This window comes from Mesorhizobium sp. B2-4-3, from assembly GCF_006442815.1.
In the GTDB taxonomy this organism is placed as follows: Bacteria; Pseudomonadota; Alphaproteobacteria; order Rhizobiales; family Rhizobiaceae; genus Mesorhizobium.
This window is the reverse complement of record NZ_VFVL01000011.1, coordinates 113,342-167,501: the sequence shown is the minus strand read 5'-3', so window position 1 is coordinate 167,501 and position 54,160 is coordinate 113,342. Positions and strand designations below refer to the sequence as shown.

Genomic DNA, 54,160 nt, shown 5'->3' with positions numbered 1-54,160 from the left:
CGCTGGCGATGAGCTGAAGGCTCCTGAACCTCGTCATTCTAGGGCGGAGCAAGGAGCGTAGCGACGCGCGCAGACCCTAGAATCCATTCCGTTACCTAGACCGAAGTGCGCAACGGTGCAGAATTTCTGGGCCGTCGCGGCGCTTCCATGTCACGGCATGGATCCTCGGGTCTGCGCGCGTCGCTACGCTCCTTGCTCCGCCCGTGGATGACGATTGCGATAGGCGTCTCGGCCAATCGCCAAGGCATGGGCTCTGCCAACGCACACATAGCCAACCGGTCAAAAATTTCTATGTTAAGGAACCGGATCTAGTGCCGCCTTGTCGTGTCCTTCGGCCTTGGGACACCGGTTTCCGAATCCTCATCGCGCACTTCGTGGCGACGGGCTTTGAGCACCTCGTCGTTCTCCTGGACGCCCTCTCCGATCGCATCGGCCTCCGCGCTGGCGTTTTTGCCGTCGGGACGCTGCGGCGGCGAACCGGCAAAGCCTGGCCCCTCGCCATGCGGCGCATCATCCGGCACGCCTTCATGGGCGGCATGGTCCTTGTCGAACTTGATGACCGGCTCCATCTTGGCCAGCACGTCGTCGGCAAGCCAGCACAGGCTCATATGGCCGTCGCCGAGGTTCTTGACCGGCGGCACCTTGGTCTCGCACAGATTGTCCGGCACCAGCTTCTTGTAGCCGCAGCGCGTCTGGAACGGGCAGCCGGTCGGCGGGTTCATCGCCGACGGGATGTCGCCTTCGAGCACGATGTGCTTCTTGACCACGCTCGTGTCGGCGATCGGGATCGCCGACAGCAGCGCCTCGGTATAGGGATGGTAAGGCGGCGAGAAGATCTGGTCGGTCGTGCCTTGCTCGACGATATAGCCGAGATACATGACGACGACGCGGTCGGCGATGTAGCGCACCACCGACAGATCGTGACTGATGAACAGCATCGTCGTCTTGTTCTTGCGCTGGATGTCCATCAAGAGTTCGGTCACCGCCGCCTGCACCGAGACATCGAGCGCCGAGACCGGCTCGTCGGCCACCACCACCTTCGCATCGCCGGCAAAGGCGCGCGCGACGCCGATGCGCTGCTTCTGGCCGCCCGACAGCTGGCGTGGCTTGCGGGTCTCGAAGGCGCGCGGCAGCTTCACCAGGTCGAGCAGCTCCAGCATGCGCTGGCGCCGCTCGGCGACATTCTTGCCGACCTTGAACTTCTCCAGCGTGCGGATGATCTGCGAGCCGACGCTGTGGCTGGGATTGAGCGTATCGAACGGGTTCTGGAACACCATCTGGATCGAAGACACGGTCTCGACATTGCGGCTCTCGATACCGGTCGACTGGATCTCCTTGTTGCCCAGCGTCACCGTGCCGGAACTGGCGGTCTCCAGCCCCAGAAGCACCTTGGCGAGTGTCGACTTGCCGCAGCCGGATTCGCCGACGATCGCAACCGTCTCGGATTCGCGCGCGGTGAACGAGATCGTCTCGTTGGCCTTGACGACGCGGCCTTCGCGGGAGCCGAACACCTCGCTGCCGCCGACCCTGTAGTATTTCTTGAGATCGTCGATCTTGAGCACCGGCGCGCCAGGCTCGACCTTTTCGTTGACCTTCTTGGCGCCGGGCGGCAGCGCCTCCCAGTCGATCTCGTTGAACCTCACGCAGCGCGAGAAATGCCCTTCGTGGCCGTCGACCGGGATCATCGGGATTTCCGCGGCATTGCAGACGCCTTCGACGAAATGGTGGCAGCGCGGCCCGAAATTGCAGCCCTTCGGCCGCTCATGCGGCAGCGGCAACTGGCCGGGAATGGAGATCAGCGGCCGTGAGTTCTTGTCGGCGCCGGGCAGCGGGATCGAGCGGAACAGCCCTTGCGTATAGGGATGGCGCATCCGGTCGAACACGTCCTTGATCTTGCCGGTCTCGACCGCCTCGCCCGAATACATCACCGTGATGCGGTCGCAAGTCTCGAGGATGAGGCCGAGATTGTGCGACACGAAGATCATCGAGGTGCCGAACTTCTCGCCCAGCCCCTTGACCAGCTCGACGATGCCGGCCTCGACGGTGACGTCGAGCGCCGTCGTCGGCTCGTCGAGCAGCAAGAGCGCCGGCTTGGAAAGCAGCGCCATGGCGATGACGATGCGCTGCTGCTGGCCGCCGGAAAGCTGGTGCGGATAGGAGCGCATCATGCGCTCGGGATCGGGCAGCCTCACCGCCCGCACCATCTCCAGCGCTCTGGCGTGCGCCTCTTCCTTCGACACCTTGTCATGGATCAGCGGCACTTCCATCAGCTGCTGGCCGATCTTCATCGCCGGATTGAGGCTCGCCATCGGCTCCTGGTAGATCATGGCGATCTTGTTGCCGCGGATGGCTCGCAGCTCCTCCTCGGAGAGCTCGCCCATGTCCTTGCCCTGGAACTTGATCTTGCCGCCGACGATCTTTCCGATGTTGGAAAGGTCGCGCATGATGCCGAGCGACACGGTCGACTTGCCGCAGCCGGATTCGCCGACGATGCCCATCGCCTCGCCGGGCATGACCGTGCAAGAAAAATCCATCACGGCCGGGATCTCGCCCTTGCGGGTGAAGAAGGAGATCGAGAGGTTCTCGATCTCGATGATCGGCCCATTGGTCGGCTTGCCTGGATCTCGAACTGCCTCGTTCATGGGTCGCTCCAATCCTTGGTTCTTGGAAGATGGGGCCGAAACCGCCGCCATCAATCCTTCATCGACTGTTCACGCAGCGAATCCGCCAACAGGTTCAGCCCCAGCACGAACGACATCAATGCGATCGTCGGCGGCAGCGCCGGGTGGATGAAGGAACGCAAGAGGCGGCTGGCGTCCTTGATCGCGGTGCCCCAGTCGGGGCTTTCCGGCGCCAGGCCCAGGCCGAAATAGCCGAGCGTTCCGAGCAGGATCGTCGTGTAGCCGATACGCAGGCAGGCATCGACGATCAGCGGACCGCGCGCATTGGGCAGGATCTCCCACAGCATGATGTACCAGGGCGATTCACCGCGCGTCTGCGCCGCCGCCACATAGTCGCGCGTCTTGATGTCCATGGTCAGTCCGCGCACGATGCGGAACACGCCCGGGCTGGAAGCGAACACCACCGCCACGAAGATGTTGAGCTGGTTCGGATCGATGTGGACGATATGGAACGGATCCTTGTCGAAGACGAGGCCCGCATAGATCCAGCCGCCGACCACCAGCGTGATGCCAAGCAGGATATAGAGCCGATCCGGCCGGTTTTTGAACCGCGTCCAAAACAGGACGCTGAAGAAGATGATCGGGAACAGGAAGAACAATCCCGCCATCGCATAGGGGATCGGCGTGTCCATGATGCCCGGCGTCACCAGGAGGTAGAACAGAAGGATCACCGGGAAGGCCAGCACCAGATTGGCAAGGAACGACAAGAGCGTGTCGATCTTGCCGCCATAGTAGCCGGCCGGCAGGCCGAGCGTGATGCCGACCATCAGCGCGAAGCCGGTGGCGGCCGGCGCGATGATCAGCACGATCTGGCTGCCATAGACCATGCGCGAGAACACATCGCGGGCAAGCTTGTCGCCGCCGAAATAATAGACGAGCTTCGATGCCGGCTCGATCGCGCCGGGCAGCGTGTCCTTCATCACCGAGACCTGAGCCAGCGGGTCGAAGGGCGAGATGGTCGAGGCGAAGATCGCCGTGAACAGCCAGAACAGGCAGATGAAGACGCCGGCGATGCCGACGCCGCTGTCGAAGAGCTGGCCGTAGAGGCCGAGCCGCTTCTTGTAGGTAAAGCTGGCGCCCATCACCAGGATGAGCCCGACCCACACCGGCCAGAACCGCCAGAGCACGCCGATAACCACGTCGAAGGCGCTGATATATTCCGTTTGCATCGGCCCTGCCCCCTACTGAACCCTGATACGCGGATTGAGAAACGCGTAGCCGACATCGGAAATGAGCTGCGTGATCAGCACGATGAACACCGAGACCAGCGAGCAGCCGAGCAGCAGATCGATGTCGTTGTTGCCGGCTGCTTCGACCAGCGTGTAGCCAAAGCCCTGGTAGCGGAACATCACCTCGACGATGACGACGCCGGTGAGCAGCCACGGGAACTGCAGCATGATGACGGTGAAGGGCGCGATCAGCGCGTTGCGCAACGCATGCTTGATGACCACGCTGCTGAAGGACAGGCCTTTCAGCCGGGCGGTGCGGATATATTGCTGCGTCATCACCTCAACCATCGAGGCGCGTGTCATGCGCGCGATATAGCCGATGCCGTAGATCGCCAGCGTGATCACCGGCAGCGTGAAATTGTAGAAGGTGATGCCCTGGCTGGCGGACGCGGCCGAGCCGTTCAGCCAGCCGAGCCAGGATGCGAAGATGACGGTGAAGATGACGCCCGACACATATTCGGGCGTCGCCGTCGAGGCGATCGAGGCCACGGACAGCACACGGTCGGTGCGCGAGCCTTCGCGCATGCCGGCGAGAATGCCGATCAGCAGCGAGATCGGCACCATCACCGCCAGCACCCAGAACATCAGCAATCCGGTGGCGCCGAGGGCCGGGAAAAGCTTGGCCCCGACCGTCGTCTTGAACTTGGTCGAGCAACCGAAATCGCCTTGCAGAACGCCGGAGAATGTCGGCTCGATCGGGTCGTTGCAGAAGGAGAAGCGTTGCGTCGTCTTGCCGGTCGCCGGATCGGTGATCGGATGCTTCGGCAGGACGCCCAGCCACTGGCCGTAGCGCACGAAGAAATTCTGCCGGTAGCCATGGTTGACCAGCCAGCTTTCAAGCTGGTCGGCGGGCGTGTGCATCTCGGTCTGGCTGATCGCCAGTTTCTTGAGATTGGGCTCGAGATTGACGAGAAAGAACACGACCAGCGTCAGGCACAGCATCGTGAGCAGTATGGTGCCGATGCGTCTGGCGATGAATGAGAACATGCGCGCCCCCTGCCGGCCGGGTTGGGGTCAGATAGGTTCAACCCTGTTTCGAAAAGCGGATGAGACCTCCGCCACCGCCGCGGGATATGCAGCGGCGACGGAGCTTGAGATACGAGGGACCGCGGCCCCTCGTATTCATCGCGCCATGGATCACGCCTGGTCGAGCCAAACCTTGCCGAAGTCGTGCTCGTAGGTGGGGTGCATCGAGTGGTTCTTCACCTCGGGCTTGATGTTGATGTAGAGCTTGCGCCAGTAAGGCTGGATGATGATGCCGGAATCCTGCAGCGTCTGCTCGATGTCCTTCATCACAACCTTGCGCTTCTCCGCATCGGCGATGCCGAGCGCCTCGTTCACCTTCTTGTCGAAGTCCGGGTTGGCGTAAGCGGTCTCGTTCCAGGCTTCGCCGGTGCGGTAGGCGATGGCGATGACCTGGATGCCCAGCGGACGCATGTTCCAGTTGGTTTCCGAGAACGGATACTTCGTCCAGTCGTTCCAGAAGGTCGAGCTCGGCAGCACGGTGCGCTTCACCTTGATGCCGGCCTCGCGCAGCTGAGCCGCGATCGCGTCCGTGGTGTTCTTGTGGTAGTCCTCGTCGTTGCTGATCAGCTCGTGCTCGAAATCGATCGCGCCGGCTTCCGTCAGCATTTGCTTGGCCTTGGCGATGTCGCGCTTGACCTCCGGCAGCTTGACATACTCCGGATGGATCGGCGCGACATGGTGGTTTTCGGCCGGCGTGCCGGCATTGCCATAGCCGAGCTGCAGCACGGTGGCGTTGTCGACGGCAAGCAACATCGCCTGACGAACCTTCTGGTCGTCATAGGGCTTCTTGGTGACGTTGAAGCGAGACACAACCGTGGCTGCCGTCACGACTTCCGAAACCGGCGCGCCGACATCCGCGATGATCTTGATGTAGTCGGCGGTGGTTTCGTGGTTGGTCTGGACTTCGCCCGACTCGAAAGCCGAGACGGTCGCCGCCGGATCGGTGCCGTAATCGATGAACTCGACGCCGTCGAGGAAGGCCTCGCCCTGCCACCACTTGCCGGTCTCGCGGCGCTTGTAGACCACCTTCTGGCCGACGTCGTAGGAGACCAGCTCGAACGGACCGGTGCCGATCGGGCAGTTCTTGAAGTTGGCGCCCTTCTCGTCGAAGGTCTTGTGCACAACCAGCGCCGGGTAGTCGCACAGGTTCGGGATGATGGCGATGTCGGGCTTGGTCAGCTTGAGCTTGACCGTCATGTCGTCGACCTTGACGACGGAGCCGTCGCGCAGCTTCTTGGTCGTGTCGTCGACGAGGCTGCCGAGGCGGCCCGGCATCGAATTGCCTTCCGCGCCCTTATCGGCCCAGCGGGTGAAATTGTAGATCACGTCGTCGGCGGTGAACTTGTCGCCGTTGTTCCACTCGACGCCCGGCCGCACATGCAGCGTGTATTCAGTGGCGTCGTCATTGATGTCCCAGCTTGCCAAGAGATAGGGCGCGAAGGTGTATTCCTTGGTGTATTTCACCAGCGGCTCGAGCGCCTGGCGCTCGGCATTGGAGATTTCGGACCAGTCAGCGGTGCGCGGATCCTTCGGATCCTTGACCGACATCGCGACCTTGATCACGCCGCCCTTCTTGCCCTGCACGTCCTCGGCCCGGGCCGGGGTAGGCGCGGCGAGGCCGAGCATGCCGTAGGCCATTGCCGTCGATGCGCCGAAGACGCTTGCCAAAGCCAGAAACTCGCGGCGGTCCACGCCGCCCGATTTGGCTTCTTCGGCCATTTTCAGGATGTGATCCGGAACGCGATCACCATTGCTCTTATAGATTGCCATGACTTACTCCCATTGTTGGCTTTCCGCCTTGTAACATTCCGCATCCAAGCCGTGATGTCAAAACACGGTGTGAAGTGGGAACATGTTAGGGAATGTGCATCTTTGGTTGCAATACGGTTCGCGCGATAGCGACAGTCTTGACGCAAATTTGTTAGCGTGAGGCGGATTTTCCAAAAAATCGTCGCGGGCGATTAAATCAATACATTTTATGAGGATAGGGGCTCTGTGGCCGCGGCGAGCGGCCGCTTGGGCTGGCCTTGGAACGGCCGCGCAGCCTCAATATTCGCGTTCGTAGAAGACGCCGCCCTTTGCTTCGCCGGCGTCATTGGCCTCGCCGCGCAGCTTCACGCCGCGGCCGACATTGAGGTCGATCGTGGCCTTGCCGGAGCCAGGTTTGTCGCCCTTCTGTATGGTCACATAGGTGCGGTCGTTGAGGTACTTGCCGGCCGAAACCGCGGTGCCGCCCTTCTCGTCCGTCGTCACGTCGAGATCGTCGACGCCGATGGCGCTTTGCAGGTTCTCGAGCAACGACGTCGAGCCGCCGACGCCAGCCAGCTGCGCGGCGGCGCTCGCAAGCTGCGCGATCTGCAGCGGCGACAGTTTCGACATGGATTGGCCGAAGATGAGCTGCGCCATCACCTCATCCTGGGGCAGCGCCGGCACCGAGGAGAAGGTGAACTTCGGATTGGTCGCCTCGCCCGACACGAGGATCGTGACCGTGGCGCTGCTCGTCGTCGTGGTCGCCGTCATGTTGAGATAGGGCACCAGCGAACCCTGGAACCCGATCGTGCCCTCGGTGAAGGTCAGCCGCTTGGAGAGGATGATCAGCCGTCCGCGCTGCAGGGTGAAAGTGCCGATTGCCTGCGGCGCCGAGGCAGGGCCCGTCAACTTCAGCGAGCCGCCGAGCTCGGCGTCGACGCCCCTGCCCTGGATGAATATCTGGTTCGGCGCGTTGACGGTCACGTCGAGCGTCAGGCCGCTGCCGCCGTTGCTGCTGCCGCTGGACGTCGGCGGACGCAGCGCCTTGTCCTGCGCCCGTACCGAAGCCGGCGCGTTCTTGTGCTTGACATCCAGCGCCGAAAGCGAGCCCGGCAGCTTTTCCGGGACAGTGATGACCGTCCTCGCCAGGTTGATCGTGCCGGCGATCACCGGCGCCGAGACGAGCGGGCCCTTGACGGTCAGGTCGCCGCCGAGATTGGCGGTCACCACCCGGCCGTCGGTGTAGCGGCCGTCGGTGAGCTTGATCGACAGATCGGCCGGAAAACCTTGCGCCGGCGTGATGCCCACCGTGCCGCTCGCCGACAGGTTGCCGCGTGTCGACAGTGTTCCGGTGAGCCGATTGATCCTGGCGACGCCGCCGCCGATCGAAATGTCGGCGGCGATGTCGTTGACCGCCAGGCCGGAGCGCGCGTCGACCAGCCGGGCGCCAGAAGTGCTGACCGTTCCGCCGATCACCGGCGACGACGCAGGACCGCGCACCTGGACATTGACATTGGCGGTTCCAATCAGCCCCAGCCCTTGCGCGGCGAGTTTCGAGGCAAGGAAGGAGAACGGCACCTTGCCATTGAAGTCGAGCACCAGCGCCGGCGCGCCCGCCGTCGTCACCGAGCCGCCGCCCTTGAGACCGAGGCCGGCGCCGTCGCTGATGTTGGCGTCGAAACCGAGCTTGTTGCCGGCGAAGGTTCCAGACGACGATACATTCATGCCGCCGAGCCCGGCGCCGCGCGTCTGCGAGGTCTGCACGCCGGAAGCATCGATGTTGAAGGCGACCGAGGGGGCCGCCGGGGCACCGGTGACCTTGACCGTGCCCGAGATCGAGCCGGCCGCGTCGAGACCCGGCGAAAAACTGTTGGCGAGCGAGATCGGCACCCTCGCCAGGTTGGCATTTATGTCGAGCGCCTGCGCGACCTTGCCCGTCACCGTCGCCGTGCCGCCGCCGAGGTTGAGCACCAGCCGGTCGAGCGTCGTCACCCCGTTGGCGATGGTCACGGTCGAGTTCTGCGCGATCGCCGCCTTGATGCCCTGCACCGTCGCCTGGCCGGTCGCGAGCTCGATGGTCGTCGTGCCGTTGGCGACCTTCACGCGGCCGGCCGCCTTCGCCGGGATGTTCTTGACGGTGGCGCCACCCGAGAAGCCGGTCCAGTCGCCGTCGCGCTTGAGATCGACATCGATGCCGGTGATGGCGGTCCCGCCGGAAGTCACGCTCTCGGCGCGCACCGTGCCGGCAATGACGGGTGCTGCCATGTAGTTCGCGATCTGCGCGTCAATGGCGACATTCCTGGCCGAGAGATCGCCGCGCTTGATCTCCGAGGTGTTCGCCTTGACCGCGACGTTGGGCCCGTTGGCCGCCTTGGTGAAAGCGATCGTGCCGCGCACATTGCCCTCGGCCTTTTCCAGCGCCAGCGCGGCCAGCGGCCCGATGTCGGGCAGGTCGAGCGAAACGGTGCCGACCGGCACGAAGGCATCGTCGAGGGTGAGATCGCCGGAGATCTTGTTCGGACCGAGCGACAGCAAAAGCCCGTTGATGGCGCGGCTGCCATTGGTCGTGGCGAGCACCGCGCTGCCTTGCAGGTTCTGCCCGGCGACGTTGCCGGTGAGCTGCACATTGGCCGCTGGATTGGCGGCGTCGGCCTTGCCGGTGGCCGTCAGCTTCAGCCCGGTGATCTCGCGCGCCGCCACCGAAAGCCGGTCGCTGCTCACCGTCATCGACAGGTCGGGCGCGGTGACCGGGCCTTGCGCATTGAGGGCAAAGGCAATGGCGCCCTTGGCGTCTTTCGAGAGCCCTGAAACGTCGTTCAACGCGCCTCTGATCCCGGCGGCCAGCTTGCTGTCGGCAAGGCTCGCCTGCCCATCGGCGGTGAGCGCGCCCGAATTCAGCTTCAGCCCGTCGACATTGACATTGCCATTGGCATCGCGCTTCAGCGAGGCGCTCAACGCAGCGCTCTCGCCAAGCATGCCGCGCACCGCCGCCGGCAGGGCGGAAGAAACGACATCGGCCTTCATATTGAGGTCGACGGCACCGTCGCCCAGCGATATCCGGCCGGCGACCTGGCTGTTGAGCGCATCGCTCGTCAAGGAACCGCTGTTGACGGCGACGGCATCGGCTGCGAGACGGCCGTTGACCTTCGCCGTGACCTTGCCGGCGATCAGCGGTGCCAGCATGGGATTGTCGAGGCCGATCCTGTCCACCGATACCGTGCCGGAGACCGGACCTGCCCGCCCCTTGAGGTCGAAGGCATCCGAATGCAGCGCCAGGGTAAGACCGTCCACCTTCGCCTGGCTGGCGGCAATGGAAGGCAGGATTGCGGACACATCGAGCCGCGCTTGCGTGCTCTCGCCCGCCATCCTTGCCGACAAGGACTGGACCGCGATCCTGACCGGGCTCTCGGCGCTGCCGACCGTCAACGGCAGGCTAGGCCCGGATGATATAAGGTCGAGGGAGAAATCGCTGGCGCCGTTGGGATTGAGGGTGCCGGCCGCCTTGCCCGAAATCCCTTGGCCCGAAAGCGTGGCGTGGTCCAGGGCCACGCCGCCCGCCAGTGTGTAGCTGCCGGCAGCATCCAGACCCAGCGGCCCGAGCCCCGCCTGCCGGGTCTGGCTGGTTTCGGCGCCCGCCACCTTGGCGTTGAACTGCACGTCGGGGCTGGACGAGGGACCCGTGACGTGCACGGTGCCCTCCACCGTTCCCGCCCCGTTGAGGCCGGGCACGAAATCATTGGCGAGCGCCACCGGCAGGTCGGCGAGGCTTGCCGTCAGGTCGAGCGTTTGTCCAGCCGTGCCCGAAACCGTCGCCGAACCGCCGCCGAGATTGAGCGCGAGCTTCTCGATGGAGGCCACGCCGTTGGCGATGGAAAGGCTGGATGGTTCGGCGATGGCCGCCTTGATGCCACGCACCGTCGCCTCGCCGGAAGCGATTTCAACGCTCGTCGTGCCGTTGGCGATCTTCACCCGCCCGGTGGCTGTGGCCGGAATGCCGGACGCCGTGGCGCCGCCGGTAAAGTTCGTCCAGTCGCCGTCGCGCTTCAAATCGATGCCGATGCCGCTGATGACCGTGCTGCCAGAGGTCACGCTGTCAGCCTTGATCGTGCCAGAGATCGCCGGCCCCTTGAGGTAATTGGCGATCAGCGCGTTGACGGTGATCGTCTTTGCCGCCAGATCGCCGCGCGCGATCGACGTGCTGGCCGCATTGATGGTGACGGTTGGCGCCTCGCCCTCCTTGGCGAAGGCGATCGTGCCGTTGATGTCGCCGGTCGCGGTCTGATTTGCCAGAGCGGCAAGCGGCCCGATGTCGGGCACGGCAAGCGTCAGCGTGCCGAGCGGCAGGAACTTGTCGTCGAGCGCGAGATCGCCCGAAACCTTGTTGTCGCCGAGCGCCAGGCTTAGCCCTTTGATCGAGCGCTTGCCGTCGGCGGTCACCAGCGAGGCTTCGATATCCAGCGCCTGGCCCTCGGCGTTGCCGGTCAGCGAGACGTCGGCGGTCGGATTGGCGATGTCGGCCTTGCCTTTGGCCGAGAGCTTGATGTCCTTCACCGTGCGGCCGGCGGCCGTCAAGCTGGCGCTGTCGGCTGACACCGTGAAATCCGGCGCCAAACGCGGACCGCTCGCGCTCAGCGCGAAGTTCACCCCGCCGGCAAGCGGTGTGCCGGCGAGCGACGACAGCGGCGAGACGTCGCCCAACGTGCCCTTGACGCTGGCCTGGATGTCCGAGCCCTGCATGCTGCCGGTGCCCCTGGCGCTAAGCGAGCCGGAGCTGATCTCCAGCGAGTTGGCGGCGAACGCGCCTTGCGGATCGCGCGTGGCGGTGGCTGAGAACTTCACCCGCTCGCCGAGCAGCGAGCTGATCTGCGGCGGCAATGCTTTCGAGACGGCGTCGGCATTCATCTTCAGCGTCATCGACAGATCGGCGAGCGCCACATTTGCCGTCAGCCCGGCATTGAGCGCGTCGCTGCGCAGGGTACCCTTCTCGATGGCCACGGTCTCACGGCTGATCGTGCCGGACAGATCCGCGGCGAGCTTGCCGGTCACCAGCGGCGCCAGCGTCGCCACGTCCGTCTTCAGGCCGGCGGCTGCGAGCTTGATGCTGACCGGGCCGCTAAGGGCCTCGATATCGAAGCCGTCGGAATGGACCTCGCCCGTAATATTGTTGAGCTGGGTCCCGCCGACGGCCACCGAGGTAAGGGACGTGCCGATATCGACCATCGGCGCCTTGCCGTCGCCAAAAGCGCGCACCGTTGCCTTTTCGACCGCGACCAGGATCGGTGCAGCGCTGTTGCCGACATCGATGGTGACCGGCTTGTCCTTGGCGGAGAGCTCGACAGCGAGGTCGCTGGCGCCCTTCGGATCGACATTGCCAGTCGCGGCGCCGTGCACCGCATCGCTCTCTATGGTCGCGCGCTCGATATCGACCCCGCCCGACGTGGTCGCCGTTCCGGCGAGGTCGAAGCTCGTCTTGCCGGCAAAAAGCGCCTTTATCTTCTCCGGCAGGAAGCCTTCGAACTCGCCGTCGCCCTTGGCCTCGATGCGGTGGCCCCTGTCGGTGAGTTGGTGCCTGCCGGTCAACTGGCTGATGATCCGGCCGTCGACCATGAAGGTGCCGACGCCGCTCCAGTTGGCTAAAGGTCCGCTGCCGGAAACCACGATGTTGACGGGCGGCGCATCCGGCAGCTTGAGCAAATTGGCGATGATGCCGCCCGCCGGCTCCGACGCCTTGAGATCGAGGTCGAGCTTGTTGTCGGCTGGCGCAAAGTGGATCTTGGCGTCGACATTGCCTTGCTTGCCGTCATGGCGGCTGACGTTCAGCACGCTCTCGATCGCCAGCGGCGATGGATCCGCCTTGAGCGAGCCCTTGGCGGCCAGTTCGGCGATGCCGCTGCCGGCAAGCTCCTGTCCCAGCGCGATCTCCGGCAGGTCGATCTGCTTCACGTCGATCGACACCGGCAGGCTGGACGAGCCACCTTGCGACGGCTGCTGGCTTGGCTGCGGCAGCCGCGCCAGCTCGATGCGCTCGGCGGCAAAGCGGTCGGCATTGAAATTCCAGGAGAGCAGCGCCGTCGGCGACCAGTCGAGCGCCACCTTGCGCGCCACCATCCAGGGCCCGGCGCGGTCTTCCAGCACCACATGGTCGACCCTCAATGCGCCTGACCAGATGCCTTCGATACCGGCGACCGTCACCTTGCGGTCCTCGTTCGAAGCCATCTTCGAAATCAGGCCGGCGAGGTTCTGGCGGCCGCCTTCGGTACCGGTAAGCACGACAAGCGCGCCGATCGCCACCACCAGCAGGATCAGCAGCGTGTAGAGGCAGATGCGGAGGATGCGCCGGAAAATCTTCATCGTCAGAACGCCTGGCCGATGCCGGCATAGATGCCGAAATGCGGGTCGCCCGGATCGCGGTTGAGCGGCACGGCGGCGTCGATGCGCAGCGGACCGAACGGCGTGATGTAGCGCAGGCCGACGCCGGCGCCGACCTTCACATCCGAGAAATCCGGGAAGGATTTGGTCGAGACCGTGCCGGCATCGACGAACGGAACGATGCCGATCGTGTCGGTGACGCCGATGCGCATCTCGACCGAGGTTTCGAAGAAGGAGAGACCGCCGATCGGCTGGCCGTCGATGTCCTTCGGCCCGATGCCCTGGTAGGCATAGCCGCGCACCGAGCCGCCGCCGCCGGAATAGAAGCGCCGGTCGGCGGGCACGTTCTGCAGCCCGGTACCGACGATCGAGCCCAGCGTTGCGCGTTCGGCGAGCACGAACCTGCTTGCCGTGTCGATCGACTGGTAGGTATAGCCCTCGCCCTTCAGCTTCAGGAAGGCCGCGCCGCTCAATATGTCGTAGCTCGGCTCGGCATAAGCGAGGAAGCGGAACCCCCTGGTCGGGTTCAGCTTGTTGTCGCGGTTGTCATAGACATATTGCAGCGGCACGCTGGCGATCAGATAGGTATGCTTGCCGAAGGCGTCGGTGATCCTCGAATAGTCGAGGTCGAATTCGGCCGAGACCCGCTGCTGCTTGTCGAGGTCGTAGGAAACGCCGACGTCGCCCTTGACCGAGAAATGGTCATAGGCATCGGGGTGTTCGAACACCGTCTTGATGCCGGTGAAGAATTTCGACGTCGGCCCGAGCACGCCCGGTTTCTCGAACATGACGCCGGCATTGTAGTTGAGCGCGGAAAGGCTGTTGCTGCCGATGCCGCTGATCGAGCCGTCGATACGCAGCTTCTCGGCCTGGCCGAACAGGTTGCGGTGGCCCCAATAGCCTTCGAGCCCTAGGCCTTCCGTGTTCGAGAAGGTGCCGCCGAGGCCGAAAAAGCGCGGCTTGCGCTCGCTCACCTGGACTCCGATCGGGATGTTGCCGTTGGCGTCGAGCCTGTCGCCTTCCTTGATGGTCACGCTGTTGAAGACTTCGAGCCCGAGCAGCCGGTCGCGGGCGTCGTCGATCTCCTGCGGCGAATATTGCTGGCCTCGCTTCAACCCTGTCATATATTCGGTGAAGTCGCGATCGACCTTTTCCGTGCCCTCGACGGTCGTATCGCCATAGCCGGCGACCGGACCGGCCGCCACCGTCAGCGTCACGTCCAGCGTCGAGCTGGCGTGCTCGGCGACGATCTCGCGGTCCGTCACCGTGGCAAGCGGCCTACCCTCTTCCTTCAGAGCCCGCACGATCAGCGCCTCGGCCTTGAGCACCGCGCCGGAGCCGGCATCGCCGCCGGCGATCAAGCCGAAGTCGGCTGCCGCCAATCCCGCCGCATCGCCCTTCAGCCGGATGTTGCCCAACGTGAATTTCGCTCCGGGGGAAACCGTGACGACCACCGGAATGGGCTGCGGCCCCTTGAACTCGGCGTCCGGCGGCAACTCGTCGATCGACTTGCCGTCGATCATGATGGTGACCACGCCCTCGTAGCGGGCATCGGCGTAGAGCGCGGCGACCAGTTGTTCGCGGTCGCCGCGCGCCTTGGCCATCAGGCCGAGCGATCCCGATACTGGATGGTCCTCGTCGTTTTTCAGCGCCGAGGCATTTTCGAGCCTCTTGACCAGATCCTTGTCGGCGTCAGGCGCATTTATCGTCACCGAATAGCGCAGCGGATCGACGATATCGGCATCCTCGTCCTTGGACGAACCCCAAAGCTTGATGCCGAAAATCTCGAAAGCCGCCGCCTGCCGTACCTCCGCGGCCAGCATGGTCGAGCAGATGAGCGCGAAAAGCAGGGCACGCGGAAGCCCGCGCCCTGGCGCGAACCCTGCTGACATCTGCGTTTCATGCGCCGGCATTAAGACAACCTAGTCGACAAAACTAAAATTGGAATGAAGTTCCGCAACGTTCGTAAAGGGGCCACAATCCAATTGTCTGAAATAGACCGGGCTTGGAATTCACACCTTTTGCCTTTTCGCAAGAAAGTGTGATCAGTCTCACAGAGGTTCTGTCGAAATACCGGCCTTTGGCCGGCATGGAAACCGTTCGCGGGTGATAAACCTGCGGCGCTCCGGCGTTGACAAGCTTGCACGAAGCTTGATCATGCCCGGACGCTGGCGATGTCTGGAGGGTGGTATGGCAATGCGCGCGGCTCGTGGTCTCTCTTTCCTTCTTCTCATCTTTTTCGCCCTTGGCGGAGCGGCATTTGCGGCCGAAGCCCGGCGAATCGTGACGACGGACAATTCCGACTATTTCGGCTTCGACCTGAGGTCGGAGCAGAATGTCAGCCTCGACCAGTGCAAGACCACGTGCCTCGGCGACCCGGCCTGCCGTGCCTTCACCTACAACACCAAGGCCAAATGGTGTTTTCTCAAATCCGACTATAACCAGCTGAAATCCTTCACCGGCGCCGTCGCCGGCAAGGTTGCGAATGTCGATGGCGATCCCGATATCGGCGCTCCGCCGGCACTGGCCTTCTTCCCGAACTGGATGGCCGACCAGGCTCAGCAGTTCCGCAACAAGCTGACCGATCCGGCCTACGACAAGCCGACTGAAGGCCTTGCCGCCCTGCAGGCCGCCGCCGAGCAGGCATCGCTTACCGGCGACCATCGCCTTGCCATGCAGAAATACCAGGCCGCGGTCTCGGTACTGCCCGATGACGGCACGCTGTGGCTGGCGCTGGCGCGCGAGACGCTTGCCGTGCAGCCGGCGTCGAACACCACCGAACCTGCGACTTTGCCGATGAACGTCACCTCGGCGGCCTTTAACGCCTACAAGCTGGTGCGCACGGCAAAGACCCGCGCCGAGGCGCTGGCGCTGCTTGGCGCCGGCCTCGACAAGCGCGATCTCTACAGGCCCTCGCTGCAGGCCTATGAGGCGAGCCTTGCCCTGGTGAGCTCGCCGGCCGTCCAGGCCGACTATGCCGACCTCAAGGCGCGCAAGGGTTTTCGCATCGTCGAGCACACCGTCGATGCCGATTCCTCCTCGCCGCGCATCTGCGCCCAGTTTTCCGAGGAATTGGTCAAGGCCGGCGTCGATTATTCGCAGTTCGTGACGGTCGACAACGCCGCGCCCAAGGCCGTCGAGGCCAAGGACAAGCAGATCTGCGTCGAAGGCCTGGAGCACGGCCAGCATTATGACGTGACCTTCCGCGCCGGCCTGCCGGCGGCGATCGGCGAAACGATCGCCGCGCCCGTCGTGCTGTCGATTTACATCCAGGACCGCGCCCCGTCGGCACGCTTCACCGGTGACAGCTTCGTGCTGCCGGCCGGCGCGCGCCGCGGCATTCCGGTCGTCACCGTCAACATGAACGCCGCCAAGATGACGCTCTACCGCATCGGCGATCGTTCGCTGGCGCAGCTTCTGTCCGGCTATCAGTTCCTGCATCAGCTCGACGGCTATGACATCTCCACCATTTCGGACCAGATGGGCGCCCCCGTCTGGTCTGGCACGCTCGATATCGCCAATGATCTCAATAAGGAGGTTACCACTTCGTTCCCGGTGGACGAGGCGATCCCGCAGCGCAAGCCCGGCGTCTATGTGCTGACCGCGCAGCCGGTCGACGACAAGAGCGACGACTACAATTCACGCGCCACGCAGTGGTTCGTGGTCTCCGACATCGGCCTTTCCACCTATACCGGCCAGGACGGCCTCAACGTCTTTGCCCGTTCGCTGGGCTCGGCCAAGCCGATTTCCGGTGCCGAATTGACGTTGCTTGCCAAGAACAACGAGATTCTCGGCACGGCGACCACCGACGCCGAGGGCCACGCCGTCTTCAATCCCGGCCTGACCCGCGGCGAAAACGGCATGGTGCCGGCCGTGCTGATGGCCAAGCAGGGCGACAACGACTTCGTCTTCCTCGACATGGGCAAGGCCGGCTTCGATCTTTCGGATCGCGGCGTCGAGGGCCGCGCCGTGCCGGGCGCGCTCGACGTCTATGCCTGGACGGAGCGCGGCATCTACCGCGCCGGCGAGGACGTTCACGTCGCCGCCCTTGCCCGCGACGGCGCCGCCAAGGCGGTCGAGAACCTGCCGCTGACCTTCATCTTCACGCGTCCCGACGGCGTCGAGAACCGCCGCGTCATCAGCAATGGCGAGTCCGCCGGCGGCCACGCCGTCGACCTGCCGCTCGAGGCCAACGCCATGCGCGGCACCTGGACGGTGTCGATCTACACCGATCCCAAGCAGGCGCCGGTCGCCAGCCAGATGTTCCTGGTCGAGGATTTTGTGCCGGATCGCATCGAATTCGACCTGACCGCCGACAAGAAGGAGATCGCGCAAGGCGAAACCGCCAACGCCACCGTCGACGGCCGCTTCCTTTACGGCGCGCCGGCCGCGGGCCTGGCGCTCGAAGGCGAGCTGACGCTGTCGACCACCAGCACCTGGGACAGTTTCAAGGATTTCAGCTTCGGCCTCGCAGACGAGCAGTCGAGCGAGCCGACCGTCACGCCGCTCGCCAACCTTCCCGTGGTCGGCGACGACGGCAAGGCGACCTTCCCGGTCACCATCGACCAGTTGCCGTCGACCACCAAGCTGGTCAACGCCAAGGTCACCGTGCGCATGCGCGAGGCCGGCGGCCGCGCGGTCGAGCGCTCGCTCGACATCGGCGTTCGCCCACAGCGCGACGTCATCGGCATTCGCCCCGATTTCGCGGATGATGAGGTGCCGCAGGGCGGCACGGCGAAGTTCAGCATCATCGCCGTCGACCCGAACGGCAAGCGCGAGGACCTGAAGGGGGCGCAGTGGTCGCTCGTCAAGGTCGAGCGGAACTATCAGTGGTACCGTTCCAACAATTCCTGGAACTACGAGGCGGTCAGCCTCACCAAGGCCGTCGCCAATGGCGCGGTCGATCTGAAGGCCGATGGCGAGGCGACGGTGTCGCTGCCCGTCGACTGGGGTCGCTACCGGCTCGAGGTCGAGACCGCCGATCCCGACGGTCCGGCGACCAGCTATGAGTTCGATGCCGGCTGGTACGTCGCCTCGACCACCACTGAAACACCAGACGGCCTGGAGATCGCCCTCGACAAGGATAGCTACGCCGCCGGCGAGGTCGCCAAGCTGAAGGTCTCGCCGCATTTTGCCGGCGAACTTCTGGTCACCATCGGCGCCGAAAAGCTGTTGAAGACCGTCACCGCCACGGTGCCGGCCGGCGGCAGCACCGTCGACATCCCGGTCGGCGACGACTGGGGCGCCGGCGCCTATGTCACGGCAACCCTGTTCCGGCCCGGCGACGCGCAGGAATCGCGCATGCCGGCCCGCGCCATCGGCATCCAATGGCTGTCGGTCGACCCCGGCTCGAAGAAGCTGGCGGTCACGCTGACGCCGCCGGAAAAGACCTTGCCGCGCCAGCAGCTGTCGATCCCGGTCGCCGTCAGCGGCGCTCAGGCCGGCAGCAATGCCTATGTGATGGTGGCTGCCGTCGATGTCGGCATCCTGAACCTCACCAACTACAAGGCGCCCGATCCGGAGGACTGGTTCTTCGGCCAGCGCATGCTGGGGCTGGAGATCCGCGATCTCTACGGACGCCTGATCGACGGCTCGCTCGGCACCATGGGCAAGATACGCACCGGCGGCGACGGCGCCAACATGCAGGCGCAAGGCAGCCCGCCGACCGAAAAGCTGGTCGCCTTCTTCTCCGGCCCGGTCGAGCTCGATGCCAACGGCAAGGCGCGCGTCGATTTCGACATCCCGCAGTTCAACGGCACCGTGCGCGTCATGGCCGTCGCCTGGACCAAGGATGCGGTCGGCCATGCCCAGACCGACGTCATCGTGCGCGATCCGGTGGTGATCACCGCCGGTCTGCCGCGCTTCCTGGCGCCGGGCGATGCGGCGACCATGCGCCTCGACATCGCCGACACCGATGGCCCGGCCGGCGACTATGCGCTCTCGGTCACCACGACCGGCGATCTTTCGACCGGCGACAAGCCCCTGCCCGAGAAGCTGACGCTCGCCCAGGGCAAGCGCCAGTCGCTCACCTTCCCGCTCGTCGCCAAGACTGCGGGCGACGCCTCCGTCACCGTCAAACTCGCCCATGCCGACGGCACTCAAATCGAGCAGACGCTCTATCTGCCGGTGCGCCCGGCGCAGCTTCCGGTCACCAACCGCATGGTTGTCGACCTGAAGCCCAATGGCGGCTCGCTGCGGGTCGACAAGGAACTGCTTGCCGCAAGCGTGCTCGACGGCGCCTCGGTCAGCGTCGGCGTTTCGCAGTCGTCCGCGCTCGACGTGCCGTCGCTTCTGATGAGCCTCGACCGCTACCCATATGGCTGCGCCGAGCAGACCACCAGCCGCGCCATGCCGCTGCTCTATGTCAACGACATGGCCAAGAGCATCGGCATGGAGAGCGATCCGGACCTGCACGGCCGCATCCAGGACGCCATCTACAAGGTGCTGTCCTATCAGGCGGCAAGCGGCAGCTTCGGCCTCTGGGGCCCCGGCTCCGGCGATCTGTGGCTCGACGCCTATGTCACCGAGTTCCTGACCCGGGCGCGCGAGCAGAAGTATGACGTGCCGGCGCTGGCGATGAACCAGGCGCTGAACAACCTGCAGAACTCGCTCGGCTACGACCAGGACGTCCAGGACAAGGGCAGCGAGATCGCCTATGCGCTCTACGTGCTCGCCCGCAACAAGAAGGCCTCGATCGGCGATCTGCGCTACTACGCCGACACGCAGCTCGAAGCCTTCTCCAGCCCGATGGCCGTCGCTCAGTTGGCGGCGAGCCTCGCGCTCTACGGCGACACGCAGCGTTCGCAAGCCACCTTCCAGACGGCGCTCAGGCTGGCGCAGTCGGAAACCGACTACGACTACTACCGCTCGGACTACGGCTCGCGGCTGCGCGATGGCGCGGCGATGCTGGCGCTGGCGGCGGAATCAAAGCCGGTGCCGAGCATCATGCCGCAGCTGATCAAGCTGGTGGGCGTGGCGCGCGCCGATGCCCGCTGGACAAGCACGCAGGACGAATCCTGGATGCTGCTCGCCGCGCGGTCGCTGAAGGAAGGCAATGATTCCATCACGCTTTCCGTCAACGGCGCGCCGCATTCGGGCGGCTATTCCGACCAGGTCGCCGGCAGCGAGCTGGCCGACAGCCCGCTCACCATCGCCAACACCGGCGCGACGCCGCTGCAGGCGGTGGTGACCGCGGTCGCCGCGCCGGTCGAGCCGCTGCCGGCCGGCGGCGACGGCTTCACCATCGCGCGCACCTATTACAAGCTCGACGGCACCGAGGCCAACGTCACCGAGGCCAGGCAGAACGAGCGCTACGTGGTCGTGCTCAAGGTCTATGAGCAGAACAAATGGCCGTCGCGGCTCCTGATCACCGACCTGTTGCCGGCCGGCTTCGAGATCGACAATCCGAGCCTGGTGTCCAGCGCGCAATTGTCGAACTTCTCCTGGCTGGCGCAGACGGACGCCGCGCATCTGGAGTTCCGCGACGACCGCTTCGTCGCCGCCTTCAATCCGAACGAAGGCGACGGCGACCGCAACATCACGCTCGCCTATGTCGTGCGCGCCGTGACGCCGGGCACCTACGCCCATCCGGCGGCGACCGTCGAGGACATGTACCGGCCGCAATATTCGGCCCGCACCGCCACCGGGGTGATGGAGGTGAAGGCGCGGTAGCGATGAAAAGGTCGCCGATATCTCCCTTCCCCCCGTCTCTACGCGGGGAGAAGGGGCCGGTTCACCCTCCGAAGCTGCAGCGTCGCTGCTGCGAAGGACGGGCAGGACAATGAGGGGCGGCGCCATGCTCTCCAGAAAATTCCTCAAACGAACCGCAATCGCAGGACTCTGCGTAGCCAGCTTCGCCGCGCTTTCGATCGCCGCCCTCAGGGAGCTCGACCGCGCCTTCCCGCCGCCGCTGCCGGCAAAGCTGACGGTCTCCACCGAGGTGCAGGACCGCGACAGCCAGTTGTTGCGCGCCTTCGCCACGCCGGACGGCTACTGGCGGCTCGAAACCCGCCTTGACCAGGTCGACCGGCAATTCGTCGACATGCTGGTGGCTTATGAGGACAAGCGCTTCTGGGACCATCGGGGCGTCGATCTCCTGGCGCTTTGCCGCGCCGCCGGCCAACTCGTCACCAGCGGCCACATCGTATCCGGCGGCTCGACCTTGTCGATGCAGCTTGCCCGGCTGATCGAGCCGCGCGACAGCCGCAGCCTCGGTTCCAAGCTCAAGCAGATGCTGCGCGCGATCCAGATCGAACGGCGGCTGTCCAAGCAGGAAATCCTCGAACGTTATCTGACGCTGGCGCCCTATGGCGGCAATCTCGAAGGCGTGCGCGCCGCATCGCTCGCTTATTTAGGCAAGGAGCCGAAGCGGCTCACCGTGTCGGAAGCCGCCCTTCTCGTGGCGCTGCCGCAATTGCCGGAAAGGCGCCGGCCCGACCGCAACCTCGACATTGCGCACGCCGCGCGCGACCGCGTGCTCACCCGCATGGTCTCGGCCGGCCTGCTCGGCGAGCGCGAAGCGCAGCGAGCTACCCTCGACGACGTATCCGGCCTGCGCAGAAAACTGCCGGCGCTGGCCGCCCATGCCTCTTATGCCATGCTGCCCAAGGCCGTGCCCGGCAAGCCGCTGCAGCTCACCATCCGCAAAGGCGTGCAGCAAGGGCTGGAACAGGTGGCAAGGGATGCCGCCAGGAAGCTCGGCCCGAAGCTTTCCGTCGCCATGGTCATGGCCGATGCGCGCACCGGCGACATCCTAGGTGAGGTCGGCTCGGCCAATTTCTTCGACGCCAGCCGCTCCGGCTGGATCGACATGACCAAGGTGGTGCGCTCCCCCGGCTCGACGCTGAAGCCCTTCATATATGGGCTGGCCTTCGAGCAGGGGCTGGTGGCGCAGGAGATGATCATCGAGGACAGCCCGGCCGATTTCGGCGGCTACCGTCCGAAGAATTTCGACATGGGCTACCAGGGCGACGTCTCGATCCGCCGGGCGCTGCAATTGTCTCTCAACGTGCCGGCGATCCGTGTGCTCGACGCGGTCGGCCCCGCGCGGCTCACCGCGCGCTTCCGCCAGGCCGGCGTCAACCCCATCCTGCCGGTCAACGAGGCGCCGGGCCTGGCGATCGGTCTTGGCGGCGTCGGCGTGACCTTGCGCGACCTGGTGCAGCTCTATACGGGCCTCGCCAATGGCGGCAAGATGCATACGCTGCATGACGGCACCGAGCCGGCCAATGCCGAGCGCACCACCGCAACGATCCTCGACGACCAGGCAGCCTGGCAGATCAACGACATCCTGTCCGGCGTGAAGCCGCCGGAAGGCGCAATGCAGCGCGGCATCGCTTACAAGACCGGCACCTCCTACGGCTATCGCGATGCCTGGTCCGTCGGCTTCGACGGCCGCTATGTGCTCGGTGTTTGGGTCGGTCGCGCCGATGCCAGCCCGATCCCCGGTCTGTCGGGCTATGTCTCGGCAGCACCCATCCTGTTCGAAGGCTTCGTCCGTTCCGGCCTTGCTGGCGTGCCGTTGCCCAGCCGGCCGCCGGGCGTCTTCAACCCCAAACGCGAGGAATTGCCGGTGACGCTCGCCCGCTTCGGCGCCGGTGCCGACTGGCTGGTGCAGGCCACCGCCACCGAGCCGGCGCCGACCATCATCTTCCCGCCCAATGGCGCCCGCGTCGACCTCGGCACGAATTCCGCCGATGCCACGCCGCTGGTGCTGAAACTGCAAGGCGGCCGCGCGCCGTTCCGCTGGCTCGCCAACGGCAAGCCGCTCGCCGGCATCGACCGCCGCCGCACCGCGACCTGGCAACCGGACGGCACCGGCTATTCGACGCTGACCGTGATCGACGCTGTGGGGCGAGCGGCCAGCGTGAAGGTTTTCGTTGAATAGGATGCGGCAAGCGATTCAGGAGATTGCGGTTCTTGATCATATGTCCGGCGCGAGGCACCCCCCTCTGCCCTGCCGGGCATCTCCCCCGCAAGGGGGGAGATTGGCAGCTTCGGCGCTGCGCCCATCTTTCCAACGTCGGAGGATAGCGAAGGCAGCGAAGCGAATAATCTCCCCCCTTGCGGGGGAGATGGCCGGCAGGCCAGAGGGGGGTGCCTCGCGCCGACGTTCGCAGTCAGCGGCTGCATTCCTCGCAATGCTGGCTCTCCTGTCCACGACCTCCTCCCAAGCCGCGGACGATCCCCTCCCCGCCGGCTTCGTCAGGCTCACCGATATCGACCCAACCATCCGCCAGGATATCCGCTACGCCGGCCTTGAAAACTTCCTGCACCGCAAGGTCGATGGCTATGACGTGCCGGCCTGCATCCTGACCGCGCAGGCGGCGAAGGCGCTGTCCAGCGTCCAGAAGGCCATGACCGAAAAGGGCCTGACGCTGGTCGTCTTCGACTGCTATCGTCCGGCGCGCGCCGTCGCCGACATGGGCAAATGGACAAAAGAAGGCGGCCCGCCGGATCCGCAATGGTATCCGACCGTCCAGCGCGGCGATCTGATCGCCGATGGCTATGTCGGTGAACTGTCCAGCCATTCGCGCGGCTCTACCGTCGACCTCGCCATCGCGACGCTTGAAGCGACGAGCTCGGCGCGCCCGGCCTGCGGCGCGCCGGACGGCGGCACGCTCGACTTCGGCACCGGTTTCGACTGCTTTGACCCAAAGAGCGAAACCGCCAGCGCCTTGATCGGCGCCGAAGCCGCCGCAAACCGCAAGACGCTGCTGACCGCAATGCGCGCCGCCGGCTTTCGCAACTATGCGCGCGAATGGTGGCATTTCACCCTGGCCAAAGAGCCTTTCCCAAAACAGCGCTTCGATTTTCCGGTGACCGCCAATTGAGGCGCCCGGGGTTGTCATTACCCTGACCGCTTCTAATTAGGGCCGGCGGATGAAGAGCCATGGGGCCGCTGGCTGAGGAAGTTATTTCCTCAACCAACCCAAGCTCGGCCAAAAATTGCTTCGAGGAGGCGAAAAAGGCAACATTCAATGCATCTAAATTCTATAAACTCGGTAGAGTTCGCAGCAGTTCAACGGAGGCAGGAATGACCAAACCTCATTTCAGGAAACTGCTCGGCGCGCTGGTCGCCACGTCTGTCCAGTTCGGCACGCTCGGTTTCGCGTTCGCCGACACGACCATTCTGAACGTGTCCTACGACCCGACACGTGAGCTCTACAAAGCCTATGACGAGGCGTTTGCCGCGCACTGGAAGGCTGAGACCGGCGAAACCGTCACCATCCAGCAGTCGCATGGCGGATCCGGCGCGCAGGCGCGGGCGGTGATCGATGGCCTCGACGCCGACGTCGTGACGCTGGCGCTCGAAGGCGACATCAACGCCATCGTCTCGAAGACGAAGAAGATCAACCCGGACTGGCGCACGAAGTTCGAGAACAACTCGGCACCCTACACCTCCACCATCATCTTCCTCGTGCGCAAGGGCAATCCCAAGGGCATCCACGACTGGAACGATCTGGTGAAGGACGGCGTCCAGGTGATCACGCCGAACCCGAAGACGTCCGGAGGCGCACGCTGGAACTATCTTGCCGCCTGGGCCTATGCAAACGCCAATGACGGCAGCGACGAAGCCAAGACCAAAGAGTTCGTCGGCAAGCTTTATGCGAACGTCCCGGTCCTCGATACCGGCGCGCGTGGCTCGACGGTGACCTTCGCGCAGAAGGGCCTGGGCGACGTGCTGATCGCTTGGGAGAACGAAGCCTATCTCGCGCTCGACGAATTCGGCGCCGACAATTTCGATATCGTCTATCCGCCGACCTCGATCCTGGCCGAGCCGCCGGTCGCCGTGGTCGACGCCAATGTCGATGCCAAGGGCACGCGCAAGGTCGCCGAGGCCTATCTGGGCTGGCTCTATTCCAAGGAAGCCCAGACCATCATCGCCAAGAACCACTACCGCCCGGCCAAGCCCGACCTGGTGCCGGCCGAGGACCTTGCCAAGCTGCCGGCAATCAAGCTGGTCACCATCGACGACCCGCAGTTCGGCGGCTGGAAGAAAGCGCAGCCTTACCATTTCGGCGACGGTGGTATATTCGACCAGATCTACAAGCCGGCGCAGTGAGCCGGACGGCCGGCGAGCCTCGCGGGCATGCCGGCCGAATGCGACTGTGCAAACCCATTCTGGTTTGAATAGAAGGGACGATCCAGAACAGCATGACCACAGCACCCGCCAAGGCGGGGTGGCGATTCAGACAGCCGAGTGTCATTCCGGGTTTCGGATTGACGCTCGGCTTCTCGCTTGCCTACCTCACGCTCATCATCCTCATCCCGCTTTCGGGGCTGGTCTGGCGTTCGGCAGCGCTCGGCTGGGCCGATTTCTGGGCGATCGCCATCGACCGACGCACCCTCAACGCGCTGAGGATAAGCTTTGGCACCGCATTCCTGGCGGCTGTCGTCAACGTCGTGTTCGGCACCGTCGTCGCCTGGGTGCTGGTCCGCTACCGCTTTCCCGGACGCCGCATCGCGGACGCGATGGTCGACCTGCCCTTCGCCCTGCCCACGGCCGTCGCCGGCATCGCGCTCACCACGCTCTATGCGCCGAACGGCTGGATCGGCCAGCTTCTGATGCCGCTCGGCATCAAGGTCGCATACACGCCGCTCGGTATCGTCGTCGCGCTGGTGTTCATCGGCCTGCCCTTCGTCGTGCGCACGGTCCAGCCGATCATGGAAGAGATCGACAAGGAGGTCGAGGAAGCAGCCGCCACGCTCGGCGCCAGCCGTTTCCAGATCATCACCCGCGTGCTTTTCCCAGGCCTGGCGCCGGCGATCATAACCGGCTTCTCGCTCGCCTTCGCGCGCGGCGTCGGCGAATACGGCTCGGTCATCTTCATCGCCGGCAACCTGCCCTTCAAGTCAGAGATCGCGCCGCTTCTGATCGTGATCAGGCTCGAGGAATACAATTACGAGGCGGCGACCGCGATCGCCGCCATCATGCTGGCGCTGTCCTTCCTGATGCTTCTGGTCGTCAATCTCGTCCAGACATGGAGCCGCAAGCGCTATGGCTGATCCCGAGATCAAATCCTACGAGCCGCATCACGAGAGCCAGTCGGCCGCGGTGACCGAAAGCCGGCCCGTCAAGGCCGTGCTGATGGCAATCGCCCTCGCCTTCCTCGCAATCTTCCTGCTTTTGCCGCTGATCGTCGTCTTCCATGAGGCGCTTGCCAAAGGCGTCGGCGCTTACACGGAAGCCCTTTCCAGCCCGGACACGCGCTCCGCCATCCGCCTGACATTGCTTGTGGCGGCGATCTCGGTGCCGCTCAACGTCGTCTTCGGCATCTCCGCCGCCTGGGCCATCGCCAAGTTCGAATTCAAGGGCAAGGCGTTCCTGACCACGCTGATCGACCTGCCCTTCTCGGTCTCGCCGGTCATCTCCGGCCTGGTCTATGTGCTGCTCTTCGGCGCGCAAGGGCTGCTCGGCACCTGGTTGAAAGCGCATGGCATCGTCATCCTCTTCGCCGTGCCCGGCATCGTGCTGGCCACCATCTTCGTCACCTTCCCCTTCGTCGCCCGCGAGCTCATCCCGCTGATGCAGGAACAGGGCAATGGCGACGAAGAGGCGGCGCTTTCGCTGGGCGCCAGCGGCTGGCAGGCCTTCTGGTATGTGACGCTGCCCAACGTCAAATGGGGACTGCTCTACGGCGTGCTTCTGTGCAATGCCCGCGCCATGGGCGAGTTCGGCGCGGTCTCGGTGGTGTCGGGCCACATACGCGGCCTCACCAACACCATGCCGCTGCATGTCGAGATCCTCTACAACGAGTACAACGCCGTCGGGGCCTTTGCCGTGGCCTCATTGCTTGCCGGCCTTGCGCTGGTGACGCTGGTCTTGAAAACGCTTCTCGAGATGCGCTACGGCGCCGAGCTCGCCGCGACGCGCGGGCACTGAACACTACCTGTCGCCCAAGAGTGCCCGGCGGTTTTGGGAACAACGACAGCATCAACGAACTGAGGGATTGGCATGGAAGTTCGCGTCGTCAACGTGCGCAAGGAGTTCGAGCGGTTTCCGGCGCTCCACGATGTTTCGCTCGACATCAGGTCCGGCGAGCTCATCGCGCTGCTCGGGCCGTCGGGCTCCGGCAAGACGACGCTGCTTCGCCTGATCGCCGGCCTGGAGCGGCCGACCAAGGGCGCGATCTTCTTCGGTGACGAGGACGCCTCGCAGAAGTCGATCCAGGAGCGCAATGTCGGCTTCGTCTTCCAGCATTACGCGCTGTTCCGCCATATGACGGTTGCCGACAACATCGGCTTCGGCCTGAAGGTCAGGCACGGCGCCGCAAGGCCGTCGGCGCAGGAGATCCGCCGCCGGGCGCTGGAACTGCTCGACCTCGTCCAGCTGTCGGGCTTGGAAAAGCGCTATCCGGCGCAGCTTTCCGGCGGCCAGCGCCAGCGCGTGGCTTTGGCCCGCGCCATGGCGATCGAGCCCAAGGTGCTTTTGCTCGACGAACCGTTCGGCGCGCTCGACGCGCAGGTTCGCCGTGAGTTGCGCCGCTGGCTGCGCGAGATCCATGACCGCACCGGCCACACGACCGTCTTCGTCACGCATGACCAGGAAGAGGCGCTGGAACTCGCCGACCGCGTCGTGGTCATGAGCCAGGGCCGCATCGAGCAGGTCGGCACCGCCGACGATATCTATGACACGCCGAACTCGCCCTTCGTCTATTCCTTCATCGGCGAGTCAAGCTCGCTGCCGGTCAAGGTCGAGAACGGCGAGATCTGGATCGCCGACCGGCCGATCGGGCTGCAGGCGCCGCACGCGCCGTCCGGCGAGGCAGTCCTCCACTTCCGTCCGCATGACGTCGAGCTGCTTGACGGCTGCAGCGGCTGCATCGCCGGCACGGTTGCCGCCAGCCGCCGCGTTGCTGGCACCAGGCGCGTCGAGCTCGAGATCGGCGGCCAGCGCCAGCGGGTCGAGATCGAGCTGCCGGTCGACCATCCCGCGGCGCAGAAGAGCCGGGTGGCTTTCAGGCCGCGACGCTGGAAGCTTTTTCCGGCGGCTTGATAGAAGAATTCCAGGAAAGATGTGAACGGTTAGTCTCGGCGACTTTGCCTTAGCCTTCCTTCCGGAATTGCTTCCAACGGGGAGATGGAGCGGTTCGCCGTTTTCCGTGAAACGGTCAAAGGCTCCAGTCGGGCGCCTGGCGCTACTCCAACCAGTTCTCGACCTTCAGCTTGCTGATCCGGCTGAACTCGGCCATGTTTGCCGTCACCAGCGTGGAGCCTGACGCGCAGGCGTGAGCAGCGATAAAGAGGTCGTTGTGGCCGATGGTCTCGCCCCTGCCTTCCAGTTCGGCGCGCAGCGCGCCGTACTCGGCATCCGCCGGCACATCGAGCGGCAGGACCGGAATCTCGGCCAGTAGTTCCTCGACCTTCTTGAGCAACTTGGCCGATCCCTTCCTGGCGCAGCCATACCGCAGTTCCGAAGCGACGACGATGCTGGTGCACACGGCAGCGTCCCCCTCGCGCGCCATCGCATTCGCGGCCTTGCCGGTCGGGTTTCTGATCATGTCGCTTATGATGTTCGTGTCGAGCATGAACCGCATCAAAAAATGTCCTCGGGTCTGACGGGACTATCCTTGATCTCAGGGAAGTCATCCTCAGGACCGAGCGGGGCTTCCTTCGCCCACTGGGCGAGCAGCGCCGTGAGACCTGATCTACGAATGGGCTCGATGACAAGGCGGTCGCCCTCGCGGCTGATCAGGACCTTGTCGCCGGGGAGTTCGAACTCGACTGGAATCCGCACCGCCTGGCTGCGGTTGTTGCGAAACAGCTTTGCCTCCTTCGGCGGCGTCGTTGCCTTGTGGTGTTGGCTCATCACGGCATTCCTTTTGTATATGCCATATGTATATGCCAAGGCGCCAAAACGCAATCTTTTTGCCTATGGATATCGCCCCGCGATGACTCTTCCTGGAAAGAAATCCTAACAACTGACTGTTCTGGCGATGACTTTTCTCACCGCGATGCCGTCTAGCCGGCGCGCGTATCTCGCCGCGCAACAGCGCCATGGCTATCATCGCCAATGCCATATTTTCCTCGGAGCCCTTTTTCATGAAGCGTCTGTTGCTCGGCATTGCAGCTTTTGCCGGTCTCGTCCTCGCGTCCTCCCAAGCCTGGTCGGCCGACAAGCTTTTGAATGCGTCCTATGACGTCGGCCGCGAGCTGTTCGTCGACGTCAACAAGGCCTTCATCGCCAAGCACCCCGGCGTCACCGTCGATCAGTCGCATGCCGGCACCTCGGCGCAGGCGCGCGCGATCGCCGAAGGCCTTGGTGCCGATGTCGTCACCTTCAACCAGGTCACCGACGTCGATTTCCTGGTCAAGAAAGGACTGGTCTCAGCCGATTGGCAGAAAGATTTCCCGGACAACGCCTCGCCCTTCTATTCGCTGCCGTCCTTCCTGGTGCGCGCCGGCAATCCCAAGCACATCAAGGACTGGAACGATCTGGTGCGTGACGACGTGCAGGTGATCTTCCCCAATCCGAAGACGTCGGGCAATGCGCGCTACACCTATCTCGCCGCCGCCGCCTACGCCAAGGAAGCCTTCAAGGGCGACGACGCCAAGGTGAAGGAGTTCATCACCAAGCTCTTCAACAACGTGCCGATCTTCGACACCGGCGGCCGCGCCGCCACCACCAGTTTCGTCCAGCGCGAGATCGGCGACGTGCTGATCACCTTCGAGTCGGAGACGCGCGGCATCCGCAAGGAGTATGGCGACGACAAGTTCGAGCAGGTCACGCCTTCGGTCAGCCTGCTGGCCGAGTTCCCGGTAGCGATCGTCGACACGGTTGCCGACGAGCATGGCAGCCGCGATCTCGCCAAGTCCTATCTCGACTTTCTCTACACGCCGGAAGGCCAGGACATTGCCGCCGAGAACGGCCTGCGGGTTCGCGACGCCTCTGTGGCCGCCAAGCACAAGGCCGACTTCCCGGACGTCCGGCTACTGACTGTTGAGGAAGTCTTTGGCGGCTGGGACAGAGTACAGAAGGAGCATTTCGCCGCCGGCGGGCTGCTCGATCAGGCCTACGGCAGCCGCTGAAAAAGCTCCACAATCAAAAAGAGCAAGGAAGCCGGCTTTGCCGGCTTTCTTCATGCAAGCGGGGTTGCATGAGTTCGCAGGGGAAATCCCAACCCCCAACGTGAAAAACGTTACGAAGAATCAACGCGTTTGTGCCTAAGCTGCGGGGCGAATTATTGGGCCAGACGGCATCAGGCGGTCAAACTGTCATGATTTGCACACAAACAACCGCCAGATGCAGGCGCATTGGGGTTTGATGAACTGAATCGGGCATGCTGACCAAAAAAGGCAAATACGGCCTCAAGGCCCTCGTGCATCTTTCCGGCCTGCCGGCTGGCCAGCTTGCATTCGTCAACGACATCGCCGTCGCCAACAACATCCCGAAGAAATTCCTGGATGCGATCCTGGGCGAATTACGCAATGCCGGTTTCGTCCAGAGCCGCAAGGGCAAGGAAGGCGGTTACCGCCTCGCCCGCCCCGCTTCCGAGATCAAGATCGGCCATGTCGTGCGCGTGCTCGACGGCCCGCTGGCGCCGATCCCTTGCGCCAGCCGCACGCAATACCAGCGTTGCGAGGATTGCGACGAGGCCACCTGCCAAGTCCGCCATATGATGCTGGAAGTGCGCCAGGCAATCGCCGAGGTGCTCGACAACCGCAGCCTCGCCGCCATGCGCGACGCCGACAACGACGATTTTCCGGCGGAGCTCACCTCCCAGATTTGAAGCAATTCGAGGAAGCGGTAGCCGCCAGGTTCCGCCTTTCGCCGCAGCCTTCCGTCCGCAATTGCGCCCAACGACAAGTCGCCGGCCCGACTTGTCGCCCTCGGTTGCCAGTCTACCGCGGACGCAGTAAAGCGGCTGGGAGGATGAAACAGGGCTCTGACGCATGAGGCTGCCTTGGCTTGGCAATTCCCGCAGGGCCAGCCGGCAGCCATCGTCGAACGACATCTATCACACCGAGATCATTGCCGACGTGCCGGTGCCGGAACGCGACGAGTCCGTTCGCTTCTTCAGCCGCAAGGTTGTCCGCCCCGGAAAATTGCGCCGCTTCACCAATCGGGACCTGCGCGAGAGCCTGCTGTCCTGCTTCTATCTCGGCGTCGCGGCGGTGCTGCCGGTCTCATGGTGGAGCCCGATCTGCGGCTGGGTGTCCAGGCTCAGGCGCAAGCGCCACTTCCGCAAGGACTTTGCCCGTTACGACGTGGCGGTGAAGGCCGTGCTCGGCGATGGCGTCGACACGAAAAGCATGTTCGAAGCCCAACTCGCCGCCATTCACCGCCGGCGGCTGACGCTTGCGGCGCATCTCGTCGCCAGCTGGCGCTGGTCCCCGGCGATCCGGCTGGAAGGCCTCGAGGCTCTGCAACAAGCCTTGCGCAACGGGCGCGGCGCCATCATCTGGTGCGACCAGTTCACGGCGCAGACGATCATGGGCAAGCGCGCGCTGCATGAGGCCGGCGTCGATAGCCATCAGGTAAGCGCCCAGTACCACGGCTTGTCGCCAAGCAAGTTCGGCTTCCGCGTGATCAACCCGCCGCTGGTCAAGGTCGAGAACCGCTTTCTGAAAAGCCGGATCGTCTTTGAGCGTACCGACGCCTATCAGGTCACCACGCGCATCCAGAAAGTGCTGAAAGCGAACGGCGTGGTGCTGATGACCAACACCGTCTATGCCGGCTCCGCCTTCGCCGAGGCCGCTATGGGCGAGCGCGGCTGGACCCACCTCGCCTCGGCGCCTGCAAACTTCGCCGCGCGTGCCGGTGCCGCGCTGTTTCATATGGCGACGATCGAGACTGTGCCCTTTCGCCAGTATCGGGCGATCGTCGGCGAGCTCAGCGCTGGGCCACAAGCGGCGGCGTCGCCGGCAAGGGACACCGCGGCGAAAAACCTCGTCGTTCAGGCGGGATACATCCTGTCGAAGCGCGACCATATGCTGGAAACGCTCGAATTCTGTCCGCAGCAGATGATGGCCTGGTCGAGCGCCGTGCGGCTGACCGAGCGGCCAACCGAGGCCGCGATTGGCAATGACGGCGCCTGAAACGCCCGAGACCGCGTCAACCAACGATCTCTTTCAGGATCTCGGCAACACTTCGCGTTCCGTCGACCGTCACGGCCCGTTCGTCCGCGGCAGGTTCTTCCAGCGTGGCGAACTGGCTGTCGACCAGGCTTGCGGGCATGAAATGGCCCTTGCGATTGGCGACCCGGTGCCAGGCGGTCTCGCGGTCGATCTTCAGATAGAGGAAGACTGTGTCGGGACAGAAGCGGCTCAGCCGGTCGCGGTAGGCGCGTTTCAGCGCCGAGCAGGCCGCCAAGGCTGTCCGTCCGCCAGCGACGGACGCCGCGATACGCTCGCCTATGGCGTCGAGCCAGCCCTCGCGCAGCGCGTCCGTCAGCGGCTCGCCGCGCGCCATGCGCGCCACGTTCTCCGGCGGATGCAGCCTGTCTCCTTCGATGAAGTCGGCGCTGAGAGCCTTGGCGAGCGCCTCGCCGACAGCCGTCTTGCCGCAACCAGCAACACCCATCACGACGATGGCCGGCGCCGTCCGAAGATCGTTCATGCGAAGCTCCAAGGTCTGCGGTCTTGCGCTCGCCTCATCCACGGTCAGCGGCTTGCCGGCGCGCGCCCGTAGAGCAGGAGCATGGCGACGATGACGACACCATAGATGATCTGCCGTCCGGCCTCGGGCATCTGCATGACCGAGAGGATGGATTGCAGGAGCGTGATCAGGATCACACCGGCCACCGTGCCCAGATAGGAGCCGCGCCCGCCCAGGATCGACGTGCCACCCAGCACGACGGCGGCGATCGACGGCAGGAGATAGGCATCGCCCATGGATTGCGCCGCCTTGGATGCGTAGCCGGCCAAAAGCACGCCGCCAAAGGCCGACAGTCCGCCGGAGACGGCAAAGGCGATCATCACGATGCGGCGCGTGTCGATGCCGGAAAGGTAGGCGGCGCGCTCGCGGTTGCCGATGCCGTAGACGGCGCGGCCGAAGCTGGTGCGGGTCAGAATGAAGACCATCGCGGCCCCGATCAGCGCCCAGATGATGACCGCATTGGGAACGGCCGGAATGGTGAAACCGGTCGCCAGATAGCGCATCGCCGCCGTCGCCGAATCCTGTGGCGAGAAGCCGCCGGTATAGACCACCATCAGCCCTTGCGCGACGGCGTTTGTGGCCAAGGTAATGATCATCGAGGGGATGCGCAGATAGGCGACACCGACGCCGTTGACGATGCCGATCGCCACGCCGCACAGGACGCCGAAGGGAATGGCGAGAGCAATGCCGACCGGCCCATAGGCAGCCGCCGCGCAGGCCATCATGGCGCCTGCCGCCACGGCCCATGGCACGGAGAGGTCGATCTGGCCGAGCAGGACGACCAGCATCATGCCGGTTGCTATGACACCGAGGAAGGATGCGACCTTCAACTGCTGCAGCAGATATTCCGGCGACAGGAAGCTGCGCGAATAGAGGCTGCCAAGCAGAAGCAGGATCACGATGCAGGCAAAGGCCGTCAGCACGGCCGGGTCGGCGCGGCGGATGAATTTGGGCATGCGGCCGGCAAGGCCACCGAGTGTCGTTTCGCTCACAGGAACCACTCCAGCCGGTTGCGCACCCGAAACAGCGCGAAGGCGCCCAGACTGACCGCGATCAACAGGATAACGCCCTGGAACAGCGGCTGCCAGAGCGGATCGAAATCGAAGACGAACAACAGGTCGCCGATGGTGCGGAAGGCAAGCGCGCCGAAGATCGCGCCGATTGCGCTGCCCTTGCCGCCGAACAGCGAAACGCCGCCCAGCACGACGGCCGCGATAGAGAACAGCGTATAGGCGTTGCCGCTGGCATAGGCCGCCTCACCCGTATAGGTGAAGAAAGTGAGAAACAGGCCGCCGATCGATGCAAGCAACCCGGCCAGCACATAGGCGAAAAACTTGCCGCGCCGGATCGGCACGCCGGACATGTAGGCCGCTGTCTCCGACGAGCCGGCGGCATAGGCCGCGCGGCCGAACTCTGAACGGCTGAACGGCACCCAGATGACCAGCACGACGACGAGCAGAGCGACAAGGCTCGCCGGCACGACGCCGAAGAAACGCCCGGTCAGGAAATCGGCAAGGTCCTCGTTGACCGAACCGCCCGGAACGGGGCGCAAAAGCAACGCCAGGCCAAAAAAAACGGCACCTGTAGCGATGGTGGCAACGATCGGCTGCAGCCGGCCGTAGATGACGATGGCGCCGTTGACCGCCCCGCAGATGAGTCCGGTGCCGAGCACCGCCAACACGCCGAAAGCCGTCTCCAGGCCAGTGCCGATCACCAGCCATGAAGCCATGCAGTTGGTCAACGTGAAGATCATGCCGACGGAAAGGTCGATGCCGGCAGTGATCACCACCAATGTCTGCGCCATGGCAACGAAGGCGAGCAGCACGCCCTTGTTGGCGGCCGTCTGCACGACATTGGCGGTAAAGCCGGCCGGATGGTTTCCGCTGTAGATCGCGAACATGGCGATGAAGATGCCGAAGGCGAGCAGCGTTCCGCGTTGTTCGGCCAGCCAGTAGCGCCAATCCTTCACGCGCGCTCTCCCTGTCCGATGCGAACGTCATCGCCGTGGATGTTGAGCGCGCTGGCGATCAGCGCGTGCTCGGTGATCCCGTCGCCGACCAGCTCGCGCTTGACCGCGCCGTCATAGAGCACCAGCACGCGGTCGCAGCAGCCGATCAGCTCGTCATAGTCGGTCGAATAAAACAGGATCGCGGCGCCCGCATCCGCGAGCTTGCGCATCAGTTGATAGAGCTCCTGCTTGGTGCCGACATCGATACCGCGCGTCGGATCGTTGAGCAGGATGATGCGCGGCTGCCGCATCAGCCATTTGGCGATCACCACCTTCTGCTGGTTGCCGCCGGAAAGCGCGCCAACGGGAATGTCCAGGCCCGCCGTCTTGATGGCGAGCAGCCCGACCATGTCGTCGATCAGCCTTTGCTCCGCCGTGCGGTCGATGATGCCCGCTTTCGACAGCCTGTCGAGCGCGGCGAAGGAAAGGTTCTCGCGCACCGTCATCGGCAGCATCAGTCCTTCGGTCTTGCGATCCTCGGGGATCAGCGCCATGCCGATGCGGCCGTGGCTGGCCGCGGTCGGGCTGGCGATCGAAACCGGCTTGCCGTCGATCAGCACGTCGCCGCGCAGGCCGCGCAGCACGCCGAAGAACGCAAGCAGCAATTCGCGCTGACCCTGCCCATCGAGACCGCCCAGGCCCACGACTTCCCCTGCCCTGACGCTCAACGAGATGTTGTCCAGCCGATCGGCCCAGCAAAGGTTGCGCGCTTCGAGCACGGGCGTGGCGGCCGGAGCGAAAGTGGGTTTCGGCGGGAAGATGTGGCTGTATTCACGGCCGATCATCAGCTCGACCACCTCGTTGTCGCTCTTCGAGCCCGCAGGGTAGCTCGCGACATTGCGGCCGTTGCGGAACACCGTGCAATGGTCGGCGAGTTCCGCGATCTCGTTCATGCGATGCGAGATGTAGAGCAGCGCCAGCCCTTCCGAGCGCAGCCGCTTCAACACTTCGAAGACCTTGGCGACATCCGCCGCCGTCAGCGCCGAGGTCGCCTCGTCGAGGATCAGGATGCGCGGTTTGCGGGCCAATGCCTTGGCGATCTCCACCATCTGCCGGCGCGACAGCGGCAGATCCTTGACAAGCGCGCGGGGATGGATGTCGGAAGCGCCGGCGCGTGCCAGCGCTTCTTCCGCGATGCGCCGCTGCGCCTTGCGGTCGATCATGCCGAAACGCTTGGGTGGATTGGAAATGACGATGTTGTCGGCGACGCTGAGTTCCGGGATCAGCGACAGCTCCTGGAAGATGCAGACGATGCCGGCCTGGTTGGCGGCGGCAGGCGAAGCGAAGGTGACCTCGCTTCCGTCCAGCGTCATGCGCCCTTCATCGGGCGCCACGACGCCCGCCATGATCTTGATCAGCGTCGATTTGCCGGCGCCGTTCTCGCCGAGGATGGCGTGGATGCTGCCGGCGGTGACGGTCAGCTCGGCCTTTTCCAAGGCCCGAACGCCGCCATAGCGCCTGGATATGCCTTCCATGCGGAAGAGCGGAGCCGTGCCGTCCATCAGCCCTCCCGGCCGGTTTCGATTTGGCGATAGGAGACAGTGCCGCGGGCTCGCCGCGGCACTGTCCGGTCAGACTATTTGTTTTCCTTGGTCTGGCCCATGATTTCCTGCGCGGTGAAATTGATGCCGCAGGTCGGGAAGGAATTGCCGACGAAGAAATTGTCGGACTGGTCGGGGAAGAAATCCTGACCCGCCTTGAAGTTCGGATCCTCGACGATGGCCAAAGGCAGCTTGACCGATTGCGGCACGACATTGCCTTCGAGCGCGGCAATTGCCGTCTTGATGGCAACCGCCACCTGGGCCGGACCGGTACCGGCGGACGAGCATTTCAGCCCGTCGCCGGCATGCGCGGCGCAGAATTTGCGGAAGCCGTTTTCCGTCTCGCCGCCAAACGGCACGAACGGATGCTTGGCGTCCATCATCGCCTGCACGATGCCGGTGTCGCCGCCCTGCCCGGTGATGCCGTCGAAGGGGCCGCTGGTGGCGATCGCATCGGCCGTGGCCTTCTGCGCCACGCCGTCATCCCACTTGCCGACGACCTCGGTGACTGCCCACTTCTTGCCGGAACCGTCGAGCACCTCATGGATGCCGTTGTGGCGATCGGTGTCGACGGAAGTACCGGCGACGCCGCGCACCTCGAGCACCTTGCCGCCATTCGGCACATGCGCGACCAGCCATTTGCCCCAGAGCTCGCCGAGGCCCTTCTGGTCGACATTGACGTTGATGGCGTCCTTGGTGTCGAGGATGTTGTCGAAGGCGACAAGCACGACGCCCGCTTCCTTGGCTCGCTTGATGACCGGCCCGAAGGCGGTCGGATTCTGTGCGTTGACGACGATCGCGTCAAAGCCGGAATCGATGAAGTTGTTGATCGCCGAAATCTGCGCCGGCACATCCTCACCGGTCGACACGACCTTGAATTCCTTGAGCTTCTTGGCGACATCGGGTTGCGCCGCATAGGCCTTGGCCGTCTGGATCATCTGGATGCGCCAGGTGTTGGCGATGTAGCCGTTGGCAAGCGCGATACGGTAAGGACCGTCTTTCTTCGGAAACTTGAAAAACTGCGTGTCGGCCGCCCAGGGCGCGAAGCAATCCGGCTCGGCCGCGGGTCCCTTGACCACTTCAGGTCCGGCGATCGCCGACGAGCTCAGCATGACGAATGCAGTGGCGGCAATGACGCCACCAACGAGTGACTTGATCATCGATATTCCTCCCAGTTGCAGTTCTGCTTGTTATGAATCTTGGGCGATTGCCAGCCGGCATTCTCCGGCGAACCAACGCCCTCGCAGGACGGCCGCGTCGCCCTGATCCTCTTCCCCTCAACGTTCCCGGCAATTTAGAAAACTATCATATTATACATAATAAACAAGCGCAGACTGTTGCTTATGTATAATAAACAGCCTCCCAACCTTGCCGGATGTTGATTTTACAGACAAATGGTAGCGCTACCATATAGGGCTGTAAAGCGTCGCCTTCGACATTTTTTCCGCGCGCTCAGCGCGCGGTGCTCTCGCGCCGTACGAGCTCGAAACCGAGGTCGGCGATCCGCTGTTCCGGCCGGTTTCCGGCGATAGCCGCAAGCGCGAGGGCGACGGCGCGCGTGCCGATTTCATAGCGATGCGTGCGCACGCTGGTTATTGAAGGAAACGACACCTGCATCATGTCGAGATCGTTGAAACCGACAATGCCGATCTGCTTCGGCACGTCGATCGACGCGCGATGGCATTCGAACAGAACGCCGAGCGCGATATCGTCATTGTTGCAGAACACGCCGTCCAGCGTCGGCATCTTGGCCAGCGCGTCGCGGAACAATTCGCGCCCGAGCGTCACGCTTGACGGCACCGGCGTTGTGGTGATCAGCCGCGCGTCGAACAGGCCGGCGGCCTCCATGGCGGCGCGGTAGCCGGCAAGGCGTCGCTGCGAACGCGGATCCATCCGCGCGCCGATGAAGCCGATCTTGCGGTATCCGGCTTCAAGGAGGTGTTCGGTGGCGGTCCTGCCGCCGTCGAAATGTGAGAAGCCGACCATCATGTCGACCGGATCCGGCCCGGTCTCCATCACCTGCACCACCGGGCAGCCGGCATTCTCCAGCAGTCGTCGCGCGCTGGGCGTCTGGTCGATGCCGGCCACGATCAGCGCCGCTGGACGTTGCGAGCCGAAGACCTGCAACAGCCGCTCTTCCTCAAGGCCCGAATAATGGGTGTTGCCGATCTGGATGCGGAACGGGCTGTTGGAAAGGCTGTCATAGATGCCGCGCACCACTTCGGCGAAGACGTTGTTGGTCAGCGAAGGCACCAGCACGCCGAACACCTCGGCGCGCGCCGAGGCAAGCGCGCGGGCATTCGGGTCAGGCACGTAGCCAAGTTCGTCGACCGCGGCCTGTATCTGCCGTCGAAGGTCTTCCGACACCCGCCCGGGCTCACGCAGCGCCCGCGACACGGTGATCGCGCCGACACCGGCCTTGCTCGCCACATCGGCAATGGTCGGACGGCCGCCGCCACGACGGGAACGCGGCTTGGTCAAGGCCCTGTCCCCCCGTCTTCGACGCGCGGCCGCAACATCACGATCGGCGTCCGTGTCATCGCGCCACCAGGTCAGCTCTGCCGATTGAGGTCGCGCATGCGTTAACCGTTGTCAAGCAACCCGGCTTCGGCGTCCGGTTAGCCGAGGCGCGTCAGGCAATCGCCTCGGCGCTTCGGTTGGCTTTCCACATCAGCAGCGCGATGGCCCCGAGATTGACGAGGTTCCAGCCAATTCCGTTCAGGAAGGCGGCAGCGTAGGAACCGGTGAGATCGTAGATCCAGCCCGACATCCAGCCGCCCACCGCCATGCCGAAAATCGTCGCCATCAGGACGATGCCGACGCGCTGGCCGGCTTCCTTTGCCGGCATATAGTCGCGCACGATGATGGCGTAGCAAGGCACGATGCCGCCTTGCGAAAGGCCGAACACCAGCGAGACGACATAGAGCGAGGCGAGCCCGTCGAAGGGAATGTAGAAGAGCAGCGACAGGCACTGCAGCGCCGAGCCGATCAGCAGCGTCTTCACCGCGCCGATGCGGTCGGCGAGGAAGCCCGATCCGATGCGGCTGATGACGCCGGCCGCCAGCATGATCGACAGCATCTCGGCGCCATGCGCGACGCCGTAGCCAAGATCCATGCAATAGGCGACGATATGCACCTGCGGCATCGACATCGCCATGCAGCAGCCGAAGCCGGCAATCACCAGCAGGATCTGCAACTGCGAGGGCGACAGCGAGATCGGCTGCACCGGCCGGCCGCGCGGCGCGCCGGAAATCCCTTCATGTGGCGCGCGCCGGCGCAGCAGCAGGACCAGCGGCACCATGGTGACGAGGCAGATGACCCCGATCGCGGCATAAGTGAAGCGCCAGCCATGGCCTTGCATCATATAGGGCATGACCGTCGGCCAGATCGCCCCGGCAACATAGTTGCCGGACGCCGCCACTGTCACGGCGACGCCGCGGCGGCGGCTGAACCAATGCGAGACGTCGGCGATCAGCGGCCCGAAGATCGCCGAACAGCCGACGCCGATCAGCAGGCCTTGGGCAAGCGTGACGCCCAGGATCGAATTGGCGAGCGACGCCAGCAGAAACCCCGCGCCAAGCGCGAGCGAAGCGGCGAGCGCGGGTATCCAGTAGCCGAAACGATCAATGGCGCGTCCGATCAGCGCGTTGCCGGCGGCAAAGCCCACCATGGTCGCGGTATAGGGCATCGAAGCGGCGGCACGGTCGACGCCGAATTCGGCCTGCACCGCGGGCAGGACCACGACCACCGCCCAGGTGCCGACGCCGCCGATTGTCGCCAGCAGCAGGGAAATGCCAAGCCGCGTCCATGCATAGAAGCTGTCGATGCCGGCGCTGTCTGCCGCGTTTGCTGGAACTGTCGTCACGGCGTCTCCTGTTCGCGATTTCTTCGAGATCGCGTGTTTGAGCGCACTATCGGCGCATTTCCCGGGCCTGGCAGCGCCACGACGCACAATTCCGTGGCTCCAGAAGCGGGGAACCCTCCTCACCTCACGGAGTTTGCCTGAAGAAAGGAGTTCGCCATGACCGCCAGGAAGAAATGGTCGGCCGACGTGACCGAGCACAGCGATGCGATGGATCTCGAGGATCACGTCTTCGAAGCCGACGACGCCAAGAAGATCGCCGCATCGCTCAAGCGCTCGGCCGAGCACAGCGACCGCCGCAAGGCGGAGCCGTTCCAGTCCGCCATGTCGATGTTGAATTTCTACATCAACCGTGCCGGCAGGAACCTGCCCGAAGAGCGCAAGAGGGTGCTGGAAAAGGCTAAGGACGAGCTGCGCGTCGCCTTCGGCCGCGAGAAGCAGGATTGAGTTCTGCAACGTGAGGTCCGCCGAGATTCAGGTCAGGCCGAGCTGAGAATGGTGGATTCCGAGAACCGGAGCGGAGCGTACTTAAAGTACGTGAGCACCGGAAGCGCAGGAAGCCGCCATTCGCAAGCCGGCCTCACCTGAATATCGATGGACCTTAGCGCGACTGGATCACTTCGTCGGTATTCGCCAGCAGCTTTCGGACCGCGTTGCGCGCCGCATCCGGCCTTCGCAGGCGGATACTCCTCTCGATCGCCTCATGCAGCTTTTGGGCATGGTGCAAATCGTCCAGTTCGCGCGTCGTGTAGGCAAAGAGGTGGTCGAAGGCGGATTCGATCAGCACCCCCAGCGGCACCAGCAGGTCGTTGCCCGAGGCCCTGAGGATCGCGAGATGGAAGCGCGTGTCGGCCCGCGTCCGCTCTTGCAGGTTGGTCGCCTCGCCCATCTCCTGGCAGGCCTGGCTGATCTCGGCCATCTGCTCGTCGGTGCGCCGCAGCGCCGCGAAGGCGGTGGCTTCCGGCTCGATGATATGGCGGAATTCCTGCACGGTCTTGAGGAAAACCTCACGGTCCGGCGAGGTCGCGTACCAGGCGAGCACGTCGCGGTCGAGGAGGTTCCAGCGTTCCTTCGGTTCGACCCAGCTGCCGATCTTTGGCCGCGAGGCCAGCAGGCTTTTCGCCATCAGCATCTTGATCGCCTCGCGCACCGCGGAGCGGCTGACGTCGAAGGTCTCCGACCATTTCGCTTCGTTGGGCAGGATCGTGCCCGGCGGATAATCGCCGCGCACGATCCTCAGCCCGATCTCGCTGGCCAAGGAGGTGTGCACGCTGGCGCCCGGAATGCGTGCCGAGTTGGCCCGGCGAACGCCGGCCGGACGCTCCGGAGCTGCCGTTTTCGTCGGCTTTTTTTCGTTGTTCGGCTTCGCGTCCCGCATATGGTCCAGAAAATCCCGTTTTCAGAAGCTGTCAAGCACGGCAGGCCCGCTTTGCCATAACGCGCGAGGATGTGCACAGATCAGCTGGCATTTGGTGCCGCCTCATGCCGTTTTGACGTATTTGCGCCAGCTGTGCTCGGGCCGGAAACCAAGCACGTCGCGCGCCTTGCGGTTTGAAAGCAGCGTCTCATATTCGCCAAGCTCGGCCTTGACCGGCACGCCCGGATAAAAGCGCTTCAAGAGCTCCGCCGTCGGCAGGTCCGATGAGGTGTCGTCATTGGCCGCGTTAAACACCTGGTAGCCCAGGCCGTCCTTCTCGATGGCGCGCAAGGTGATCTGGCCAAGATCGCGCGCGTCGATGTAGCTCCAGGCGATGCGCTTGCGGAAACCGGGATCGGCGAACCATTTCGGAAACAGCGAATATTCATGCGGTTCGATGACGTTGCCGATGCGCAGCGCATAGATGTCGGCGCCGCTGCGCAGCGCGAAGGCCCGCGCCGTCTTCTCGTTGACGATCTTCGACAGCGCGTAAGAGTCCATCGGGTCGACGTCATAATCCTCGTCGAGCGGGAAATGCGTCGGATTGCGCGGCTCGTTGGCGAAGACCAGGCCATAGGTCGTCTCGCTGGAGGCGATGATCACCTTGCGGATGCCAAGCTTCACCGCCGCTTCGATGACATTGTAGGTGCCCATCGCGTTGATGCGGAACACCTCGTTGTCCGGCGTGATCATGATGCGCGGGATTGCGGCGAAATGCACCACGGCGTCGACCGGCTGGGCTCTCAGCGACGGATCGAACTCGTGCAGGCCCGTATAGCTCGACAGCGCGTTGAAGACCTGCCCGCTGTCGGTGATGTCGGTGATCAGCGTGCGCACTTTCGGATTGTCGAGCGGCTTGGTGTCGATGTTGAGCACCTGGCAGCCATGCTCGACCAGATACTGAACGACATGCCGGCCAGCCTTGCCGCTGCCGCCGGTGAACATGATCCGCTTCGTCATTTTGCCCTCCACAACATCAGGGAATTATGTGTATTGTCAGACAATATGGTATTCCGTGATCGCCCGCCACCCGCGATCCGAGGAAACCTTCTCGACAATCGCCCGCCGCGCGGGCCCATCACCACGAAAGACAGGGAAGAGACGACATGAGTACCACCGCTGCCCGCGAGAAAATCGGTTTCATCGGCCTAGGCCTGATGGGGCACGGCATCGCCAAGAACATCGTCGACAAGGGCTATCCGCTGGCCTTCCTCGGCCGCAACAACCGCAAGCCCGCGGAAGACCTTTTGGGACGCGGCGCCAAGGAAGTGGCCACATCCAAGGAGGTGGCCGCTGCCTCCGACGTCGTCTTCATCTGCGTCACCGGCTCGCGCGAGGTGGAAGCGATCATCCGCGGCCCCGGCGGGCTGAAGGAGGGCCTGAAGCAAGGCTCGGTCGTCGTCGATTGCTCGACCTCCGATCCGGTCTCGACCGTGGCCCTGGCCGCCGAACTCGAGGCGCTCGGCGTCGACTATGTCGATGCGCCGCTCAGCCGCACGCCGAAGGAGGCATGGGAAGGCACGCTCGACGCCATGGTCGGCGCGCCGGACGCGGTGTTCGCAAGGCTGAAGCCGGTGATCGAGACCTGGGCCGGCCGCATCGTCCACATAGGCGACACCGGCGACGGCCACCGCATGAAGCTGCTCAACAACTTCATCTCGCTGGGCTACGCCGCGATCTATTCGGAAGCGCTGGCGCTGGCCGAGAAGGTCGGCATCTCGCCGCCGCGCTTCGACAGCGTCATCCGCAACGGCCGCATGGATTGCGGCTTCTACCAGACCTTCATGCGCTGGACGCTGGAAGGCGACCGCGACGCGCACAAGTTCAGCATCGCCAACGCCTTCAAGGACCTGACCTATCTGGAATCGATGGCGGGCGCGGCCGGCATCGCCAACCCTCTGGGCAACGCGACCAAGAATTCCTTCGCGACCGCCTTCGCCACCGGCCCCACGGAACAGTATGTGCCGATGCTCGCCACGCATATCGGCAAGCTCAATGGCGTCGACCTGATGCCGTCGAAGGACGGCGTGAAGCAGAAGATCTGAAACGAAAGCGCCCCTCGTCAGGAACGCAACTTTGAAAAAAGTCAGGGGCGCCTCGCGGCGCCCCTTTTACATTGGTTTCGGATACGACCAGCGCCTACCTCTGGATACAGGTGTCGGCCGTTTCCTTGGTGCATTCGTCGAGGCCGGTGAAGACCGGATCATCGACCTTCTTGTTGCCGACGAGGTCGAGCATAACCGAAGGCGCCTTATAGCCCATTTCGAACGGCCGCTGTCCGACCAGCGCAGTTACCAGGCCTTCCTTGGCGATCGCCACCTCGTCGCCGATCGTGTCGGCTGCGCCGATGACGAACTCGTTCTTGGCGATCTTGTCGGCCATCGGCTTGAACAGGTCGCGATAGGGCTGCGGTGCGCCGAACAGCGGCCAGCCGCCCATGATGCCGAAGGCGTCGAGCTTCGGGTTGGCGGCGAGGATGTCGGTCATCGCCTGCACGCCCTTGGCGCCATCGTCATTGGTGAACACCGGGCAGCCGGGAGCTTCGGTCCAGCCGCCCTCGCCGGCAAGCGCTGCAAGACCTTCCTTCCCCGTCAGCGCATCGCGCATGCCTTGCGCGCGGCGCAGGATGTTGTCGGCCGCCGGATTGCCCTCGATGGTGCAGATCGTGCCGCCATTCGGCTTGGCCTTCTTGATGTATTCGCCGATCTTCTTGCCCATCAGGTAGTTGTCGGTGCCGAGATAGGTCTTGCGAAGGGCGGCGTCTTCCTTGGCGAGGTCGGCGTCGACCGTCATGATCGGGATCGACGGATTGGCGCTCTTGATCGTCTGCGCGATCAGCGGTGCGTTCGACGGCGAGATCGCCATCGCTACCGTGTCGGGCTTGCTCAGCATATCCTGCACGATCTGCGCCTCGCCGGCTTCGTCAGAGGTCGATGCCGGGCCGGTGTAGAAGCATTCATATTCCGAGCTGGCGTTTTCCTTGTTCCATTTCTCGCAGCCCTGATGGATGGCTTCGAAGAACGGATTGTCGAGACCTTTCACGACGATGACGAGCTGTTTCTTGGCCAAAGCCGGCCCGGCGCCCAACGCCATGGCGGCGACGGCGGCAAGCAAAAGTGTTTTCCTCATATCAGTCCTCCCTTGAAACAGACGGACACTGCGTGCCCGCCACACTGATCAGCCCGGATGCATAAGAACCATGACGAGCATCTCATGATGTTCGCATCCTGCGCCGGGCTGATAAGCATTTGCCGATCCGTTTGCCCGAATACTGGCGCAGCCGGACCCTTGACCATCAAACCATTTGCCCGCCCCCGTCGGATGGACGGACGATGGGCAAAGTCTTCCTCCGAGACTTAGCTAATATCGGCTTTTCGCCAGCGTCAATTCCTATTTGTCCTACAAAACCGATTTTTTGTCGAGTCTCGAAATTAATCGTCAGACAATTGATTGACGCCCTTGTCCGCTTTTGCCTAAATGCGTGAACGCGCCGTTCGGGAGGAAATGGACGGAGCAGGGCGCAAGCGGCGCCGGCAAAAGTCGGCGATAGCTGCGCGGCAAATGGGGAGGCATAAGGCTGGTGTCGGTTCTCGAACTCGCCAATATCTCGAAGCATTTCGGTGCCATCCAGGCGGTCAACGACGTCTCGTTTTCGCTGGAAGCTGGTGAAGTCGTCGGCCTGATGGGCGACAACGGCGCTGGCAAGTCGACGCTGGTGAAGATGATCGCCGGCAATTTCCACCCGAGCCACGGCACCATGCGGCTGGACGGCAAGGACCTTGTCCTGCACAAGCCTGCGGACGCGCGCCAGCACGGCATCGAGATCGTCCACCAGGACCTCGCCCTCTGCAACAACCTGACGGCCGCGGCCAACGTCTATCTCGGGCGCGAGCTGCGCCGCGGCTTTGGTCCGCTTCGCATCCTCGACTATGGCGCGATGTACAAGCGCGCCGGCCAGCTCTTTGCCGAGCTGAAATCCGAGACGCGGCCGCGCGACCTCGTCAAGCAGATGTCGGGCGGCCAGCGCCAGGCGGTGGCGATCGCCCGCACCATGCTGTCCCAGGCCAAGATCGTGCTGATGGATGAGCCGACGGCGGCGATTTCGGTTAGGCAGGTCGCCGAAGTGCTGAACCTGATCCGTCATCTGCGCGACCAGGGCATTGCCGTGGTGCTGATCAGCCACCGCATGCCCGACGTGTTCGACGTCGCCGACCGCGTCATAGTCATGCGGCGCGGCCGGAAGGTGGCCGACAAGAAAATCGCCTCGAGCTCGCCCGAGGAAGTCACCGGGCTGATCACCGGCGCCATCGAACAGGTTGCGTGATAGCGCGGAGCCTCACGCCCCCGCCTCTCAGGAAAGGTCGATAATGGCAGTCACTCTTGATCAGACGATCGCGCAGAAGCAGCACACCTTCCTGTCGCGGCTGTTTGCCAACCAGACTTTCTGGGTGGTGATCGCGGTCATCCTCGCCTGCCTGTTCCTGTCCGTCGCCACCGATTCCTTCGCCACGTCGAAGAACATCTTCAACATCACGCGCAACGTCACCTTCACCGCTATCGTGGCGCTCGGCATGACCTTCGTCATCATCACCGGCGGGATCGACCTTTCGGTCGGCTCGGTGCTCTGCCTTTCCTCGATGGTGCTCGCCGTCACCATGCATGCCGGCTATTCGATCGAAGTGGGCATCCTGGCCTCGATCGCCACCGCGCTGGTCGTCGGCGCCTTCAACGGCGTGCTCATCGCCTATCTCGGCTTCCCGCCTTTCGTGGTCACGCTCGGCATGCTGTCGGTGGCGCGCAGCCTGGCCATGGTCGCATCCAACAACACGGTGGTGTTCCAGTTCGGACCGGACCATCAGAAGCTTCTGGCGCTCGGCGGCGGCGCCTGGGTGTTCGGCATCGCCAATCCGGTGCTCTACATGATCATCCTGGCGCTGATCACCGGCTTCATCCTGCGCTGGACCAAGTTCGGCCGGCACATCTTCGCCATCGGCGGCAATGAGCATGCGGCGACGCTGACCGGCGTTCCCGTCAAGCAGATCAAGGTCGTCGTCTACATGATCTCGGCGCTGTCGGCGGGGCTTGCCGGCATCATCCAGACCGGATGGCTGGGCGCCGTCACCACCAATCTCGGCAACGGCATGGAGCTGCAGGTGATTGCCGCCACCGTCATCGGCGGCGCCAATCTCGCCGGCGGAGTCGGCACCGCGCTCGGCGCCATCGTCGGCGCCGCGCTGATCGAGGTGATCCGCAACAGCCTCGGCCTGCTTGGCATCAACGCCTTCTGGCAAGGCACTTTCATCGGCGGCGCGATCATCCTCGCGGTGCTGTTCGACCGCGTCCGCAACTTCCGCCGCAGCGACTGAAGCGCGGCGCCTTGCCTTCTCCCCTTGTGGGAGAAGGTGGATCGGCGCGCAGCGCCGAGACGGATGAGGGGTGTTCCAGCGGAGTGAGACGTCGGTGTTCCCTGGAGCACCCCTCATCCGTCGCCTTCGGCGACACCTTCTCCCGCAAGGGGAGAAGGGGAAGCGCTCCTATCGCCCAGTCTGAAAATCGGTCTGGACGGGCGCTGCGAGACGGCCGTCATTCCTACCTGCCTTGACGCAACCGCAAACTCAGCCGCACTATTCCCCCGCAGGCGAAGGGAGGCCAGTCGCCTGCGGGAGGAACGATACCCATGACGGACGCGATCAGGCTCTATTGGGGCCGGTTCGGACATGTTTCCGTGCTGAATGTCGCCAACGACTTCGTCACCCATGCCCACGGCGAGGCGCATCTCATCATCTGGCTGGAAGGCACGGCGGGCGAGATGACCATCGGCCGCGAGACGGTGCGGCTTGGGCCGGGCACGGCGGCCGGCATCAACTCGTTCCAGCCGCACAGCCACGCCCTTTCCCGCGACGGCAAGCCCGGCCTGTTCCTCGCCTTCTACATCGACCCCGATTGGGCGCGCCGGCGCCGCGACCTGCCCTCCTCGGCGCCGCTGTTCACGCAGGCCGCGATCACACTGGAGCCCTGGCTGCACCAGGCGGCGGCGAACCTGCTCGATCACCTGACCGACAACGAGAGCATCGACGACGTCGCCAATTACGAGATCGAGCGTTTCATCGACAGCGTGCTCGACGCGGCGGAGACATCCGCGCCGCAGATAGCCCGCGCGCGCATCAACACGATGCTCGATTTCCGCGTCCGCAAGGCGATCCAGCTGATGAAGGCCAATGTCTGCGAGCGCATCTCCTTCGACGACGTCGCGCGTTCGGTCGGCCTGTCCCGGCCGCACTTTTTCGCGCTGTTCAAGGAACAGACCAACCTGACGCCCAACGTGTACTGGAACACGCTGCGCATGGAGGAAGCCGTGCGCCAGCTGCAGTGGTCCGAGGCCCCGCTGATCTCGGTCGCCTGCAACCTCGGCTTCACCACCCAGGGCAATTTCTCGCGCTTCTTCCGCGACCATGTCGGCGTGCCGCCGACGCTCTACCGCGAAGCCGCGAGAGCCATGTCTTGAGCGCCTTCGCAGGCTGATCCGTCGCCGCATTTTCCGACTGGTTGATACGTACTCAAGACGCATTGATAAGCGCCGGCCCGTCGGCCGCCCTAGCCTGCTCCCGATCTTTGCAAGGGAACCAGTCTATGGCGAAAGTCACCATTTCCAGCATCATCGACGCGCCGGTCGAGCAAGTCTGGGCACGCATCCGCGACTTCAACGGCCTGCCGGGCTGGCATCCGCGCATGGTGGAAAGCCACATCGAGGACGGCAAGGACGCCACAACGATCGGCTGCGTGCGCAACTTCCAACTGGTCAGCGGCGCGCGGCTGCGCGAAAAGCTGCTCGACTTCTCCGACGACAATTTCCTGGTCAGCTATTCGATCCTGGAAACACCGCAGCCGCTCACCAATCACAAGGCGACGCTGCAGTTGCGGCGCGTCACCGACGGCAACCGCACCTACGCCGAATGGACGGCGAGCTTCGACGCAGCGCCCGAGGAGGCCGACAAGCTGGCCGAGGGCATGGGCGCCAACGTCTTCCAGGGCGGCTTCAACGCCCTGAAGGCCCATTTTGCCGGCCAGAGCTGACGGGAGCGCGCTATGTCGCTTGCGCTGCAGACTTTTTCGAGCGTGAAAGATGCCAATGCCGCCTTGCAGGCAGCTGGCACGCGTTATCTTGGCGGCGGCACGCTGGTGGTCCGCGCCACCAACGAAGGCGACGTTTCCGTCTCCAGCCTGATCCGTGTCAACGATCCCGGCCTCTCGCAGATCGCGGTTTCCGGCGGCAAGGTCCGGCTCGGCGCTTCGGTCACCATGGCCGCGATTGCCCGCCATCCCGAGCTTGCCGCGCTCGCGCCGGCCGCGCGCGCCGTCGGCGGACCGGCGATCCGCAACATGGCGACCGTCGGCGGCAATCTGTTCGCCCCTGCCCCTTACGGCGATTTCGCCGCGGCGCTGCTGGCGCTGGACGCGACCGTCGTCGCCGAAGACGGCGAACTGCCGGTCGAGACTTTTTTGGCCGATCGCGACACCAACCGCGCCATCGTCACGGCCGTCGGTTTCTCCTTGCCCAAGGCGGAGGGCTTCCGCTTCCTGAAAGTGTCGCGCGTCAAGCCGAAGGGTGTGTCGGTGCTGAGCATCGCCGCGCTTCTGGAGCTCGCGTCGGACGGCACGGTGACCTCGGCGCGGATCGCGCTGGGCTGCATGGCCGATCGGCCGATACGCGCTTTAGCCACCGAAAAGGCGCTGCTCGGCTGCAAGCTCACGCCGCAGGAAATCGCGCCGGCGCTGGCCGCCTCGAGCGAAGGCATCGCGCCGATCACCGACCCGATCGCCAGCGCCTGGTACCGCGCCGAGGTCCTGCCAGTTCATCTCGGCCGGTTGTTGTCGAATTAATCCGTGGGGGACGCGCGTCTGTCCGGCGGATCCGGGCAGGCGCGCAGGAGGAAAAATGGCGAAGGTACCTGTCCAATTCACGCTCAACGGTTCTGAAAAAGCCGAGTTCGTCGAAAGCGGCGCGACACTGCTCCACGCGCTGCGCGACAAGATCGGCGACACATCGCCCAAGGGCGGCTGCCACCAAGGCACCTGCGGCGCCTGCTCGGTCATCATCGATGGCGAACTGAGGCTCTCCTGCCTGACGCTGGCCGAAACCTGCGGCGGCGCCGACATCAAGACGACCGCCGGCCTCGCCGAGGGCGGCGTGCTGCATCCGCTGCAGCGCGCCTTCCTCGATGCCTTCGCCACGCAATGCGGCTTCTGCACGCCGGGCATGATCATGGCCGCTAAAGTTCTGCTCGACCGCACGCCGAACCCCAGCCGCGAGGATGTCGTTGAGGCGCTGTCCGGCAACATCTGCCGCTGCACCGGCTATGAGCCGATCATCCAGGCGGTGCTGATTGCCGCGCGCGCCAACTCGCAGAACGCCGCCTGAGGGAACGAGCCATGGAACTGCGCAAGGATTATTTCGCCGATGTCCGCAAGGACGGCCTGCACGAGATCGGCCAGGGCCGCCCGCGGCTCGACTCACCTGGACACGTCACCGGCAAGACCGCCTATTTCGCCGACCGGAACTTCCCGGGCATGCTGCATCTGAAGATGGTGCGCAGCCCGCACCACCATGCCCGCATCCGCTCGATCGATACGTCGCAAGCGGAAAAGCACCCGGGCGTCGTCAAGGTGCTGACCGCCAAGGACGTGCCGCACAACGTCTACACCATCCTGATCCTGATCCAGATCGGTCCCGAGGACGAAACCGTGCTCGCCGACGGCAAGGTGCGCTGGAAAGGCGAGGCCGTGGTAGCGGTGCTGGCCGAGACCGAGCGCGCGGCGCAGGAAGCCGCCGCCAAGGTCAAGGTCGACTATGAGGTGCTCCCCGCGGTCTTCGACATGGAGGAAGCGCTGAAGCCCGGCGCGCCTTTGGTCAACGAGTATCACGGCCAGAACCACTACCTCTATGACAGCGGCGAGTGCCGCAAGGTGCGCTTCGGCGATGTCGAGGCAGGCTTTGCCGGGGCCGACCACATCCTCGAACAGTCCTACCAGTCCTCGCCGATCGAGCACGCGCCGACCGAGACGACGGGCTGCGTGGTGGCGCCCGAGGGCAATGACCGCTTCACCTGCTACACCAACACGCAGGCGATGTTCTTCACGCTCGACAACACCTCGATCATCCTGCAGATGCCGGGCTCGAAGCTGCATTTCGTCGGCGGCACGGTCGGCGGCGGTTTTGGCGGCAAGGTCGACGTGATCGTCGAGCCGATCGCTATCCTCGCGGCCAAGCTAACCGGACGCCCGGTCTGTTTTATTTACAGCCGTGAGGAAGAGATGCAGATCTCCTCGCCGCGCGCGGCCGAGAAGGTCGTCATCAAGGACGGCGTCATGAAGGATGGCCGCATCGTTGCGCGCAAGGTGACCGGCTACACCGATGCCGGTGCCTATTCGCGCCACTCGCCTTACGGCGCGCAGAAGGGCGCCGCGCACTATCCAGGCCCGTATACGATCCCGAATGTCTGGATCGACACCTATTGCGTCTACACCAACCGCACCCCCTCCTCCGCCATGCGCGGCTTCGGCGTCACCATCGGCGACTTCGCGCTGGAGGTGCAGATGGACAAGCTGGCCCGGCTGATCGGCATGGACCCGCTCGAATTCCGCTTCATCAACGCCTATCGCGACGGCGACATGAAGGCGCATCGCCAGCCGACCGAGGGTGCGGCGCTGATCGAATGCATGCAGGAAGCCTCGCGCGCCGCCAACTGGCCGGTGGCGGAAAAATACATGGCGATGTCCTCCTACAAGAAGGGAGCCTGAGATGGCGATCCGGCGTGGACGCGGCATGGCCGCGATCAACTATCCGACCGGCATGAACCTCGGCGGCGACCCGACCCAGGCGCTGGTCCATTCGACGCCGACCGGCAATTTCATGGTGACGCTCTCCAGCGTCGATCTCGGCCAGGGCATGAAGCAGATCATGGCGCAGATCTGCGCCGAGACGATCGGCGTGCCGACCGACCGCGTCATCATCGACACCGCCGACACCGACACCGGCCCGCACTGCATGGGCACTTTCGCCTCGCGCGGCACGCACCGCGCCGGCAATGCCGTCATCCAGGCAGCCAAGGAAGCCCGCCAGGTGATGCTGGAAGTGGCCGCCGAAGAGCTGGAAGTGAACGCCTCCGACCTCGAGACCGACGGCCAGGGCAATATACAGGTGAAGGGCGCGCCGCAGAAATCGATCTCGATCTTCGATGTCGCGTTGTCGGCGCATTTCAAGCGCGGCCGCTCGATCTCGGGTCGCGGCATGTTCCTGATCCCGCGCTCCTACCCGGAGAAGGAGACCGGCGCGATGAAGCCTTCCACCTGCTACGCCCATGCCTGCACGGTGGCCGAGGTCGAGGTCGACGACGAGACCGGCGAAGTGACGGTGCTTACGGTCAAGAACGTCTTCGAGATCGGCCGCGCGCTCAATCCGAAGATGGTCGAGCAGCAGCTGGTCGGCGGCTCCTGGATGGGAATCAGCCACGCGCTCTACGAGACGACCGAACCGTATTATCCGAACCGCGACCATGGCGGCACCGACTTCAACCAATATCTGATGCCGGGTCCCGGCGATCTGGCCGAGACCGAGATCATCGTCTTGGAGCGTCCCTCGGCCGACGGGCCGTTCGGCGCCAAGGGGCCGGGCGAGATGTGCGCCAACCCGCAGATTCCGGCCGTCGCCAACGCCGTCTTCGACGCGGTCGGGGTTCGCATCGACACGCTGCCGATCACGCCGGAGCGCATCCTGCGCGCGCTGAAGGCGCAGGCGGCGGGCTGAGGGGAAGATGACCAGCACCGACGCCGTTGAGGTCGCGGCTTCGCCGGAAGCGATAGCCGCGCGCCTTGCCGCCTCGCGCTATCTGGCCGACGACAGCCTTGCGACCGCGATCTTCCTGGCGATCCGCCTGGGCAAGCCGCTGCTGCTCGAAGGCGCGCCTGGCGTCGGCAAGACCGAAGCCGCGAAGGCGGTCGCCGAGCTCCTCGGCCGCGAGCTGGTGCGCCTGCAATGCTATGAAGGCGTCGACGCCGGGCATGCGCTTTACGAGTGGAACTACCAGCGCCAGTTGCTCGCCATCCGCCATGCCGGCGAGCACGAGATCGACATCTATGACGACCGCTTCCTGATCGCCCGCCCGCTGCTGCAAGTTTTGCGGGCGCCGGAGCAACGCGTGCTTCTGGTCGACGAGATCGACCGTTCCGACCACGAGTTCGAGGCGTTGCTTTTGGAGTTCCTCTCCGATTTCCAGATCAGCATTCCGGAACGCGGCACCATCCGCGCCGCTGCGCAGCCCATCGTCATCTTGACCTCGAACCGCACCCGAGAGCTTGCCGAGGCGTTGCGCCGGCGCTGCGTCTATCACTGGATCGGCTATCCCGACGCCACGCGCGAGGCCGAGATCATCATGCTGCGCTCGGGCCATGTCGCCGAAGCAACCGCACGCGCGGTGGCCAATGCCGTGCAGGAGATCCGCGCGCGTCCGCTGGCGAAACCGCCGGGCATTGCCGAAGCCGTCGAATGGGCGAATGCCGCGACCATCCTCGAAAAAGGCGGCAGCCCGTGGCCGCAAGCCTTCCGCCGCGCCATCGGCGTGCTGATCAAGGACGAGGAGGATCTGTCGGCGATCGCGCCGGAGCTGGGGAGGATTGTCGAGGAGGCGCTGGGGTGATGGGCAATCGCGACGCGCTAGCGCGATACCCCAAGGCTAATGCGCGACGCTGGCGGGACAGAGGGGGGCGCGAAGGAATGAGGCGTTGGGAAAGCCTGCCTCGCGCCGCCGCGCCCTTCTTGGGCTTCGCTCGGCTGCTGCGCAGCCACGCCTTCGCCGTCGCACCGGAACAGGTGACCAGCTTCATGCAGGCGGTCACATTGCTCGGCCCGCGCTCGATGAACGACATCCGCGAGGCAGCTCTCGCAACGCTCGCGCCCTCACCCGATCGTCGCGGCGAATTCGAGGCGCATTTCCGAGCCTATTTCTACGGCGACGCTCAATCTTCGATCGAAGGCGAAGAGGACGACGAGACCCGCGTCAAGGACGATCGCGGCGCGCGCGAGGAAGAGAAACAGATCGCCCGCCATGAGAAAGGCGGCGAGCTGTCGTCGGCGCTCGAGCAGCTGAGCAGCCGTGATTTCCAGCGCGACGCCGATGGCCTCGGCCAGTTCCGCCGCAGGCTCGCATCCGCCCTGCCCGCGCGCCGTTCCTTCCGCACCGCGCGTACCCGCTCGCGCGGCACGCTCGATCTTCGACGCTCGCTCAGCGAAATCGTCAGCGCCGACGGCGACATCCCCGCGCCGCAGCTGCGCCGCCGCCAGGCCGTGCCCCGCAAGCTGCTCCTGCTCATCGACGTCTCGGGCTCGATGAAGCTGCACACCGCGGACTACCTCAAGCTGGCCCATGCGACCGTGCAAGGCGCGGACCGGGCGGAAGTCTTCACCTTCGGCACGCGCCTCACCCGCATCACCTCGGCGCTGCGCATTCGCGACCGCGAGCAGGCGCTCGCCCGCGTCGCAGCACTTGTCGACGACTGGGACGGCGGCACCCGCATGGGGCCGACACTGCTGGCCTTCCTTTCGGTGCCGCGCTTTTCCGCTTTCGCGCGCGGCGCCTGCGTCGTCATCCTGTCCGATGGCCTGGAACGCGGCGACCATTCCGA

The 54,160-nt window shown here is 64.5% G+C and carries 39 protein-coding genes and 1 pseudogene (1 of these 40 only partly in view); 22 read left to right on the top strand and 18 right to left on the bottom strand.

The annotated features are described in order from the left end of the window. Window positions 1-308 precede the first annotated feature (308 nt). The 6 genes from FJ956_RS13860 to FJ956_RS13835 all read right to left on the bottom strand — a co-directional run bounded on the left by FJ956_RS13860 (window position 309) and on the right by FJ956_RS13835 (window position 14,967). The gene (locus FJ956_RS13860; RefSeq protein ID WP_140684652.1) at window positions 309-2,642 is read right to left on the bottom strand and encodes an ABC transporter ATP-binding protein; all 2,334 of its coding nucleotides are present in this window, start codon (window positions 2,640-2,642) and stop codon (window positions 309-311) included. 50 nt (window positions 2,643-2,692) lie between these two features. Next, a complete protein-coding gene (locus FJ956_RS13855) occupies window positions 2,693-3,850 on the bottom strand; it encodes an ABC transporter permease (RefSeq protein ID WP_140684653.1) in 1,158 nt (385 codons plus the stop codon). A gap of 12 nt (window positions 3,851-3,862) precedes the next feature. Then, complete coding sequence (locus FJ956_RS13850) at window positions 3,863-4,897, bottom strand: ABC transporter permease (protein WP_140646109.1); 1,035 nt, start codon at window positions 4,895-4,897, stop codon at window positions 3,863-3,865. A gap of 150 nt (window positions 4,898-5,047) precedes the next feature. Beyond that, entirely contained in the window at window positions 5,048-6,706 is a 1,659-nt protein-coding gene (locus FJ956_RS13845; protein WP_140684654.1) for an ABC transporter substrate-binding protein, read from the bottom strand. A gap of 276 nt (window positions 6,707-6,982) precedes the next feature. Continuing rightward, complete coding sequence (locus tag FJ956_RS13840) at window positions 6,983-13,036, bottom strand: translocation/assembly module TamB domain-containing protein (RefSeq protein ID WP_140684655.1); 6,054 nt, start codon at window positions 13,034-13,036, stop codon at window positions 6,983-6,985. Between the two features lie 2 nt (window positions 13,037-13,038). Next, window positions 13,039-14,967 carry an autotransporter assembly complex family protein gene (locus FJ956_RS13835; protein ID WP_140684656.1) on the bottom strand — a complete coding sequence of 643 codons (1,929 nt, stop codon included), beginning with the start codon at window positions 14,965-14,967 and terminating at the stop codon, window positions 13,039-13,041. Between the two features lie 277 nt (window positions 14,968-15,244). Here FJ956_RS13835 and FJ956_RS13830 point away from each other — a divergent pair, with 277 nt between their 5' ends. The 7 genes from FJ956_RS13830 to FJ956_RS13800 all read left to right on the top strand — a co-directional run bounded on the left by FJ956_RS13830 (window position 15,245) and on the right by FJ956_RS13800 (window position 28,052). Continuing rightward, window positions 15,245-20,725 (top strand): alpha-2-macroglobulin family protein, encoded by a 5,481-nt coding sequence (locus FJ956_RS13830; RefSeq protein WP_140684657.1) that lies wholly within the window; start codon window positions 15,245-15,247, stop codon window positions 20,723-20,725. A gap of 124 nt (window positions 20,726-20,849) precedes the next feature. Then, a complete protein-coding gene (pbpC, locus tag FJ956_RS13825; protein ID WP_246672238.1) occupies window positions 20,850-22,940 on the top strand; it encodes a penicillin-binding protein 1C in 2,091 nt (696 codons plus the stop codon). Window positions 22,941-23,193: 253 nt separating this feature from the next. Continuing rightward, window positions 23,194-23,886, top strand: coding sequence for a M15 family metallopeptidase (locus FJ956_RS13820; protein WP_181170194.1), 693 nt, complete (start codon window positions 23,194-23,196; stop codon window positions 23,884-23,886). Between the two features lie 203 nt (window positions 23,887-24,089). Further along, window positions 24,090-25,118: a sulfate ABC transporter substrate-binding protein gene (locus FJ956_RS13815; protein ID WP_140677218.1), complete on the top strand. Its 1,029-nt coding sequence runs from the start codon at window positions 24,090-24,092 to the stop codon at window positions 25,116-25,118. 92 nt (window positions 25,119-25,210) lie between these two features. Next, window positions 25,211-26,062 (top strand): sulfate ABC transporter permease subunit CysT, encoded by an 852-nt coding sequence (gene cysT / locus FJ956_RS13810; protein WP_140677216.1) that lies wholly within the window; start codon window positions 25,211-25,213, stop codon window positions 26,060-26,062. Continuing rightward, a complete protein-coding gene (cysW, locus tag FJ956_RS13805) occupies window positions 26,055-26,939 on the top strand; it encodes a sulfate ABC transporter permease subunit CysW (RefSeq protein WP_140677214.1) in 885 nt (294 codons plus the stop codon). Before cysT ends, cysW begins: the two co-directional genes overlap by 8 nt. Window positions 26,940-27,011: 72 nt before the next feature. Next, entirely contained in the window at window positions 27,012-28,052 is a 1,041-nt protein-coding gene (locus tag FJ956_RS13800; protein ID WP_140677212.1) for a sulfate/molybdate ABC transporter ATP-binding protein, read from the top strand. A 142-nt stretch (window positions 28,053-28,194) separates the two neighbouring features. Here the strand turns inward: FJ956_RS13800 and FJ956_RS13795 are convergent, their stop codons facing one another. Both FJ956_RS13795 and FJ956_RS13790 read right to left on the bottom strand, forming a co-directional pair. Further along, complete coding sequence (locus FJ956_RS13795; protein ID WP_140677210.1) at window positions 28,195-28,593, bottom strand: type II toxin-antitoxin system VapC family toxin; 399 nt, start codon at window positions 28,591-28,593, stop codon at window positions 28,195-28,197. After that, on the bottom strand, window positions 28,593-28,865 hold the full coding sequence (locus FJ956_RS13790; RefSeq protein ID WP_140677208.1) for an antitoxin: 273 nt from the start codon (window positions 28,863-28,865) through the stop codon (window positions 28,593-28,595). Before FJ956_RS13790 ends, FJ956_RS13795 begins: the two co-directional genes overlap by 1 nt. A 233-nt stretch (window positions 28,866-29,098) precedes the next feature. Here FJ956_RS13790 and FJ956_RS13785 point away from each other — a divergent pair, with 233 nt between their 5' ends. From FJ956_RS13785 to FJ956_RS13775, 3 genes are all read left to right on the top strand, one after another. Next, complete coding sequence (locus tag FJ956_RS13785; RefSeq protein ID WP_140677206.1) at window positions 29,099-30,085, top strand: sulfate ABC transporter substrate-binding protein; 987 nt, start codon at window positions 29,099-29,101, stop codon at window positions 30,083-30,085. 251 nt (window positions 30,086-30,336) lie between these two features. Next, a complete protein-coding gene (locus tag FJ956_RS13780) occupies window positions 30,337-30,786 on the top strand; it encodes an Rrf2 family transcriptional regulator (protein WP_040984137.1) in 450 nt (149 codons plus the stop codon). 163 nt (window positions 30,787-30,949) lie between these two features. Continuing rightward, a complete protein-coding gene (locus FJ956_RS13775) occupies window positions 30,950-32,095 on the top strand; it encodes a hypothetical protein (protein ID WP_140677204.1) in 1,146 nt (381 codons plus the stop codon). A 16-nt stretch (window positions 32,096-32,111) separates the two neighbouring features. Here the strand turns inward: FJ956_RS13775 and FJ956_RS13770 are convergent, their stop codons facing one another. The 7 genes from FJ956_RS13770 to FJ956_RS13740 form a co-directional block, all read right to left on the bottom strand. Further along, the gene (locus FJ956_RS13770; protein ID WP_246672063.1) at window positions 32,112-32,615 is read right to left on the bottom strand and encodes a gluconokinase; all 504 of its coding nucleotides are present in this window, start codon (window positions 32,613-32,615) and stop codon (window positions 32,112-32,114) included. Window positions 32,616-32,659: 44 nt separating this feature from the next. Beyond that, entirely contained in the window at window positions 32,660-33,646 is a 987-nt protein-coding gene (locus tag FJ956_RS13765) for an ABC transporter permease (RefSeq protein ID WP_140677202.1), read from the bottom strand. Continuing rightward, complete coding sequence (locus tag FJ956_RS13760) at window positions 33,643-34,623, bottom strand: ABC transporter permease (protein ID WP_140677200.1); 981 nt, start codon at window positions 34,621-34,623, stop codon at window positions 33,643-33,645. Before FJ956_RS13760 ends, FJ956_RS13765 begins: the two co-directional genes overlap by 4 nt. Further along, window positions 34,620-36,164 (bottom strand): sugar ABC transporter ATP-binding protein, encoded by a 1,545-nt coding sequence (locus FJ956_RS13755; RefSeq protein WP_140677198.1) that lies wholly within the window; start codon window positions 36,162-36,164, stop codon window positions 34,620-34,622. The genes FJ956_RS13760 and FJ956_RS13755 overlap by 4 nt, the downstream gene beginning before the upstream one ends. A 74-nt stretch (window positions 36,165-36,238) precedes the next feature. Further along, on the bottom strand, window positions 36,239-37,363 hold the full coding sequence (locus FJ956_RS13750) for a sugar ABC transporter substrate-binding protein (RefSeq protein WP_140677196.1): 1,125 nt from the start codon (window positions 37,361-37,363) through the stop codon (window positions 36,239-36,241). 292 nt (window positions 37,364-37,655) lie between these two features. Next, the gene (locus FJ956_RS13745) at window positions 37,656-38,684 is read right to left on the bottom strand and encodes a LacI family DNA-binding transcriptional regulator (protein ID WP_140677194.1); all 1,029 of its coding nucleotides are present in this window, start codon (window positions 38,682-38,684) and stop codon (window positions 37,656-37,658) included. Between the two features lie 151 nt (window positions 38,685-38,835). Next, on the bottom strand, window positions 38,836-40,068 hold the full coding sequence (locus FJ956_RS13740) for an MFS transporter (RefSeq protein WP_140677192.1): 1,233 nt from the start codon (window positions 40,066-40,068) through the stop codon (window positions 38,836-38,838). Window positions 40,069-40,224: 156 nt separating this feature from the next. On the opposite strand from FJ956_RS13740, the gene FJ956_RS13735 reads away from it, so the two are divergent. Continuing rightward, window positions 40,225-40,512 (top strand): DUF3175 domain-containing protein, encoded by a 288-nt coding sequence (locus FJ956_RS13735; protein ID WP_140677190.1) that lies wholly within the window; start codon window positions 40,225-40,227, stop codon window positions 40,510-40,512. A 154-nt stretch (window positions 40,513-40,666) separates the two neighbouring features. On the opposite strand, the gene FJ956_RS13730 is transcribed toward FJ956_RS13735, so the two are convergent. Together FJ956_RS13730 and FJ956_RS13725 are read right to left on the bottom strand one after the other, a co-directional pair. Then, entirely contained in the window at window positions 40,667-41,443 is a 777-nt protein-coding gene (locus FJ956_RS13730; protein ID WP_140677188.1) for a FadR/GntR family transcriptional regulator, read from the bottom strand. A gap of 102 nt (window positions 41,444-41,545) precedes the next feature. Further along, window positions 41,546-42,442, bottom strand: coding sequence for an NAD(P)-dependent oxidoreductase (locus tag FJ956_RS13725; RefSeq protein ID WP_140677186.1), 897 nt, complete (start codon window positions 42,440-42,442; stop codon window positions 41,546-41,548). 125 nt (window positions 42,443-42,567) lie between these two features. On the opposite strand from FJ956_RS13725, the pseudogene FJ956_RS13720 reads away from it, so the two are divergent. Continuing rightward, window positions 42,568-43,527 (top strand): annotated as a pseudogene (locus FJ956_RS13720) (NAD(P)-dependent oxidoreductase); the annotation flags it as partial. A 94-nt stretch (window positions 43,528-43,621) separates the two neighbouring features. Here FJ956_RS13720 and FJ956_RS13715 read toward each other — a convergent pair. Continuing rightward, window positions 43,622-44,611 (bottom strand): sugar-binding protein, encoded by a 990-nt coding sequence (locus FJ956_RS13715; RefSeq protein ID WP_140677182.1) that lies wholly within the window; start codon window positions 44,609-44,611, stop codon window positions 43,622-43,624. A gap of 451 nt (window positions 44,612-45,062) precedes the next feature. Between FJ956_RS13715 and FJ956_RS13710 the strand changes: the two genes are divergently transcribed. The 10 genes from FJ956_RS13710 to FJ956_RS13665 form a co-directional block, all read left to right on the top strand. Continuing rightward, the gene (locus tag FJ956_RS13710; RefSeq protein WP_140544422.1) at window positions 45,063-45,806 is read left to right on the top strand and encodes an ATP-binding cassette domain-containing protein; all 744 of its coding nucleotides are present in this window, start codon (window positions 45,063-45,065) and stop codon (window positions 45,804-45,806) included. 43 nt (window positions 45,807-45,849) lie between these two features. Then, a complete protein-coding gene (locus FJ956_RS13705) occupies window positions 45,850-46,848 on the top strand; it encodes an ABC transporter permease (RefSeq protein WP_140677180.1) in 999 nt (332 codons plus the stop codon). Window positions 46,849-47,159: 311 nt separating this feature from the next. Beyond that, on the top strand, window positions 47,160-47,987 hold the full coding sequence (locus FJ956_RS13700) for an AraC family transcriptional regulator (RefSeq protein WP_140677178.1): 828 nt from the start codon (window positions 47,160-47,162) through the stop codon (window positions 47,985-47,987). Between the two features lie 125 nt (window positions 47,988-48,112). Then, window positions 48,113-48,556, top strand: coding sequence for an SRPBCC family protein (locus FJ956_RS13695; protein WP_140677176.1), 444 nt, complete (start codon window positions 48,113-48,115; stop codon window positions 48,554-48,556). A 12-nt stretch (window positions 48,557-48,568) separates the two neighbouring features. Then, a complete protein-coding gene (locus FJ956_RS13690) occupies window positions 48,569-49,363 on the top strand; it encodes an FAD binding domain-containing protein (RefSeq protein ID WP_140677174.1) in 795 nt (264 codons plus the stop codon). 55 nt (window positions 49,364-49,418) lie between these two features. Beyond that, on the top strand, window positions 49,419-49,901 hold the full coding sequence (locus tag FJ956_RS13685; protein ID WP_140677172.1) for a (2Fe-2S)-binding protein: 483 nt from the start codon (window positions 49,419-49,421) through the stop codon (window positions 49,899-49,901). Window positions 49,902-49,912: 11 nt separating this feature from the next. Then, complete coding sequence (locus FJ956_RS31010; RefSeq protein WP_140677170.1) at window positions 49,913-51,280, top strand: xanthine dehydrogenase family protein molybdopterin-binding subunit; 1,368 nt, start codon at window positions 49,913-49,915, stop codon at window positions 51,278-51,280. A 1-nt stretch (window position 51,281) separates the two neighbouring features. Beyond that, the gene (locus FJ956_RS31005; protein ID WP_140677168.1) at window positions 51,282-52,286 is read left to right on the top strand and encodes a molybdopterin cofactor-binding domain-containing protein; all 1,005 of its coding nucleotides are present in this window, start codon (window positions 51,282-51,284) and stop codon (window positions 52,284-52,286) included. A 7-nt stretch (window positions 52,287-52,293) separates the two neighbouring features. After that, window positions 52,294-53,175 (top strand): MoxR family ATPase, encoded by an 882-nt coding sequence (locus FJ956_RS13670; RefSeq protein WP_140677166.1) that lies wholly within the window; start codon window positions 52,294-52,296, stop codon window positions 53,173-53,175. A gap of 77 nt (window positions 53,176-53,252) precedes the next feature. Further along, window positions 53,253-54,160: the 5' portion of a VWA domain-containing protein gene (locus tag FJ956_RS13665; RefSeq protein ID WP_140677164.1), read on the top strand. It continues 229 nt past the right edge of the window; the window shows 908 of its 1,137 coding nt (coding positions 1-908); the start codon lies at window positions 53,253-53,255; its stop codon lies off the right edge, out of view.

Coding starts and splice junctions, on each gene's coding strand:
- FJ956_RS13860 (WP_140684652.1), bottom strand. CDS start 2,642: ATGAACGAGGCAGTTCGAGATCCAGGCAAGCCGACCAATGGGCCGATC.
- FJ956_RS13855 (WP_140684653.1), bottom strand. CDS start 3,850: ATGCAAACGGAATATATCAGCGCCTTCGACGTGGTTATCGGCGTGCTC.
- FJ956_RS13850 (WP_140646109.1), bottom strand. CDS start 4,897: ATGTTCTCATTCATCGCCAGACGCATCGGCACCATACTGCTCACGATG.
- FJ956_RS13845 (WP_140684654.1), bottom strand. CDS start 6,706: ATGGCAATCTATAAGAGCAATGGTGATCGCGTTCCGGATCACATCCTG.
- FJ956_RS13840 (WP_140684655.1), bottom strand. CDS start 13,036: ATGAAGATTTTCCGGCGCATCCTCCGCATCTGCCTCTACACGCTGCTG.
- FJ956_RS13835 (WP_140684656.1), bottom strand. CDS start 14,967: ATGCCGGCGCATGAAACGCAGATGTCAGCAGGGTTCGCGCCAGGGCGC.
- FJ956_RS13830 (WP_140684657.1), top strand. CDS start 15,245: ATGGCAATGCGCGCGGCTCGTGGTCTCTCTTTCCTTCTTCTCATCTTT.
- pbpC (WP_246672238.1), top strand. CDS start 20,850: ATGCTCTCCAGAAAATTCCTCAAACGAACCGCAATCGCAGGACTCTGC.
- FJ956_RS13820 (WP_181170194.1), top strand. CDS start 23,194: ATGCTGGCTCTCCTGTCCACGACCTCCTCCCAAGCCGCGGACGATCCC.
- FJ956_RS13815 (WP_140677218.1), top strand. CDS start 24,090: ATGACCAAACCTCATTTCAGGAAACTGCTCGGCGCGCTGGTCGCCACG.
- cysT (WP_140677216.1), top strand. CDS start 25,211: ATGACCACAGCACCCGCCAAGGCGGGGTGGCGATTCAGACAGCCGAGT.
- cysW (WP_140677214.1), top strand. CDS start 26,055: ATGGCTGATCCCGAGATCAAATCCTACGAGCCGCATCACGAGAGCCAG.
- FJ956_RS13800 (WP_140677212.1), top strand. CDS start 27,012: ATGGAAGTTCGCGTCGTCAACGTGCGCAAGGAGTTCGAGCGGTTTCCG.
- FJ956_RS13795 (WP_140677210.1), bottom strand. CDS start 28,593: ATGCGGTTCATGCTCGACACGAACATCATAAGCGACATGATCAGAAAC.
- FJ956_RS13790 (WP_140677208.1), bottom strand. CDS start 28,865: ATGAGCCAACACCACAAGGCAACGACGCCGCCGAAGGAGGCAAAGCTG.
- FJ956_RS13785 (WP_140677206.1), top strand. CDS start 29,099: ATGAAGCGTCTGTTGCTCGGCATTGCAGCTTTTGCCGGTCTCGTCCTC.
- FJ956_RS13780 (WP_040984137.1), top strand. CDS start 30,337: ATGCTGACCAAAAAAGGCAAATACGGCCTCAAGGCCCTCGTGCATCTT.
- FJ956_RS13775 (WP_140677204.1), top strand. CDS start 30,950: ATGAGGCTGCCTTGGCTTGGCAATTCCCGCAGGGCCAGCCGGCAGCCA.
- FJ956_RS13770 (WP_246672063.1), bottom strand. CDS start 32,615: ATGAACGATCTTCGGACGGCGCCGGCCATCGTCGTGATGGGTGTTGCT.
- FJ956_RS13755 (WP_140677198.1), bottom strand. CDS start 36,164: ATGGACGGCACGGCTCCGCTCTTCCGCATGGAAGGCATATCCAGGCGC.
- FJ956_RS13750 (WP_140677196.1), bottom strand. CDS start 37,363: ATGATCAAGTCACTCGTTGGTGGCGTCATTGCCGCCACTGCATTCGTC.
- FJ956_RS13735 (WP_140677190.1), top strand. CDS start 40,225: ATGACCGCCAGGAAGAAATGGTCGGCCGACGTGACCGAGCACAGCGAT.
- FJ956_RS13730 (WP_140677188.1), bottom strand. CDS start 41,443: ATGCGGGACGCGAAGCCGAACAACGAAAAAAAGCCGACGAAAACGGCA.
- FJ956_RS13725 (WP_140677186.1), bottom strand. CDS start 42,442: ATGACGAAGCGGATCATGTTCACCGGCGGCAGCGGCAAGGCTGGCCGG.
- FJ956_RS13715 (WP_140677182.1), bottom strand. CDS start 44,611: ATGAGGAAAACACTTTTGCTTGCCGCCGTCGCCGCCATGGCGTTGGGC.
- FJ956_RS13705 (WP_140677180.1), top strand. CDS start 45,850: ATGGCAGTCACTCTTGATCAGACGATCGCGCAGAAGCAGCACACCTTC.
- FJ956_RS13700 (WP_140677178.1), top strand. CDS start 47,160: ATGACGGACGCGATCAGGCTCTATTGGGGCCGGTTCGGACATGTTTCC.
- FJ956_RS13695 (WP_140677176.1), top strand. CDS start 48,113: ATGGCGAAAGTCACCATTTCCAGCATCATCGACGCGCCGGTCGAGCAA.
- FJ956_RS13690 (WP_140677174.1), top strand. CDS start 48,569: ATGTCGCTTGCGCTGCAGACTTTTTCGAGCGTGAAAGATGCCAATGCC.
- FJ956_RS13685 (WP_140677172.1), top strand. CDS start 49,419: ATGGCGAAGGTACCTGTCCAATTCACGCTCAACGGTTCTGAAAAAGCC.
- FJ956_RS31010 (WP_140677170.1), top strand. CDS start 49,913: ATGGAACTGCGCAAGGATTATTTCGCCGATGTCCGCAAGGACGGCCTG.
- FJ956_RS31005 (WP_140677168.1), top strand. CDS start 51,282: ATGGCGATCCGGCGTGGACGCGGCATGGCCGCGATCAACTATCCGACC.
- FJ956_RS13670 (WP_140677166.1), top strand. CDS start 52,294: ATGACCAGCACCGACGCCGTTGAGGTCGCGGCTTCGCCGGAAGCGATA.